Below are 54554 nucleotides of genomic sequence, written 5' to 3' on the forward strand. Positions count from 1 at the left end.
GCGCGCAGGACTCGATCAATCAAGTCGGGCAGGATATCACTAAGCGCAACACGAGCATCCAGCCAACGCTGACCATCCGTCCGGGGTTTCCGATGCGGGTGATGGTGAGCAAGGACTTGGTGCTGCGGCCGTACCAGCCATTGTTCTTTGTGCGGGGAGTACCGCAATGAGCGCAGCCAAGCTCCGCCTTGGACCATTGCCAAAGGCAACGACGGTGAGGCTTGCTGTGACCATGCCTGCCGCCCTGAAGGACATGCTCGACCGTTATGCGGCTCAACATTCACAGGCCTACGGCGAGCCGGTTGACGCAGCTTCTCTTATTCCGCACATGTTGGAAGCCTTCATGGCACGCGATCGCGCCTTCAGCAGAGCCGCGGGCAAGCGACCGCCGCCCCGAACTACGACCGGGCACGCTGCAGCAGGTTCTTGATAGATGTCGGCTCCTGCACGATGACGGCATCAACAGTTGCAATGCAATCAGCGTGACAGGATTTCCGTGACGCTGTGGCACGGATGGAGTCGATCATGAGAAAAGGCGAAGAGTCAACCGCTGTCGAGGCCTTTCACCGCGGGCACGTCGAACACTTGCAGAGTTCCGAACAGCGACTCCAATCGGAGGTTCCACTCGCCGTGTCCTACCGGCGCACGATCCGGCGGACGGAACTGCACAAGATGGTGCCGCTCTCCGGAACAACCATCTACGACATGGAGCGTCGAGGCGAGTTTCCGCGCCGGTTCAACCTGACCTCGCGCTGCGTGGTATGGGATCTCGCAGAGGTCGAGGCCTGGATCGAGGCCCGCCGCCAGGTCTCGGACGCCGCGCAAATGAAGCGTGCGCCCTCCCCCGACGTTCGGCAGCGCAAGCGCCGCCCGGTCAAAGCAACGCTTGCGTCGTGATGACCTTCATCGACGGGGGCAGCAAGGTCGGCGTGTGGGACTTGCCTGCCACCCAGGCGTCGATCATGTCGGCCCACTCTTGCAGCATGTGCCGGCGCTGCTCGGCGTACTCGGCCTTGTTGTAGACCCCGCGCGACGAGCGCCCGTCTTCGTGGGCGAGGCACTTCTCGATCCAGTCACTGTTGAAGCCCAGTTCGTTCAGGATGGTCGAGCCGGTACGGCGCAGGTCGTGCACGGTAAAGCCGTCCAAGGGCAGGCCCTTCTCCTTCGCCCGCGCGGCAACCAGTTGCGTCACACGGTTGAGGGTCGCATTGGACATGCACTTGTCGGGCTCATAGCGCGAAGGCAGCACGAACCTGGAACCGCCAGCGCAGGTGCGCAGCGCGACCATGATGTCGAGCGCCTGCTGCGACAGATAGACGTTGTGCGCCTTGGAACCTTTCATGCGCTCCTTGGGGATGGTCCAGAGCGCGTTCTCAAAGTCGATCTCGTTCCAGGTGGCATGGATCAGCTCACCCTTGCGCACCAGGGTGAGCAAGATGAGTCGGAGTGCCAGGCGGATGGTCGGGTACGACGCCACCGTTTCCAGTTGCTGGTGCATCAGTCGGATTTCGACGGGCGACAAGGCGCGGTCTTTCGGCACGAAGGTCGCGATCGACGACGGTCCCACGTCGTCGGCCGGATTGGCCACCTTCTCGCCGTGCAGGATGGCAAACCCATAGATTTGCTTGACGATGTCTCGCACATGGACGGCCGTAGCCGGTGCGCCCCTGCCCTTGACCTTGTTGCAAAGGTCGCGCAGATCGTCCGACGTGATTTCGGTCAGAAGGCGGTTCTTGAAGGCGGGCAGGATGTCGCGGTCGAGGATGCTCTTGCGCATCGAGCGAGTGCTGTCGGCCATCCTGGCACCCTTGGCCCACCTGTCGGTGAATTCCTGGAAGTTCTTTGCCTCCGACAGGCGGCGCTTTTCGCGCTGTTTCTCCTGTGCTGGAGATTTACCGTCAGACACCGCGCGCCGGGCGTCTATACACCTCTCGCGGGCCCTGGCCAACGACAAGCCATCAGCCCCATAACGTCCGATCGTCAGGGTCTCACGGCGGCCGTTCATGCGGTAGTCGTAGCGGAAGGTGACCGTGCCGACCGGCGACACGGTGACGTACATGCCGTCGCGGTCGGTCACCTTGTAAGGGGCCGCCTTGGGTTTCAGGTTCTTGAGAGCGGTGTCGGTGAGCATGGGCGTTCTCCGAGGAGAGAGCACCCTTTACCGTCAAGCGCTCTCAAACTACAAACACGCCCGGAGCCCGCATGAAACCTAGCTTTTCGCCTTGTTTTTTACCGTCATGCGTCGAAACGGGCTGACGGTAGAAATTCTAGACCAAGAAAACGCGATTTGGTCACCGTCAGATCGACCGACACTTTGAGTTGCTTACCACCAATCGTTGCCGATAGACTTCGATATTAAAATACTTATAGATCAACAACTTACGGTGATTTATCGATAGCAGCCGAATGTCCGCGAAATGCGGCAAATCATTCCCACTCGATGGTGGCTGGCGGCTTGGAGCTCACGTCGTAGGTCACGCGGTTGATGCCGCGCACCTCGTTGATGATGCGACCGCTGACCTTCTTGAGCAGCGCGTAGGGCAGCTCGGCCCAGTCGGCGGTCATGAAGTCGCTGGTCTGCACCGCGCGCAGCGCCACCACGTAGTCGTAGGTGCGGCCGTCGCCCATCACGCCCACGCTCTTGACCGGCAGGAACACGGTGAAGGCCTGGCTGGTGAGCTCGTACCAGGTCTTGCCGCTGTGCGGGTCGACGGTGGAGCGCAGTTCCTCGATGAAGATGGCGTCGGCCCGGCGCAGCAGGTCGGCGTAGTCTTTCTTGACCTCGCCCAGGATGCGCACACCCAGGCCCGGCCCCGGGAACGGGTGGCGGTAGACCATGTCGTGCGGCAGACCCAGTGCCACGCCCAGTTCGCGCACCTCGTCCTTGAACAGGTCGCGCAGCGGCTCCAGCAGTTTCAGGCCCAGCTGCTCGGGCAGGCCGCCCACGTTGTGGTGGCTCTTGATAGTCACGGCCTTCTTGCTCTTGGCCCCGCCGGACTCGATCACATCCGGGTAAATAGTCCCTTGTGCCAACCACTTGGCACCTTTTGTTGAAGCACCACTTGAAATGAGTTTGGCGGCTTCCGCCTTGAAGACCTCGACGAATTCGCGGCCGATGATCTTGCGCTTGGCCTCCGGATCGCTCACACCTGCGAGGTGGCCGAGGAACTGGTCGGCCGCGTCCACGCGGATCACCTTGGCGTGCAGCTTGCCGACGAACATGTCCATCACCATGTCGCCCTCGTTCAGGCGCAGCAGGCCGTGGTCGACGAACACGCAGGTGAGCTGGTCGCCGATGGCGCGGTGGATCAGGGCCGCCGCCACGGAGGAATCGACCCCGCCGGACAGGCCAAGGATGACCTCTTCGTCACCCACCTGCTCGCGGATCTTTTCGACCGCTTCGGCGATGTGGTCGCGCATGACCCAGTCGGGGTTGGTGCCGCAGATCTCGAGCACGAAACGCTCCAGCAACGCCCGGCCCTGCACGGTGTGCGTGACCTCGGGGTGGAACTGCACCGCGTAGAAGCGGCGCTCCTCGTCGGCCATGCCGGCGATCGGGCAGCTCGCCGTGCTGGCCATGAGCTTGAAGCCCGGGGGCAGTTCGGTGACCTTGTCGCCGTGGCTCATCCACACCTTGAGCATGCCGTGGCCTTCGGGGGTCGTGAAGTCGGCGATGTTCTTGAGCAGCGCCGTGTGGCCCCGGGCGCGCACCTCGGCGTAGCCGAATTCGCGCGTGTGCGAGCCTTCCACCTTGCCGCCCAGCTGCTGCGCCATGGTCTGCATGCCGTAGCAGATGCCCAGCACGGGAATGCCCAGCTCGTAGACCGCCTCAGGCGCCTTGTCGTCCACCTCGTACACGCTGGCGTGGCTGCCGGAGAGGATCACGCCCTTGAGCTGGCCGTCGGCGGCGAACTCGCGCACCCACTCGCTGCTGACGTCGCAGGGGTGCACTTCGCAGTACACGTGGGCTTCGCGCACGCGGCGGGCAATCAGCTGGGTGACCTGGGAACCGAAATCGAGGATGAGGATTTTCTGGTGCTGCATGGGGTGTCGGTGGTTGCGGCGAGAAAAAGAAAAAGGCCGTCGCGCGGGACGACGGCCTGGTGGGCGGTGGGTTTCACTCCGCCCGGTAGTTCGGGGCTTCCTTGGTGATCTGCACGTCGTGCACGTGGCTTTCGCGGATGCCGGCCGAGGTGATCTCGACGAACTCGGCCTTGTCGCGCATGTCCTCGATGCTCGGGCAACCGCAGTAGCCCATGGCCGCGCGCAGACCGCCGGCCATCTGGAAGATGATGGAAACCACCGAGCCCTTGTAAGGCACCCGGCCTTCAATGCCCTCGGGCACCAGCTTGTCCGCGTTGGGGTTGCCGGTGCTGCTTTCCTGGAAGTAGCGGTCGGCGCTGCCTTGCTGCATGGCACCGATGGAGCCCATGCCGCGGTAGCTCTTGTAGCTGCGGCCCTGGAACAGCACGATCTCGCCCGGCGCCTCTTCGGTGCCGGCGAACATGCCGCCCATCATCACGGTGTTGGCGCCGGCCGCGATGGCCTTGGCGATGTCACCGCTGTAGCGGATGCCGCCGTCGGCGATCATGGGCACGTCGGTGCCCCGCAGGGCGGTGGCCACGTTGTCGATCGCCATGATCTGGGGCACGCCCACACCGGCCACGATGCGGGTGGTGCAGATCGAGCCCGGGCCGATGCCGACCTTGACCGCATCGGCACCGGCTTCCACCAGGGCCAGGGCGGCCGCGCCGGTGGCGATGTTGCCGCCGATCACGTCGATCTGCGGGTAGTTCTGCTTGACCCAGCGCACGCGGTCGAGCACGCCCTTGCTGTGGCCGTGGGCGGTGTCGACCACGATGGCGTCCACACCGGCCTTGACCAGCGCTTCCACCCGTTCCTCGGTGCCCTCACCCACGCCCACCGCCGCACCCACGCGCAGGCGGCCGGCGGCGTCGCGCGCGGCGTTGGGGAAGTTGAGCTGTTTGGTGATGTCCTTCACCGTGATCAGGCCCTTGAGCTCGAAGGCGTCGTTCACCAGCAGCAGGCGTTCCAGCTTGTGCTTGTTGAGCAGTTTCTTGGCCTCGGCAGGCGTGGTGCCGTCGGGCATGGTGACCAAGCGTTCGCGCGGCGTCATGATCTCGCTCACCGGCAGGTCGTAGCGGGTCTCGAAGCGCAGGTCACGGCCGGTGACGATGCCCACCACCTTGCCGGCGTCGACCACCGGGAAGCCGGAGACGCCCAGGTCGTCCGAGAGCTTCATGACCTGGCGGATGGTGGTCTGGGGAGAAATCACCACCGGGTCGCGCAGCACGCCCGACTCGTAGCGCTTGACCTTGGCAACGTGGGCCGCCTGCTCCTGCGCCGTGAGGTTCTTGTGCACGATGCCGATGCCGCCTTCCTGGGCGATCGCGATCGCCAGACGGGCCTCGGTGACGGTGTCCATGGCCGCGGAGACCAGGGGCAGGTTCAGTTGAATGTTGCGGGAGAACTGGGTGGCAAGCGAGGCGTCCTTGGGCAGGACCTGGGAGTACGCTGGCACCAGCAACACGTCGTCGAAGGTGAGCGCTTTGCCGAGGAGGCGCATGGGTAAAGCTCCAAAAGCGTCGATTGTAGCCGGCCGACCTGCGGGCAAACCCGCACCCCCGGCCATGCCCCCGATACCGCTCACACCGGAAAAGCTACCGCTCCGGCGGCTTGTGGCCCCGAATCCCGCAGATGCCCTCATCCGCTGACAGCCCCGCCGCTAAACTGCGCCCATGCCTCAAAAACGCCCTCTGATGCCGTCCTGGCGCCACCCCCTGGTCGCAGGCTTTCTGCTGCTGGCCTGCTCGGTCGCCTCGGCTCAATGGGTCTGGAAGGAAGGCGAGCGCAAGGTGTTCAGCGACACCGCTCCGCCCGCCAGCGTGCCGGAGCAGAACATCATCAAGCGCCCGGGCAGTGGAGGCTCCCTGTCCCGATCCGCCCCGGTCGCGCCGCCTGCCGCCGCTGCCGAGCCCAACGCCGCCGCGCCGGCACCGGGGGCCGCCCCCCAGCTGCCCACGGTCGACAAAGAACTCGAAGCCAAGAAGAAGCAGACCCAGCAGACCGAAGAGGCGCGCAAGAAGGCCGAGGATCAGCGCATCGCCAAGGCGCGTGCCGAGGACTGCGCACGGGCCAAGCAAGCCAAGACCACCCTGGATTCCGGCGTGCGCCTGGCCACCACCAATGCCAAGGGCGAGCGCGAAGTCATGGACGACAAGGCCCGCGCCGCCGAAGCCAAGCGGCTGGACGGCGTGGCACGCGACAACTGCGGCCCGCTGCCCAAGCCAGCCGCCCCTCAGCCTCAGTAACCGGCTTTCGACCCCGGGCGTCGGCGGGCGAACAGCCCTGTGGACCGGGCGCCCTGCCCCATGAATCGCTCGCGGCGGGCCACCTTCGGGTCCACCCTCAGCCCGCGCACCACCTCCACCCGGTCCCCCTCGCGCAGCACGCGCTCCCAGCCTGCCTTGCGCCCCCAGACGCCCAGCGCCAGCGGCTCGGCCTGAATGGCGGGAAAACGTTGCAGCCAGCCGGCCTGCTCCAGCGCCTGGCGCAGGGTGCAGCCCTCGGGCACGTCCAGCACCGCTTCCACCACCTCGCGGGGCGCGGGGGCGTGCATCAGGGTGATCTTCATCGGGCGTCAGTCCGTGCCGTACACCTGATCGGCCCGCTTCACGAAAGCGTCCACGAGGCTGCCGGCAATCTTGTCGAAGACAGGGCCGACCAGCGCGGCCAAGGCCGAACTGGCAAAGCCATAACTGAGCTTGAGATCCACCTTGCAGGCACGTTGCCCGCCATCGCCCAACGGAATGAACTCCCACACGCCATCGAGCTGGGAGAAAGGCCCGTCGACCAGCTCCATGTGCAGCCGGCGGTCGGCCTCGTGCGAGTTGCGGGTGGTGAAGCTCTGGCGCAGGCCGCTGATGGCAATGCCCACCTTGGCGACCATGCCGCTTTCGTGGGTCTCCAGCACCTGCGCCTGATCGCACCACGGCAGGAACTGCGGATAGCGCTCGATGTCGGTGACCAGCGCGAACATTTCATGTGCGCTGTGCCAGAGCAGAACGGACTTGTGAATGGTTTTCATACAATCCGATCCATTGTATTGGCCTGAAACGGCCGCACCTTCCCCTTCATGTCCACCAAAAGCAGCAAAGAATCTTCCACCAAAGGCGTTGACAGCCGCATCGCAGAGAACCGCAAGGCGCTCTTCAACTACGCGATCGAGGAACGCTTTGAGGCGGGCATGGTGCTGGAGGGTTGGGAAGTCAAGGCCTTGCGCGAAGGCAAGGTCCAGCTCACCGACGGCTACGTCGTGATCCGCGAGGGCGAGCTGTTCCTCATCGGCTGCCAGATCAATCCGCTGCACACCGCGTCCACCCACGTGAGCCCGGACGCCGTGCGCACCAAGAAGCTGCTGCTGCACAAGGAACAGATCCGCCGCCTGGTCGGCAAGGTCGAGCAGAAGGGCTACGCGCTGGTGCCGCTGAACCTGCACTGGAAGACCGGCAAGGTGAAATGCGAGATTGCACTGGGCAAGGGCAAGGCGGAGCACGACAAGCGCGACACCATCAAGGACCGGGAAGGCAAGCGCGAGGTCGAGCGGGCGATGAAGTCGCGCAGCCGCTGAAGAAATTTTCCGCGCCACGGGAATAAACCCGTGGGCGCCGGCGTTCATCCCTGTGCAGAGCCTGTCTGCCCTCAACCTCAACGGAGAACGCCATGAAATTCCCGCTTTCCCTGACCCTGGCAGCCGCCCTGCTGGGTGGCTGTGCCTCGATGTCGTCCACCCCGGCCCCCGCCATGGCCAGCGACGGCGTGCTGGTCGGTCCCAACCGCATGACCCTCTACACCTTCGACCGCGACATGGTGGGCAGCGGCAAGTCGGTCTGCAACGGCCCCTGCGCCACCAACTGGCCTCCCCTGATGGCCGGTGGGGGTGACAAGGGCAACGGCGACTACACCGTCATCACCCGCGACGACGGTCAGAAGCAGTGGGCCCTGAAGGGCAAACCGCTGTACTACTGGGCCAAGGACACGAAACCCGGTGACAAGACCGGCGACGGCTTCAACAACGTCTGGCGCGTGGCCAAACCCTGAGCGGTCGCGCCGGCGCCCAGCGATGAAACGGTCCGAGCTGATCGACCAGATTCCCGGCTTGCGCCGCTATGCGCGGGCGTTGACGGGCGATCCCTGGGCTGCCGACGACCTGGTGCAGGACACGCTGGAGCGGGCCTGCGCCAAGTGGCGGCTCTGGACGGTGGGCACGGACCTGCGCGCCTGGTTGTTCACCCTCATGCACAACCTGCACGCCAGCGGCCTGCGCCAGGCGCAGCGCCGCGAAGGCCGTGGCCTGGCCGTGGACCCGGACGACGTGGCGGCCGAGCTGGTCGCGCCCGACACGGCCCAGGACCTGGCCCTGGACCTGCAGCGCTGCCTGCTGCGCCTGCCCGAGGAACAGCGCGTGGTGCTGCTGCTGGTGAGCCTGGAGGACATGAGCTACGAGCAGGTGGCCCGCATCACGGGCAGCCCGATCGGCACCGTCATGTCCCGGCTCTCGCGCGCCCGCACCCGCCTGCAGGCGCTCCTGAACGCAGCGGCGCAGAGTGTGCCGCCCGATGCTGATGCCCCCACCCACCTGAGGCGGCTGAAATAGCGCCGCCCACAAGACCATGGACACGCCCTCCACCCAGCCCCTGACCGACGCCGAGATCAATCGCCTGCTCGACGGCGAAGTGCACGGTGCCGAACGGGAAGCGCTGCTGCACCGGCTGCAGGGCGATCCGCACGGCCGCGAGCGCATGGCCCAGTGGCAGACCCAGCGCGACGCCCTCCGGCGTTTGCACACCGGCTTGCTGCAGGAGCCCGTGCCGCCCGCCTTGCGGGAGGTCGCCGAGCGCGTCGGCGATGCACAGGCGCGCGTGTCGAGCTGGTGGCGCTGGGGCGGCATGGCCGCAGGCATCGTGCTGGCCTTCGGCGTGGGCCGGCTCTCGAACCAGGACTGGCCAGGCGCGCCCGACCTGCACACCCACGCGCCGGCCGCCGCCCTGCCCGCCTTCGCCCGCGATGCGGCCGTGGCCCACGCGGTCTACTCACCGGAAAAACGGCATCCGGTGGAGGTGAGCGCCGGGGAGCAGGAGCACCTGGTGCAGTGGCTCTCGCGGCGAACCGGCAAGGCCCTCAAGGTGCCGCGCCTCGACGCCCTGGGCTACGAACTCGTCGGCGGTCGCCTCCTGCCGGGCGACGCGGGCGCGCGCGCGCAGTTCATGTTCCAGAACGCCCAGGGCATTCGCATCACCTTGTACCTGGGCGCCCTGGACCCTGCCACGGCGACGCCCGAGGCCGGCGAGGAAACCGCCTTCCGCTTTGCGCAGGACGGCCCCGTGCCGGCCTTCTACTGGGTCGATCAGGGCTTCGGCTACGCGCTGAGTGGCCCGCTGAGCCGGGACGCGCTCATGGCCCTGGCCGAGACCGTGTACCGGCAGCTGTAGGCCGGCGTCAGCGCAGGTGGCGCAGCGGGTGCGCGTCGGCCGACCAGGGGCTGTCGAAGAAGGCCGCGACCTGGGCCGGCGTCACGTCTTCCAGCCGGGCCGGGTTCCAGCGAGGCGCATGGTCCTTGTCCACGGCCAGGGCGCGGATGCCTTCCACCGTTTCGCTGGCCGCACCGGGGCGCAGGTGGAAACAGCGGTGCACCATGTCGCGCTCCATGCGCAGGTCGTCGGCCAGGCCCATGCCGCGCGCGCGGCGGATCTGCTCGAGCACCACATGCAGCATCAGCGGCGACCGCTGGCGCAGCGTGACGGCGACCTGGTTGCACCAGGTGTTCTCGGAGGCATCGAGCGCGGCCATGATCTGCGGGATATCGGGCAGAGCGAAGATCCGGTTCATCTCCTGCTGCGGCCACGGCGGCGGGGCCAGGGTGGTGCTCAGGTGGCTCACGCACCAGCGCTCCACCGAGTCGCCGTTCTCGAACGGCGTGCGTTCGAGCGAGGCCCACAGGCCGGGCAGGCGGCCCGAGTCGATGAAGCCGTCGGCCAGACCGCCCGTGATGGCCTCGCGGCCCTTCAGCACATGGCCGGAGAGCGCCAGGTATTCGCCCAGCCGCCCCGAGCAGCGGCTCAGGAAGTAGCCGCCGCCCACATCAGGAAACAGGCCGATGTTGGTCTCGGGCATGGCCAGCAGGCTGCGCTCGGTGATGATGCGCAGGCTCGCACCCTGGCTGATGCCCATGCCACCGCCCATCACGATGCCGTCCATCAGCGCGATGTAGGGCTTGGGGTAGGTGTGGATGAGGTGGTTGAGCGCGTACTCCTCGGTGAAGAAGTCCTCCAGCGCCTCATCGCCGGCCAGGGCCGCCTGATGGAAGAAGCGGATGTCGCCGCCGGCGCAGAAGGCACCGAAAGGTCCTTCCTTGTTGACGCCGCGCACCACCACCGCGAACACCATGTCGTTGTCCCGCCAATCCTGCAGCGTCTGCGTGATGCGGCGGATCATGTCGAGCGACAGTGCGTTGAGGGCCTTGGGCCGGTTGAGGGTGATGCAGCCCACGCGCCCCCGGATTTCGGCAACGACATGGGCTTCGGGTGTCAGAGAGGTCATCTTCGTTCTTCCGTTCAGTCGATCAATGTGGCAGTCGGTCCACGGTCTGGATGCGGGGCGTGCCGGCGCGCGAGCGCCAGCCCAGCAATTCGTTGAGCACCAGGGCGCCGATGACCAGCGAGCCGCCGGTCAACACCTCGGGGCCGGGCACTTCGCCCGCGCCCGCCCAGGCCAGCAGGATGCCGAAGATCACCTCCAGCAAGGCCAGCAGCGAGACCTCGGGCGCTTTGAGCGAGCGGGCGCACACGACGGCCAGCGCGCAGGGGATGGCCAGCTGCACCAGGCCCAGCAGGGCCAGCCAGGCGATGTCGGCACCGGTGGCCTCGAACGGCAGTGCCAGGGGCAGCGTGGCGAGCGAGGACAGCACGCCCCCCAGCAGCACCGAGGGCACGAGGTCGATCTTCTCGCCGTGCGTCTGGCCGCGCTGCACCACGGTCCAGTTGATGGCGCCGGCCACCGGCACGCACAGCGCCGCCAGCGAACCGGCCACCAGGCCGCCGGGCTGCGTGGCGGGGTCGCTGAACGCCTGCAGGAACTGGCTGCCGTACATGTAGACGATGCCCGCGCCGGCCGCGACGATGGCCAGCCAGGTGCGCAGCGCCAGCCGCTGGCCGAGCACCGCGCGCGCCACCAGCGCGGTGAACAGCGGGCCCACCGACATGATGATGAGCACGTTGGCCACCGTGGTGAAGGTCAGCGCCAGCATGAAGGCGGTGAACATCACGCTCCAGCACACGCCCGAGATCCAGAAGGCCTTGGAGCGCGCCAGCACGCCCCAATGGCGCTCGAGCAGACCCTGCGCAGGGTCGTCGGCGACCAGTCCCGCAGCGCGGTCGGCGGCGCGCCACCAGGGCAGGATCACCAGCAGCGAGAGCGCGGTGAAGGCGCTGCGCCAGAACGTGACCTCGAAGCGCGCGGCCGATTCGAGCTGGCGCGAGACCACCCCTGCGATCGACCACATCAGGGTCACCGCGATCATCATGAACACCGCCTGGGTGTGCGTCAGGCGACTGAGAGCACGAAAGGGCATGGTCTGTTCGTAAAAAAGGCCGCGTCCCGGGAGACAACGGCCTGTGCGGAGCGATCAGCCTTCGCGGCTGGCGCGCTTGCGGTCGTGCTCCTTCAGGTGGCGCTTGCGCAGGCGGATGCTCTTGGGCGTGATCTCCACCAGTTCGTCGTCCTCGATGAACTCCACGCCGTACTCCAGCGTGCACTCGATGGGCGGCGTGATCTTGATCGCGTCCTCCTTGCCGCTGACGCGGAAGTTGGTCAGCTGCTTGGTGCGCGTGGCGTTCACCACCAGATCGTTGTCGCGGTTGTGGATGCCGACGATCATGCCTTCGTACACCGGGTCGCCGGCGCGCACGAACATGCGGCCGCGGTCGTCCAGCTTGCCCAGGGCGTAGGTGAAGATTTCACCGTCGTCCATGGAGATCAGCACACCGTTCTTGCGGCTGGCGATGTCGCCCTTGTGGGGTTCGTAGCCGTCGAAGATGTTGGCGATCAGGCCCGAACCGCGCGTCAGGTTCAGGAATTCGTTGGTGAAACCGATCAGGCCACGGGCCGGGATGCGGTACTCCAGGCGCACACGGCCACGGCCATCGGGTTCCATGTTCACCAGCTCGCCCTTGCGCTCGCCCAGGGCCTGCATCACGCCGCCCTGGTGCTGCTCTTCGATGTCGGCCGTCACCATCTCGATCGGCTCGTGGCGTTCGCCGTTGATCTCGCGGAACACCACGCGCGGCTTGGACACGGCCAGCTCGTAGCCCTCACGGCGCATGTTCTCCAGCAGGATGGTCAGGTGCAGTTCGCCCCGGCCCATCACTTCAAAAATGCCGTCTTCGCTGGTTTCCTTGACGCGCAGCGCGACGTTGCTTTGCAGCTCTTTCTGCAGGCGGTCCCAGACCTGGCGGCTGGTCACGTACTTGCCTTCGCGGCCAGCCAGCGGGCTGGTATTGACGCAGAAGTTCATGGTCAGCGTCGGCTCGTCGATCTTGAGCATGGGCAGCGGCGCCGGGTTGAGCGGGTCGGTGATGGTCACGCCGATGCCGATGTCGGCAATGCCGTTGATCAGCACGATGTCGCCCGGGCCGGCTTCGGTCACCTGCACACGGTCCAGACCCTGGAAGGTCAGCACCTGGTTGACGCGGCCCTTGATGGTCTTGCCATCGGCGCCTTCCATCACCGCCACGTCCATGCCGGGCTTGACCACGCCAGCGCTGACGCGGCCCACGCCGATGCGGCCCACGAAGGTCGAGAAGTCGAGCGCGGAAATCTGCAGCTGCAGCGGCGCGCTCGGGTCGCCCTTCTGCGACGGCACGTGCTTGAGCACGGTGTTGAACAGGGCCGACATGTCCGGGCCCCACTGCTCGCCGGGAGCGCCCTCGACCAGCGAGGTCCAGCCGTTGATGCCCGAGGCATAGACCACGGGGAAGTCGAGCTGCTCGTCGTTGGCGCCCAGCTTGTCGAACAGGTCGAAGGCGGCGTTGATCACCTTGTCGGGATTGGCGCCCGGCTTGTCCACCTTGTTGACCACCACGATGGGTTTGAGACCCAGGGCCAGCGCCTTCTTGGTCACGAAGCGCGTCTGCGGCATCGGGCCTTCCTGCGCGTCGATCAGCAGCACCACACCGTCCACCATGGACAGGGCGCGTTCCACCTCGCCACCAAAGTCCGCGTGGCCGGGGGTGTCGACGATGTTGATGTGCGTGCCTTCCCAGCTCACCGCGCAGTTCTTGGCCAGGATGGTGATGCCGCGCTCACGTTCGATGGCGTTGTTGTCCATCACCGTATCGACCACCTTCTCGTGCTCGGCGAAGGTGCCCGACTGGCGCAGCAGCTGGTCGACCATGGTCGTCTTGCCATGGTCGACGTGGGCAATGATGGCGATGTTGCGGATTTGTTTGCTCATGATGTGAGTTCCGGTGAGGTTTCCAGGATTTGCTGTATTTCGGAGGGGCTCAGCAGTCGCCCCGGGATCAGCTCTCCGGCCTTGGTGTGGGCGCTGCCCAGCAACACGGAGGGAGAGGTGGCAGATGGATCGGAAGGCGCGGCAGGCATCGGGCCGAAGACGGCCACGCGCTCGCTGTCGGCCCAATCGCCCCGGCGGCGCACGCCACTGAGGAAGCGCCCGGCATTGTCGGCATCGAGCGTGACGGGGTCGTGACCTTCCAGCAGGCATTGCACCGGCAGCAGCCGGGCCTGGCGGTCCTCTTCGTTCAGGGCCTCCAGCGCGGCCAGCGAGACGCATTGCGAGAGGTCGAACGGGCCGGTGGCGATGCGCCGCAGCAGGATGAGATGGCCGCCGCAACCCAGGGCCTCGCCGATGTCTTCACCCAGCGTGCGGATGTAGGTGCCCTTGCTGCAGCGCACCCGCAGGCGCAACTGGGGGGCATCGCCCTGCAGCTGCATGTCCAGCAGCTCCAGGTCGTGGATGACGACGTGGCGCGCCTCGCGCTCCACGGTTTCGCCGTCGCGCGCGTACTCGTAGAGCGCCTTGCCGTCCTTCTTCAGGGCGCTGTGCATGGGTGGCACCTGGGCGATCGGGCCGGTGAAGCGGTCGAGCACCTCCACCACCTGCCCCACCGAGCAGTTCACCGCGCGCGTGTCGATGACCTCGCCCTCGGCGTCGCCGGTGGAGGTCTTCACGCCCAGGCGCACGACGGTTTCGTAGGTCTTGTCCGCGTCCAGGTGGATCTGGCTGAACTTGGTGGCCGCGCCGAAGCACAGCGGCAACACACCGCTGGCGAGCGGGTCGAGCGTGCCGGTGTGGCCCGCTTTTTCCGCGCGCAGCAGCCATTTGGCCTTCTGCAAAGCCTGGTTGCTGGAGAGACCCAGCGGTTTGTCGAGCAGCAGCACCCCATGCACAGGGCGCCGCTGCACCCTTGTGCGTGGCGCGTGCATGCTCATTCTTCCTTTGAACGAGAAGACACGGCCTTGGAGATCAAGGCGTTCATGTCGGCCGCGCGCTCGGTGGTGCGGTCGAACACGAAGTGCAACGTCGGCACGGTGTGGATGTGCAGGCGCTTGAACAGGCCGTTGCGCAGGAAACCGGCCGCCGCGTTGAGACCTTGCAAGGTCTCATCGGGGTCGCCGGTCAGCAGACTGAAGAACACCTTGGCGTGCGCGTAGTCCGGTGTGACCTCCACCGCGTTGAGCGTGACCATGCCCACCCGCGGGTCCTTGAGCTCGCGCGCGATCAGCTCGGCCAGATCCCGCTGGATCTGGTCGGCCACGCGGAAACCGCGGTTGGGTGTGGATGACGCTTTGCGGGGCATGGTTTACAGGGTACGAGCCACTTCCTTGACCTCGAAGAATTCGAGCTGGTCGCCTTCCTTGATGTCGTTGTAGTTCTTCAGCTTGATACCGCACTCGAAGCCTTCCTTGACTTCGCGCACGTCGTCCTTGAGGCGCTTGAGCGTGTCGATCTCGCCGGTGTAGACCACCACGTTCTCGCGCAGCAGGCGGAAATGCGCGCTGCGGGTGACCATGCCGGAGGTGACCATACAGCCGGCGACCGTGCCGATCTTGGAGGCCACGAACACGGTGCGGATCTCGGCCGAGCCGATGACCTCTTCGCGCTTCTCGGGCGCCAGCATGCCGGACATGGCCGCTTTCAGATCGTCCACGGCGTCGTAGATGATGTTGTAGTAGCGCAGGTCCACGTCGTTGCCTTCGGCCAGCTTGCGCGCGCCCACGTCGGCACGCACGTTGAAGCCGATGATCACCGCCTTGGAGGCGATGGCCAGGTTGACGTCCGACTCGCTGATGCCGCCGACGCCCGCAAACACCAGCTGCACCTTGACCTCGTCGGTCGACAGCTTGAGCAGCGAGGCCGAGAGCGCTTCCTGCGAACCCTGCACGTCGGCCTTGACGATGATGGGCAGCAGCTTGACCTCGCCCGCCGTCATGTCGGAGAACATGTTCTCCAGCTTGGCGGCCTGTTGCTTGGCCAGCTTGGTGTTGCGGAACTTGCCGGCACGGTAGGTGGCGATTTCGCGCGCACGGCGCTCGTCGGTCATGACCATGAAATCGTCGCCCGCCTGCGGCACCTCGGACAGACCCTGGATTTCCACCGGGATCGACGGACCGGCTTCCTTGATGGGCTTGCCGTTCTCGTCCAGCATGGCGCGCACGCGGCCGGAGGTCTGGCCCACCAGGATCACGTCGCCGGTCTTGAGCGTACCGCTCTGCACCAGCACCGTGGCCACGGCGCCGCGGCCCTTGTCCAGGCGCGCTTCGATCACCAGGCCCTTGGCCATGGCATCCACCGGCGCCTTGAGTTCCAGCACTTCGGCTTGCAGCAGCACGTGCTCGAGCAGCGAATCGATGCCCTCGCCCGTCTTGGCCGACACACCCACGAAGGGGGTGTCGCCGCCGAACTCTTCCGGCACCACTTCTTCGGCGACCAGTTCGGCGCGCACCTTTTCCAGGTTGATGCCCGGCTTGTCGACCTTGGTCAAGGCCACGACCATCGGCACCCCGGCCGCTTTCGCGTGCTTGATGGCTTCCTTGGTCTGCGGCATGACGCCGTCGTCGGCCGCGCAGACCAGGATCACGATGTCGGTGGCCTGGGCACCGCGGGCACGCATGGCGGTGAACGCCTCGTGGCCCGGGGTGTCGAGGAAGGAGATCATGCCGCGCGGGGTTTCCACGTGGTACGCCCCGATGTGCTGCGTGATGCCGCCGGCTTCGCCCGCGGCCACCTTGGCACGGCGGATGTAGTCGAGCAGCGAGGTCTTGCCGTGGTCCACGTGGCCCATGACGGTGACGACCGGCGCGCGAGGCAGGGCTTCGCCCTCCTGTTGCGCGGCTTCCAGGTCGGTGAAGGCCTCGGGATCGTCCAGCGCCGCCACGATGGCGGTGTGGCCCAGCTCTTCCACCACGATCATGGCGGTGTCCTGGTCCAGCGGCTGGTTGATGGTGACCATCTGGCCAAGCTTCATCAACTGCTTGATGACCTCGGACGACTTCAGGCTCATCTTGTGCGCGAGCTCGGCCACGGTGATCGTCTCGGGCACGTGCACCTCGATCACCTTGAACTCGGTCGGCGCCACGAAGTTGCTCTGGCCCGAATCGCGCGAATCGCGGTCATTGCGTCGGCCACGCGGGCCGCCACGCCAGTTGGAACGCCCGGCGCTGGTGTCGCCGCGGGTCTTGATTTCCTTCTTCTTGGCCGCGTCGTCCTTCCAGGTGGAGGAGAGGTTCTCGGACTTGACCTCCTTCTTGCCGGCGCCCACACCCGTGGTGGTCGCGGCGGCACCGGCAGTGCCAGGGGCCTTGCCCGGCGCACCGGCCGGCTTGTGCAGCGTGCCCTTGATGCCGGCCTTGGGGTCGGCGGCGGGCGGCGGCTCGGGCTTCTTGGCCACCAGGGTCCGGGCAGGGGCGGACATCATCGCGCGGATGTTGGCGGCCTCGGCCTCGGCCTTGCGGCGGCGCTCCAGCAGGTCTTGCGCGCGCAGTTCCTCGGCCTTCTTGGCCTCGGCGTTCTTCTCGGCCTGCACCCGTGCAGCGGACTCCCGCTCCAGCGCGGCGGCCTTGGTCTCGGCGTCCTTGCTCGCCTTGGCGGCGGCCGCATCGTCCACCGAAACCGGTGCGGCGGCTTCCGCTGCGGCGCGCGCGGCGTTCTCGGCCGCTTCGGCCGCGGCAGCGCGCTCCTGCTCGGCCTTGGCCAGGCGAGCCTCTTCGGCTTCGCGGGCCTGGCGCTTCTGCGTCAGTTCCTCTTCCTGGCGGCGCAGCAGCTCGGCCTGACGGCGTGCGTCTTCCTCGCGGCGGGCCAGCTCCTCGGTGTCGATGGCGGGGGCGGCAGGCGCGGCTTCAGCCGCGGCCTCGGGCACGGCCACCTCGTCGTCGCGCTTGATGAAGGTGCGCTTCTTGCGCACTTCCACCTGAATGGTGCGGGCACGCCCGGTCGCATCGGCCTGCTTGATCTCGGAGGTCGATTTCTTGACGAGGGTGATCTTCTTGCGTTCACCGCCCGCCGTGCCGTGGCTGGCCTTGAGGTGGCCGAGCAGCGACTGCTTGTCGGATTCGGTGACCGCATCGGTCCCGGAAGTCTTGGGCACGCCCGCTGCTGTGAGTTGCTCCAGCAGGACGGAAGTGGGCTTGTTCAGCTCGGCAGCCAATTCGGCGACGGTGGTACTGGTCATGGGTTCTTTTCTCCGCTGGGGCCTCCGCTGGTCAGTTGGTGGATTGCGCTTCGTCACCGGTGAACCAGTGCGCGCGTGCCAGCATGATCAGCGCCGTGGCCTCTTCAGGCGTCTGTGCGGTGATGTCGGTGAGTTCGTCGGTGGCCAGGTCGGCCAGCTCGTCGCGGGTGTGGACGCCAGCATCGGCCAGCTTGGCGATCAGCTCGGGCGTCACGCCCTCGAGATCGCGCAGGTCCTGCGACACTTCCTCGACGCTTTCTTCCCGCGCGATTTCCATCGTCAGCAGGGCGTCTTTGGCGCGCGTGCGCAACTCGTTGACGGTGTCTTCATCGAACGACTCGATCTCGAGCATTTCCTGCAGCGGCACGTAGGCCACTTCCTCGAGGCTGGTGAAGCCTTCCTCGATCAGGATGTCGGCGATCTCCTGGTCCACGTCCAGCTTGGCCATGAACACCTTGCGGATGCCGTCGGCCTCTTCGGCCTGCTTCTGAGCCGATTCGTCGGCGGTCATGATGTTGATGCGCCAGCCGGTCAGCTCCGAGGCCAGGCGCACGTTCTGGCCGCCGCGGCCGATGGCGATCGCGAGGTTTTCCTCGTCAACCACCACGTCCATCGCGTGGCGCTCTTCGTCCACCACGATGGAAACCACGTTGGCCGGGGCCAGCGCGCCGATGACGAACTGCGCCGGGTCTTCCGACCACAGCACGATGTCCACGCGCTCGCCGGCGAGCTCGTTGGTCACGCCGTTGACGCGCGAGCCCCGCACACCCACGCAGGTGCCGATGGGGTCGATGCGCTTGTCGAAGCTGTGCACGGCGATCTTGGCGCGCGAACCCGGGTCACGGGCGCAGGTCTTGATCTCGAGCAGGCCCTGCTCGATCTCGGGCACTTCCTGACGGAAGAGCTCGATCATGAAGGACGGGGCCGAGCGCGACAGCAGGATGGGCGCGCCGCGCAGCGTCAGGTCCACTTCCATGATCATGGCGCGCACGCGGTCGCCGGTGCGGAAGTTTTCCTTCGGGATCATCTCGCCGCGCTTGAGACGGCCTTCGACGCGACCGCTCTCCACGATCAGGTCGCCCTTGTCCATGCGCTTGACGGTGCCCACGAAGATCTTGTCGCCGCGCGACATGAAGTCGTTGAGCAGCATCTCGCGCTCGGCGTCGCGGATCTTCTGCAGGATCACCTGCTTGGCGGCCATCGCACCGATGCGGCCGATCGGCACGCTCTCCACCGGCTTCTCGATGTAGTCGCCCTCTTCGATGTCGGCGAGTTCCTCGCGCGCATCGCTGAGCATTTCCTCGGCATCCGGGTTCTGCAGGCCGGCCTCGTCGGGCACGACCAGCCAGCGACGGAAGGTCTCGTAGGCGCCCGTGTCCGGGTCCATCGCAACGCGAATGTCCACATCGCCCTTGTAGAGCTTCTTGGTGGCCGAGGCCAGGGCGAGCTCCACGGCGCCGAGCACCACGTCGCGCTCCACGTTCTTCTCACGCGAGATCGCATCGATCAGCATCAACATTTCGCGGTTCATTTCACTCGCCCACCTTTCCGAATAGCTTGTCCGTAATCACAACGTTTTCTCTCATTCATCGCGCGGCGCAGCGGCTGCGCCAGGGGCCTGCCGGCCCTTGAAATTCACGATCGGTGCCAGGCGCGCCTGCTGGATGTCCTCCAGCGTGAACGCCAGGGCCTGCAGCGGTGCCGGCACGCGCTTCTTGCTCACGCGCTGGCCCGGCTTGGGTTCGGGCTCATCGCTCCAGACCACCTGCCACTGAACACCGTCTGCGGCGCGCTCGAGCGTGCCGCGAAATTTTTTGCGGTTCGCCGCCACGTCGGTTCCCGTGGCGCCGATCGGCGCCTTCAGGGTCAGGTCAACCACCTGCCCCTCGAACCGCACATAGTCGATCTCGCGCTTGAGCGGGCGATCGATGCCCGGCGAACCCACCTCGAGGCGCCGGTACTCCAGCCCCTCGACTTCCAGCAGGTACTGCAGCTGGCGCGTGACCTTCTCACAATCTTCCACCGTCACGAAACGCTCGGCGGGCATCGGCTGCCCCTCGACCGGCGCCGCCCAGGGCCAATCGATCGTCACACGCAACAGACCGCCGGCAGAGCGTTCGAGCTCCACCAGGTCAAAACCCAGTCCGGTAACGGTCTGCTCTACGATGTCTTGCCAAGCCATTGCGTGTGGTATCTGCCCAGATTCCTGCCCCTCGGCACCCGAGAAGCGAAAAGCGTTCGGCCAAAAAAAAAGGGCCGGTAGTTACCCGCCCATTTGGTCGTGAAGCCAGCATTGTAACGCTTCTGTGCACTCCCTGGCAACCTCACTCAGATGCCCAACGCCCATTGGATGAGGTTCTTGGCCAGAAAGCCCAACATGCCGAAAGAAAGCACCAGAAATAGAACAAAAGTACCGAATTTCCCCGCCTTCGATTCGCGCGCGAGGTTGAGCACGATGAACAACATGTACAGGATGAAGGCGCCGACGCCGAAGGTCAGCCCGAACTGGGCGATCTGGCCCTCGGTGAAACCCAGGACGGTTGCTTCCATCGCTCAGCCCTGCCCGTCCCCGGCGGTGAGATCCCGGTAGGCGTGCCAGCTGGCATGGCCCAGCAGCGGAATCAGCACGATCAGGCCCAGCAGCGCCGGCACCATGCCCAGCCCGGCCAGCAGCGCGATGCACACCGCCCAGAGCGTGGCGGGCCCCGGATGGCTGGCCACGGCGCGCCAGCTGCGGAACACCGCCGTGCTCACCGCCACCGGCCGGTCCACCAGCATCGGCAGCGCCACGAGCGTGGAAGCGAACACGGGGGCGGCCAGCAAGGCGCCCAATATCAGCCAGACCTCGAAGAGGCCGATTTCGCGCACCAGCACCACGTGGCGCAGGAAATCCACCGGCTTGTGGATGGGCACGGGCGACCACAGCGTGATCAGCGCCGCGGAGGTCAGCACCCAGCCGGTGCCGGCCAGGCCCAGCAGGAGAGCGAAGCGCACCAGCCGCGTGTCGCCCGAGCGCCAGAGCGTCCACACCTCGGCCAGACCGACGCGCTGCCCGCGCTCCAGCCCCCGGCTGACCGCATACAGGCCCGTGGCCAGGATGGGCGCGACGATGAGAAACCCCGAGAAGGCGCCGGCCAGCAGCCAGAACCGGTCGCGCGCGGCCCACAGCAGCAAGGCGCCGAAAGCGGTGATCAACAGGCCATGCACCAGGCCCGGCCAGGGGTTGCGGCAGAGGTCGGCCCAGCCGGCCGCCACCCAGCGCGCGGGCGAGGTCCAGGTGACCGGCGACGAAGGCATGTGATCTGCATCCATGGCTTGGCTTTATAGCCTCAAGGCCGGCGCACCCGGCTGATGCAGATCAAGAACGGCCCGGCTTCACACGGCCGCCTGCACCAGCGCCCGCGTGTAGGGATGCTCAGGCGCCCGCAGGACCCGATCCACAGGCCCGCTCTCCACCACCGCGCCGTCCTTCATCACCATCACCTCGTGCGCCATGGCGTGGATCACATCCACGTCGTGGGTGATCAACAGGTAGCTCAGGCCCCGCTCGCGCTGCAACCGCTGCAGCAGGGAGAGCACCTGCTTCTGCACGGTCACGTCCAGCGCGCTGGTGGGCTCGTCGAGCACCAGCAATTGCGGATCGACGATCAAGGCCCGGGCGATGGCCAGGCGCTGCCGCTGGCCGCCCGAGAACTCGTGCGGATAACGCTGCAGCCAGTCGCCACCGCGCTCGGGATCGTCGACCAGCCCGACGTCGGCCAGCGCGGCCACCACCCGCTCGCGCCGCTGCGCCACCGACAGGGCCGGCTGGTGCACCTGCAGGCCCTCGCCCACGATCTGCTCGACCGTCAGGCGCGGCGAGAGCGAGGAAAACGGGTCCTGGAACACCACCTGGATGCGCTGGCGCAAGGCGCGGCCCCGCCCGGCCTTTTTGGCCTTCGCCCAGTCGGTGCCGTCGATCTGCAGGCTGCCTTGATGCGGCAGCAGGCCGAGCGCAGCCAGCGCCAGCGTGGATTTGCCGGAACCGGACTCGCCGATCACCCCCAGCGTCTGCCCCGGGGCGATGGCCATGTCGGCGCCCTTCACGGCCACGAACTCGCCTTTCCTGAACCACCCCCTGAAGCCTGGCAGCCCAACGGGATAGGTCACGCGCAGGCCCTGGGACCTCAACACGGGCGCCGCGTCATCCCGCACCACAGGTTCTGCCACGTCGCGTTCGGGCTTGCTGGCCAGCAGCTTGCGGGTGTAGGGGTGCTCGGGCGCAGCGAACACGTCGCCCACCCCGCCCTGCTCCACCAGGTGGCCGCGCTCCATCACGGCGATGCGGTCGGCGAAGCGGCGCACCAGGTTCAGGTCGTGGGTGATCAGCAGCACCGCCATGCCGTGCTGCCGTTGAAGATCCGCGAGCAGGTCGAGGATCTGCACGCGCAAGCTCACGTCCAGCGCGGTCGTGGGTTCGTCGGCCAGCAACAGCTTCGGCGCGCTGGCCAAGGCCATGGCGATCATGGCGCGCTGGCGCTGGCCGCCGCTGAGCTGGTGTGGGAAGGCGTCGGCGCGGCGCGCCGGCTCGGGAATGCCGGTGGAGGCCAGCAATTCGTGGGACGCCGCCACCGCCTGGCGGGCCGTGAGCCCCTTCTTGAGTTGCAGGACCTCGCGGATCTGGTCGCCCACGGTGTAGAGCGGGTTGAGCGCGCTCATGGGCTCCTGGAACACGACGGCCACCTCGTCGCCGCGCACGCCGCGCAACTGGCGCTCGGACAAGGCGAGCAGGTCCCGGCCTTGCAGCAGCGCGCGGCCCGACACCTCCGCGTTGTGCACCAGGCGCAGCAGCGAGAGCGCAGACACGGTCTTACCGGAGCCCGACTCACCCACCAGCGCGAGCTTTTCGCCGGCCCGGATGGCGAAGTTGATGCCGTGCACCACTTCCTGGCCGCCGAACGCCACGCGCAGATCGCTGACTTCAAGCAGCATGGGGGTCGTCACTTGTCGGCCTTTCTTGGATCCAGCGCGTCGCGCAGCGCATCGCCCATGAAGGTGAGCAGCAGCAGCGTGACCACAAGCACGGCGAACGTGGAAAGAGCGATCCACCAGGCGTCGATGCTGCCTTTGCCCTGGTTGAGCAGTTCCCCCAGCGAAGGTGTGCCGGGCGGCACGCCCAGGCCGAGGAAGTCCAGCGAGGTCAACGCCAGAATCGCCGCGCTCATCCGGAACGGCAGGAAGGTGACCACCGGCGTGAGGCTGTTGGGCAGCACATGGCGCCAGATGATCTGCGCGTTCGACAGCCCCATGGCCCGCGCGGCGCGCACGTAGTCGAGCTGCCGGTTGCGCAGGAACTCCGCGCGCACGTAGTCGGACAGGCTCATCCAGCCGAACAGACTGAGCAGGATCAGCAGCAGGCCCACGCTGGGCGAAAACACCGCCGAGAAGATGATGAGCAGGTAGAGCTCCGGCATGGAGCCCCAGATCTCGATGAAGCGCTGGAAGGCGAGATCGGTCTTGCCGCCGAAGAAGCCCTGGATGGCGCCGGTGATGACGCCCAGCACCACACCGATGGCGGTGAGCGCCAGCGCGAACAGCACGCTGACGCGAAAACCGTAGATCAGCTGGGCCAGCAGGTCGCGCCCGCGGTCGTCGGTGCCGAGCCAGTTGTCCCAGGTCGGCGCCGAGGGATTGGGCGACTTGGCGAAGTAGTTGATGGTCTGCGCACCATATGGGTTGGGCGCGTAAAGGGCCCAGTTGTCGCCCCGGGTGATCTGCTCGCGGATGAAGGGGTCGAGGTAGTCCGCGGGCGTTTCGAAGTCGCCGCCGAACACCGTTTCCGCGTAGTCCTTCACCAGCGGGAAATAGGTGCGCCCTTCGTAGCGCACGATCAGGGGCCGATCGTTGGACAGCAGTTCGGCGAACAGGCTGCCGACCACCAGCACACTGAAGATGAGCAGGCTCCAATAGCCCAGGCGGTTGCGCTTGAAGCGCCGCCAGGCGCGCGCGCCTGGTGAACGGGAGGGGGTGGCGGCCTCAGTCGAATTTGACACGGGGGTCCACCCAGACATAGCAGAGGTCGGCGATCAGCTTGGTCACGAGGGCGATCAGCGTGAAGAAGAACAGCGTGCCGATCACCACGGGGTAGTCGCGCCGGATCACACTTTCGTAGCTCAGCAGGCCCAGGCCGTCGAGCGAGAACAGGGTTTCGATCAGCAGCGCACCCGTGAAGAAGGCGCCGATGAACGCCTGGGGAAAGCCGGTGACGATGGGGATCAGCGCATTGCGGAACACGTGTTTCCACAGCACCTGCCGTTCCGACAGGCCCTTGGCCCGCGCCGTCATCACGTACTGCTTGCGGATTTCCTCCAGGAAGGCGTTCTTGGTCAGCATGGTGGTGACGGCGAAACTGCCCAGCACCATGGCCGTCACTGGCAGCGCGATGTGCCAGAGGTAATCGACGATGCGCGCGCCCCAGCTCAATGATTCCCAGTCGGACGAGGTCAGGCCGCGCAGCGGGAACCACTGCAGCTGCCCGCCGAAGACGACCAGCAGCACCACCCCCAGCACGAAGCCCGGAATGGCATAGCCCACCAACACCAGCAGCGTGCTCCAGAGGTCGAAGCGCGAGCCGGCGCGCACCGCCTTCGCCACCCCCAGCGGCACCGCGATGGCGTAGCTGATGAAGAAGGTCCACAAGCCGAGGCTCATGGACACCGGCAGCTTCTCGACGATCAGCTGCCACACGGTCTTGTTCTGAAAGAAGCTGTTGCCCAGGTCGAAGCGCGCGAAGCGCCCCAGCATCTGCGTCAACCGCTGCAGTGGCGGCAGGTCGAAGCCATACAGCTTCTTGATCTCCTCCAGCCGCTTGGGGTCCACCCCCTGCGACCCTCGGTATCCACCACCGCCGCCACCCGCCTCGCCGCCCGGCCCCATGCTGGCCGCGCGCGACTCCATGACGTATTGCTCCACCGGCCCACCCGGCACAAACTGGATCACCCCGAAGGTGAGGACCACCACGCCGATCAGCGTGGGGATCATCAGCAGCAGCCGCTTCAGGATGTAGGCGGTCATCGTGGCGGTCCCTGATCCGGGTTGCTCCACCAGGTTTCCATGGCCCAGTTCTCGGCCTTCGCGTAGGGCGGCATCGGTTCCTTGAAGCGGGTGCGCCAGGCGCTGTAGACCAGCCGGTGCGCGTAGGTGGTCCACTGGGGAATCAGGTAGTGGCTGTGCATGATCACGCGGTCCAGGGCGTGGCAGGCCGGCAGCAATTCCTCGCGCGAGGTCGCGCCGATGACCCGGCGCAGCAGCGCGTCGACGGCCGGGCTGCGCACGCCGCTGAAGTTGTAGGCGCCCTCGGTCGTGGCCGCCTTGCTGCCGAACAGATCGACCAACTCCTGCCCGGGGTTGTGGGTGCCCGGCGCGTTCATCGTCATGATGTCGAAATCGTAGCGGTCCATGCGCTGCTGGTAGAGCGCGTAATCGACCGAGCGGAAGTGGAGCTTGATGCCCAGTTTCTGCAGGTTCTGGATCCACGGGCCCAGGGTCCGGATGCCGCCCTCGCGGCTGTCCAGGTAGGTCAGCTCCAGGGGCTGGCCCTGGGCGTTGCGCAGCGCGCCGTCTCGGTAGGTCCAGCCGGCCTCGGCCAGCAGGTCGCGCGCGCGCCGCAGGTTGTTGCGCAGCGACTGGCCCTCGCCCACCGTGACCGGCGGCTCGTACATGGGCCCGAAGACCGCGTCCGGAACCTTGCCGCGCCACGGCTCCAGCAGCGCGAGCTCGCCGGGCGACGGCAGGCCCTTGGCCTCGCAGGCGGTGTTGCCGAAGAGGTCGCGCACCCGCGGATAGCCGTTGTAGAACAGCTGCCGGTTCATCCAGTCGTGGTCCACCGCCAGCCCCAGCGCCTCGCGCACGCGCACATCGGCCAGTTGTGGTCGCCGCGTGTTCAGGAAGTAACTCTGGAAACCCGAAGGCAGCTGGTGCGGGAACTCGTGCTTGATCAGCTCCCCGCGGTCGAAGCGGCGGCCGGTGACGCGGCGCGCCCAGTCTCCGGCCGAATAGAAACTCATGAAGTCGAACTCGCCGGCCTTGAGCGCCTCCAGGCGGGCCGTGTTGTCCTTGTAGATCTTGACCGTGATGCGGTCGAAATTGGCCGTTCCGCGCCGCGCCGGCAACGCATGGCCCCAGTAGTTCGGGTCGCGCACATAGGTGATGTCGCGGCCGAAGCGCACCGGCCCGATCTTGTACGGACCGCTGCCCACCGGCGTGTCGGTCACGATCTGGTCGAAGGGCTTGGCCTTGCCGTTCTCCTCACCCCAGCGGCGGCTGAACACCGGGATGCTGCCCACGGTCAACGGCAACTCCCGGTTGGGGCTGGCGAAACGGAAGCGCACCGTCAGCCCGTCCAGCACCTCGGCCGACTTCACCTCCTGCAGCAGGCTGGCGTACTGCGGCGACACGAGCGGTCCGCGCAAGATGTCGAAGCTGTGCTTCACGTCGGCGGCCTGCACCGGGCTGCCGTCGTGAAAGCGCGCCTGCGGCCGCAGGCGAAAGGTCGCACTCAGCCGGTCGGGCGCCACCTGCACGTCCTCGGCCAGCAGGCCATAGCCCGAAGCCGTTTCGTCCATCGACGGCAACAGCAGGGGCTCGAACAGCAGATCGACCAGGTAGGCCGGCGGCGAGCCCTTGAGCGTGAACGGGTTGTACTTGTCGAAGGTGGAGAAGCGCAGGTTGCTCACCAGCCGCAACTCGCCCCCCTTGGGTGCCGCGGGATTCACATAGTCGAAGTGGGTGAACGAAGCCGGGTACTTGAGGTCGTCCCAGAGCGCATAGCCATGGGCCGCCCAGCCGGTCGTGCTCCACGCCCCCAGCGCCACGGCCGCGCACAGCATGGCGAGCCGGCGGCGGGAACGGGTGGGGGAAAGGCGCATGAGACAATTCTGCTGGATTTTTCACTGGAGATTGAACCATGGGTTTTCTAGCAGGCAAGAAACTGCTGATCACGGGCGTGCTGTCCAACCGATCCATCGCCTACGGCATCGCCAAGGCCTGCCACCAACAAGGTGCCGAACTGGCGTTCAGCTACGTCGGTGATCGCTTCAAGGACCGCATCACCGAATTCGCCGCCGACTTCGATTCCAAGCTCATCTTCGACTGCGACGTGGGCGATGACGCGCAGATCGACAAGCTGTTCGCCGACCTGTCGCAGACCTGGCCCACGTTCGACGGCTTCGTGCACAGCATCGGCTTCGCCCCGCGCGAAGCCATCACCGGCGACTTTCTCGAAGGCCTCTCGCGCGAAGCCTTCCGCATCGCGCACGACATCAGCGCCTACAGTTTCCCGGCCATGGCCAAGGCGGCCCTGCCCTACCTGAACGACAAGGCCTCGCTGCTCACGCTGAGCTACATGGGTGCCATCCGCGCCGTGCCCAACTACAACACCATGGGCCTGGCCAAGGCCAGCCTGGAAGCCTCGGTGCGCTACCTCGCCGAATCGCTCGGCCCCAAGGGCATGCGCGTCAACGGCATCAGCGCCGGCCCGATCAAGACGCTGGCCGCCAGCGGCATCAAGGATTTCAGCAAACTGCTCAACCTCGTGGCCTCCGCCGCACCGATCCGGCGCAACATCACCATCGAGGAAGTGGGCAACGTCGCCGCGTTCCTGCTGTCCGACCTGGCCTCGGGCGTGTCGGCCGAGATCACCTATGTGGACGGCGGCTACGCCCAGACCACGGGCGTGAGCCGCGACAGCCAGGCCATGCTCTGAAATGAAAAACGCCCCGCGCCACTGACGTGGCCGGGGCGCTTGGCGGCACGCAAGCCCGGGGGCCTCAGGCCTTCACGCAGTCGGCGAAGTAGCTCTTGCGGCCGTCGTCGCCCACCACTTCCACCAGGCCGTGGATGTCGGTCTCGAAACCCGGGCACTGCAGGTTGAATTCGCGCGCGAACTTCAGGTAGTCCACGATCTTCTTGTTGAACACCTCGCCCGGGATCAGCAGCGGAATGCCCGGCGGGTACGGCGTGACCAGGCTGGTCGTGATGCGCCCTTCCAGGTCGTCGATCGGCACGCGCTCGGTGGTGCGCTGCGCGATGTGCGCAAAGGCATCCGAGGGCTTCATGGCCGGCGTGAGGTCGCTCAGGTACATCTCGGTCGTCAGGCGCGCGATGTCGTAGCGGGCGTACAGCTCGTGCACATGCTGGCACAGGTCGCGCAGGCCCATCTGCTCGTAGCGCGGGTGCTTCTGGCAGAACTCCGGCAGGATCCGCCACATCGGCTGGTTCTTGGCGTAGTCGTCCTTGAACTGCTGCAGCGCGGTCAGCAGCGTGTTCCAGCGACCCTTGGTGATGCCGATGGTGAACATGATGAAGAAGCTGTACAGGCCCGTCTTCTCCACCACCACGCCGTGCTCGGCCAGGAACTTGGTGACGATGGAGGCCGGGATGCCGTTGGCCTCGAAGCGCCCGTCCAGGTTCAGGCCCGGGGTGACGATGGTGGCCTTGATCGGGTCCAGCATGTTGAAGCCGGGCGCCATGTCGCCGAAGCCGTGCCAGTCCTTGTCGTTGAAGGACACGTCCTTCTGCTTGAGCACCCAGTCGCCGGCCTCGCCCATGCCTTCGTCGGCCAGGTCGTCCGGACCCCAGACCTTGAACCACCAGTCGTCCTCGCCGAACTCGGCTTCCACCTTGCGCATGGCGCGGCGGAAATCGAGCGCCTCGAAGATGCTCTCTTCCACCAGCGCACGGCCGCCGGGCGGCTCCATCATGGCCGCGGCCACGTCGCAGCTCGCGATGATCGCGTACTGCGGGCTGGTGCTGGTGTGCATCAGGTAGGCCTCGTTGAAGAGGTGGCGGTCCAGCTTGACGTTCTGCGAATCCTGCACCAGCACGTGGCTGGCCTGGCTGATGCCGGCAAGCAGCTTGTGGATGGACTGCGTCGCGTACACCACCGACTCCATCGGCCGCGCGCGCTTCTTGCCCATGGCGTGGAAGTTGCCATAGAACGGGTGGAAGGCCGCGTGCGGCAGCCAGGCCTCGTCGAAATGCAGGTTGGCCACGTAGCCGTCCAGCATCTGCTTGATGGCCTCGGTGTTGTAGAGCACGCCGTCGTAGGTGGATTGCGTCAGCGTGAGCACGCGCGGCTTCACCGTTGCGGCGTCCACACCCGCCAGCAGCGGGTTGGCGCGGATTTTGGCCTGAATCGCCTCGATCTCGAACTCGCTCTGCGGGATCGGGCCGATGATGCCGTAGTGGTTGCGCGTGGGCTTGAGGAAGACGGGGATCGCGCCCGTCATGATGATGCTGTGCAGGATGGACTTGTGGCAGTTGCGGTCCACCACCACCACGTCGCCCGGCGCCACCGTGTGGTGCCACACCATCTTGTTGGAGGTGGACGTGCCGTTGGTGACGAAGAAGCAGTGGTCGGCGTTGAAGATGCGCGCGGCATTGCGCTCGCTCGCACCGATCGCCCCGTTGTGGTCCAGCAGCTGGCCCAGTTCCTCCACCGCATTGCACACATCGGCGCGCAGCATGTTCTCGCCGAAGAACTGGTGGAACATCTGGCCCACCGGGCTCTTCAGGAACGCCACGCCGCCCGAGTGCCCCGGGCAGTGCCAGGAGTAAGAGCCGTCTTCCGCGTAGTCCAGCAAGGCCTTGAAGAACGGCGGCTGGATACCTTCGAGGTAGCTCTTGGCCTCGCGGATGATGTGGCGCGCCACGAACTCCGGCGTGTCCTCGAACATGTGGATGAAGCCGTGCAGCTCGCGCAGCACGTCGTTGGGCAGGTGCCGGCTGGTCTTGGTCTCGCCGTAGATGTAGATCGGCACATCGGCGTTCTTGCGGCGCACCTCGTCGATGAAGCTGCGCAGGTTCAGCACCACGGGGTCGATGTCGTCGCCATGGCTGAATTCCTCGTCGTCGATCGACAGGATGAAGGCGCTCGCGCGGCTCTGCTGCTGCGCGAACTGGCTCATGTCGCCGTAGCTCGTCACACCCACCACCTCGAAGCCCTCGACCTCGATCGCCTGCGCCAGTGCGCGGATGCCCAGGCCCGAAGTGTTCTCCGAGCGGAAGTCCTCATCGATGATGACGATGGGAAAACGGAATTTCATGTGATTCTCCAGCCGTGTTCAGCCGGCTACGGGGGAAGGGCACCATCGGCGGGGACCCCAACGGTGGCAAAGCAGGCGCGAAGTGTACGGAAATCGCGTGTCGGCCTGCGGAACGCGCCGGCCTTTTGTCGCAGAATGTGGCGCAAGCCAGACATTCCTCTGGCCAGACCCGGGAACTGCGCCCGGGTTCCCCTGGCATTCTGAAGACAGGAGTATTCATGTCGGACTCAACCGTGTGGTGGCTGCTGGCCGGCGCCGCTGTCGCGCTGGAGCTTTTCACGGGCACCTTTTACCTGTTGATGCTTGCCGTGGGCATGGCCGCTGGCGCGCTCGCAGCGCACGCCGGCCTGGGCACCACCGCCCAGCTGATCGCGGCGGCAGTCGTCGGTTCGGCCGCCGTGGTGGGCTGGTACTTCATCAAGAAGCGCGGCGCCGGCGACCCCTCGGTCCGCTCCCTGCGCAGCGTCAACCTCGACATCGGCGAGGTGCTGCAGATCGACGAATGGCACGCCGACGGCACCGCCAGCGTGAAATACCGCGGCGCGCAATGGACCGTGATCCAGCGCCCCGGCAACCCGCCCGTGCCGGGCGCCTACCGTGTGGCCGAGCTGGTGGGCAACCGCCTGCTGGTCGACAAGGTCTGAACGCGAACACGCGTGCGCTACCCTCGCCCCTTCCTGAAACCCTTCTGAGAAGCCATTGCCATGGAAATTGCCGTCCTCCTCTTCATCATCGCCGTCATCTTCATCACACGGTCCGTCAAGGTCGTGCCGCAGCAGAACGCGTGGGTGGTGGAGCGCCTGGGCAAGTACCACGCCTCGCTCGCGCCGGGCCTGAACTTCCTGGTGCCCTTCATCGACAAGGTGGCCTACAAGCACAGCCTGAAGGAAATCCCGCTGGACGTGCCCAGCCAGGTCTGCATCACGCGCGACAACACCCAGCTGCAGGTGGACGGCATCCTGTACTTCCAAGTCACCGACCCCATGCGCGCGAGCTACGGCTCGTCCAACTACATCGTCGCCGTGACGCAGCTGGCCCAGACCTCGCTGCGTTCGGTCATCGGCAAGCTGGAGCTCGACAAGACCTTTGAAGAGCGCGACATGATCAACGCACAGGTGGTTTCGGCCATCGACGAAGCCGCGCTGAACTGGGGTGTGAAGGTGCTGCGCTACGAAATCAAGGACCTCACGCCGCCCGAGGCCATCCTGCGCGCCATGCAGTCGCAGATCACCGCCGAGCGCGAGAAGCGCGCCCTGATCGCGGCCTCCGAAGGCCGTCGCCAGGAACAGATCAACATCGCCACCGGCGAGCGCGAGGCCTTCATCGCCCGCTCCGAGGGCGAGAAACAGGCCGAAATCAACAACGCGCAAGGTGAAGCCGCCGCCATCCTCGCGGTGGCCGAAGCCAACGCCGAGGCCATTCGCAAGGTGGCCGAAGCCATCCGCCAGCCCGGCGGCCAGGAGGCCGTGCAGCTCAAGGTGGCTGAGAAGGCCGTGGAAGCCTACGGAAAGGTCGCAGCCGACGCCACCACCACGCTCATCGTGCCCAGCAACATGACCGAGGTGTCGGCGCTGATCACCTCGGCCATGAAGATGGTCGGCGTGGGCAAGACCAACGCCTGACGCAACGCCACCCTCACGGAGCTGCCACCATGACCTTGTCGCGCAACGTGCTGGGCGGTCCGTTGACGCCCTGCTCTTACGACCCGCTCACCGGCTTCTACCGCGACGGTTGTTGCGAGACCGACGGCGAGGACCACGGCACGCACGTGGTGTGCGCCCGCGTCACGGCGGCGTTTCTGGCCTTCTCGCGGGACAACGGCAACGACCTGAGCACCCCGCGCCCGCAATGGCGCTTCGCCGGCCTCCAGCCCGGCGACCGCTGGTGCCTCTGCGTGCAGCGCTGGCTGGAGGCCCTGCAGGCGGGCGTAGCGCCGCCGGTGGTGCTGGACAGCACCCACGCGGCGGCCCTGGAATATGTGTCGCTGGACGTGTTGCTGCAACACGCCTGGCACAACAAGACCGCCGACGGCAGCCGGGCGGGATAAAGCCCGCAACAGCCTGCTACAATCGCAGGCTTCGCGGAGAGGTGGATGAGTGGTTTAAGTCGCACGCCTGGAAAGCGTGTGTGGGCTAATCCCCACCGCGGGTTCGAATCCCGCCCTCTCCGCCATGACAGTAGCAAAAACGGGCCTCACGGCCCGTTTTTCATTTCAGCGCCTTCCCCCTCAGGGGGCCTTGACTCGCCGCCATTCCCGCGGACTCGAACCGAAAGTCAGCTGAAACCAGCGCGTGAAGGAGGCCTGACGGGAATACCCGACCAGCGATGCGACCTGGCCGATCGAGTACCGCGGGTTGTTCATGTAGCGAAGCACCAGGTTTTTCCGGACGTCTTCCAGCAGTTCTGAAAAACTGGTGCCGCTCTGGTCCAGCTGGCGCTGCAGGGTGCGGGTGCTCAGGTTCATCTGCTCGGCCACGCGCTCGATGCGCGCTTGCTCGATGGGCATCAGCAGATAGATGGCTTTTCTCACCTCCTGAAGCAAGGCGTCCTCGCCGGACGCCTTCAACGGCATGGCGATGCTTTCGGCATACCGCACCAGTTCAGGATCGGCGGCCGGGTTCGGCACGCTCAGATCGCTGCTGCGCAGGACCAGACCGTTGAACTCGCTTCCGTGGTTCAGCGGACAGCCAAAGAACTTCTTGTGCAGGTGCAAGCTCTGGGGTGCGGCGTGCATGAAGTTCACCTCACGCGGACACCAGGTCACCCCCAGCACCGACTGGCATGCCCTGAGCAGAATGCCCGCGACCAACTCGCAGGTTTGCATCTGCGGAATGCGGGCGTCGACGAGCAGCTCAAAACGCAGGACGGTCACCGCTCCGGAGGGCTCCAGCGAGAGCGCCAAGGCGTCGTTGAGCAACCGGCGGTACTGGATGGCGCTCAGCCACATGTCACGCAAGCACGGCTTGTGTCGCATGAGAACACCCAGAACACCGAAGTCGAACAGTTGCCTGTTCTGCGCCATCTGCACGCCGAATGCCGCGCACCCCGACGCTTGCGAAGCCAGCTCCAGCAGGCGACACAAGGCCTCTGACGAGATATGGCGCTCGGGGTCGACCAGCGCGCCGGCATTCAACCCGACCTTGTCCAGCAGCGCATGCGAGTTCAGCCCATGCAGGCCGCAAACATTCAAAAACCCGTTCAGGGTCACCGTTCTGACCAGCGTGTCCATGCGATCGATGAGGTTGAAGTCGGGTGGCGCGAAATGGAAAGAGTTTGGCGCGAAAAGAGAAATATGTTAACGCCATTCCCTCTACATTGCCTGCTTCTCAGCACTGGCCCTGGCGCCGCAACGAAACCGCAATGAACCGAGACAAGCACACAGCAGCCCGCAGGCGGGCGCTTTCATCGACCTGGAAGAGCGCGCCATGACGATGGGACCACGAACGCTTCCGCCATTGCTGGCGTTGTGGTGGGCCACGCCCGCGCGCGCTTCGCTGCTCGAAGGCGGCGCGCTCGACACGCTCGCCAACGCCGTGTCGTGGATCGCTCTCCTGATCGTGCCGGTGGTGCTGATCAGCGGGTTCTGGTGGCTGCACATCATGCCGGAGAAGGTCGCCGAGAAGCGCAAGCATCCGCAACTGGCCGCGATCAAGATCATCTGCCTGCTTTCACTGGTGTTCGGCGGCCTGCTGTGGCCCATCGCGTGGGTGTGGGCCTACACGCGGCCGGTGTTGCACAAGCTCGCGTACGGCACCGACACGCTCGACGAACACGGACACGCGGGCGATGCGCTCGGTCTTGAACCGACGCCGGCGGAGGCGCCTCAGACCACACCGATCACTGAAGACACCGCTGAACTGCGTCGCCGCATCCAGTCGCTCGAAATGCAACTCGCCGCAGCGAACGCGCAGGCACCAAGCCATCGCGGCGCGGAAGAAGGAGACATCTGATGGAGATCATCCTCCTCCTCATCTACTCGGGCATCGCCTGGCTGATCTTCTTCAAGTTCAAGCTGCTGCCCTGGAACTTTGTCAGCCAGGTGATCGTGATCACGTTGCCCATCGTCGGCCTGGCCGCGATGATCCTGGTCCTCAACGTGGTGGCACCGTCTTCGGCCGATGTGCGCGTGGTCAACTACGTCGTCCAGGTCACGCCGCGCGTCAGCGGCCGCGTGATCGAAGTGCCGATCGAACCGAACCGCCCGATCAAGAAGGGGCAGGTCCTCTTCCGCATCGATCCGGAGCCGTTCGAGCAGAAGCTGCTGGAGCTTCAATCGAAACTGCCCGAGCTCGAGGCCAAGATCGACAGTGCGCAGGCCTACCAGCGTGAACTCGACGAACAGTTGAAAGGTGCGCGCTCCGCGCGCGATGCACAGGCGGCCAGGCTGGCGCTCGCCGTCAAGCGCGAAGCGCAGACGCACGATCTGTCGCGCACGGGTGCGGGCACCAAGTTCGACCACGAACAGGCACAGGCCGATGTCGCGAGCCTGCGCGCAGACCTGGCTCAGACGACGGCGAAGGTCGCCCAGGTGCAACAGAAGCTCTCGGCGCGCACGCCGGAAGGTGACTTGTCGGAGGTCGCGCAGGCGCGCGCCTCGCTGAAGCAACTCATGGCGCAGATCGACTACGCGAAATGGGAACTCGACCAGACCGTGTACCGGGCGCCGGCCGACGGCACCGTGGTGAACCTGCAACTGCGCCCGGGCTCGTACGCCGCGCAGTTGCCCATGGTGCCGGTCATGTCCTTCGTCGAGAACGAGCAGTGGATCCTGGCGATGTATTCGCAGAACGAACTGCGCAACATCCAGCCAGGCGACGAGGCCGAGATCGCACTGAAGACCTTCCCGAACCGCATCATCAAGGCAGAGGTCGACTCCATCATCTGGTCGTCGGGCACCGGGCAGTTGCCGCTCTCCGGCACCGTGCCGCAGACCGGCGCCGCGCCGATCCCACCGGGCCGCTTCGCGGTGCGCCTGAAAGCCGTGGGCGCTGACGAGACGGCCTTTCTTCCGATGGGCGCGCAGGGTGCCGGGGCCGTTTACACCCAGCATGGGCACTTCCTGCATGTCATCCGCAAGGTGATCCTGCGCGTCGGCAGCAAGCTCGACCTCTTCGTCTTGAAGCTGCACTGAGGCCGCCACCATGTCGCGTTTTCGCACTTCACTTTCACTCGGTCTGGTGGTCGCCATGCTGCTCGCCGGCTGCGCGACCTCGCCGGAGCCGACCCCCGAAGACACGCGCGCCGACGCGCTCGGCCACGTGCAGGTACCGCAGGCCTGGTCGACACAGGCGGACGCGGCGCCTGTGGAAGCCGGATGGCTGGCGACCTTCGGCGATCCGCAGCTCGACGCACTGGTCGGCCAGGCCCTCGCGCACAACCCCGATCTGGCGATGGCGGCAGCCCGCGTCGAGCAAGCCGACGCACAGGTGGACCTGGCCACCGCCCAGCTGAAGCCGGCGATCGGCCTCCTCGGGCGCGCGGGATCGACATCCGTCTCGGATCTTGTCTCAGCCCTTCATGGCACCATGCTGCGCCTGAGCTGGGAGGTCGACCTGTGGGGCCGCTTGCGCTACCAGCGCAACGCAGCCAACGCGCAGCGCGATGCCAGCAGCGCCGACTTCCGCTTCGCGCAGCAGTCGCTGGCGGCGTCGGTCGCGCGCGCCTGGTTCGTGGCGACAGAAACGGGCCAGCAGGCACAGATCGCCCAAAGGATGGCCATCGATGCAGGGCGTCTGGTCGGCCTGAGCGAGGATCGGCTGCGCGTCGGCGCGGGCACCGAGACGGAGGTGATGGCGGCTCGCGCGAGCCATGCGAACTACCGCGACGCCGCGCAGCAGGTGGCGCTGGCGCACCGCAATGCCTTGCGCGCCCTGGAAATCCTGGTCGGTGGCTATCCCGCCGCCGCCATCGCACCTCGCAAGGAGCTGGCACCGTTCCCCGGCCCGACACCGGTGGGCATGCCCCTTGACGCGCTCGATCGCCGGCCGGACCTGGTGGCGGCGCAGCGCCGCGTCGCTGCGGCCTTCGACCTGGTCGGCGAGGCGAAGGCGTCGTTCTGGCCCTCGCTGTCGCTGTCCGGGGGACTCGGTCGCGTGTCGCGCGAAGCGACGGAGATCCAGAGAAACCTGGAACGCACCACGTCCAGCCTCGGTGCCACCGTCACCCTGCCGCTGTACACGGGCGGCCGCCTTACGGGCAGCGTGCGCCTGCGCACCGCCGAGCAGCGCGAAGCGGTCGCGGACTACGCGCGCCTCGCACTGCAGGCGCTCCACGAGGTCGAGACTGCGCTCGATGCCGAAGCCACCCTGGCCACCCGCGAGGAATTGCTGCGCGTCGCCGCCGAGGACGGCCGCCGCGCCGCAGGCCTGACGGCGGACGCGCACCGCATCGGCAAGTCCGATCTGCGCGGCGTGATGAATCACCAGCTCTCCGCGAACGCCGCGGAAGTCGCCTTGCTGGCGGTGCGGCGCGAGCGCCTGGTGCGCCGCGTCGATCTGCACCTGGCGCTCGGCGGCGACTTCGTCGCCGGCCCCACGCCCGTTACGCCGCCTTCATCAAGTGCTTTCCAATGACCAGCTGCTGGATCTGGGTCGTGCCCTCGTAGAGCCGCAGCAGGCGGACATCGCGGTAGAAGCGCTCCACCTTGTACTCGTTGATGTAGCCCGAGCCGCCGTGGATCTGCACGCCACGATCGGCCACGCGGCCCACCATTTCGGTGGTGAACATCTTGGCGCAGGAGGCCTGCATGCTCACCTCGGCGTCGGGCGCGCCGAAGGGCTTGGCGTCGTAGCGCTGCGCCACCGCCTGCACCAGCGCCCAGCCGGCCTGCAGCTCGGCCTGGCTGTCGGCCAGCATGGCCTGCACCAGCTGGAAGTCGCCAATGCGCTGTCCGAACTGTTTTCGCTGCTGGGCGTAGGCAATGCTCTCCCGCAGGATCCGGCTGGCCATGCCGCAGGCCAGCGCCGAGATGTGCAGGCGCCCTCGGTCCAGCACCTTCATCGCGGTCTTGAAGCCCTTGCCGGGTTCCCCGCCGATGATGTTCGCGGCGGGCACCCGCACATGGTCCAGGTGCACGTCGCAGGTCTTCGTGCCCCGCTGTCCCATCTTCTTGTCGGGCTTGCCAAGTGACAGACCCGGCAGGCCGGCCGGGACGATGAACGCCGTGATGCCCGCCGCGCCGGCGCCCTCGGTCCGCGCCATGAGCGTGAAAGCACCGGCACGCGGGGCGTTGGTGATGAAGCGCTTGGTGCCGCTCAGCACGTAGTCGCTGCCGTCGCGCACACCCCGGGTCTTGAGGGATGCCGCGTCCGAGCCGGCATCGGGTTCGGTGAGGGCAAAGGACACGATCAGCTCGCCGCTGGCGATGCGGGGCAGGTACTCGGCCTTCTGCGCCGGCGTGCCATCCATCAGGATGCCCTGCGAGCCGATGCCGATGTTGGTGCCGACCACCGAGCGGAACGCCAGCGCGGTGTGCCCCAGCTCGTAGGCGACCTCGCATTCCTGCGCCAGGCTCAGCCCGATGCCGCCAAACTCCTCGGGGATCGAGAGGCCGAACAGGCCCAGTTCCTTCATGTCGGCCACGATGTCGGCCGGCACCTCGTCGTGCGCCTCCACCTGGTCTTCCGCCGGCATCAGCCGGTCGCGAACAAAGCGGTGCACGCTCTCCTTGAGCAATTGAAAGGTTTCCGGGTCCAGCGGCATGGGGGCGTCTCCTGTAGGGAGCCGGATTGTTGACCCATCGATGTCGCTTGACAATCACAAAAATCATGAACAATACGTCAAGGATTTTTGACACATAACCCCATGGACTCCAACGCGCTCGTGCTCTTCGTGGACATCGTCGAAGCCGGCAACCTCAGCTCCGCCGCCCGCCATCTGAAGATGAGCCGGGCCAACATCAGCTACCACCTGGCCCAGCTGGAAAAGTCGATCGGCCAGCAGCTCATGCGGCGCACCAGCCGGCGCGTGGAACTGACGGAGGTCGGCGAGAGGCTGTACCGGCACGGCAAGGCGGTGCGCGACGAATTGCTGGCCGCGCGCGAATCCGTGGCCACCTTCGGGCGCTCCCTGCACGGCTCGGTCCGCCTGAGCGTGCCCACCGGCTTCGGGCACCTGGTGATGTCGAGCTGGCTGATCGAGTTCAAGCGCCTCTACCCCGACATCGCCCTGGAGCTGCTGTTCGACAACCGCGTCGACGACCTTCTGCACGAAGAGGTGGATGTGGCCGTGCGCGTGATGTCCGAGCCGCCGCAGCAGCTGGTGGCGACGGAGCTGTCAGCCGTGCGCTACGTCGTCTGCGCCTCGGTCGGGCATGCGCGCTCGCAGGGCATGCCGACCTCCCTGGAAGAGCTGGCGCAGGTGCCCCTGATCACCTCCGCCGTGTCAGGCCGCGAGCTGCGCATCTCCGCCTACCGCGATGAACAGCGGCGCGAGCTGAGCCAGCGCCCCACCCTGGCCTCGGAGAATTTCCAGTTCCTGCGCGAGGCCATCCTGGCCGGCCTGGGCGTGGGGCTGGTGCCCGACTACGTCGTCGACCGCGATGTGGCCGAGGGCCGCGTGGTGACCGCGCTGGACGACTGGCGGCTGAGCGTGTTCGGCACGCGCATGTTCCTGCTGCGCATGCCGAACCGCTTTCAGACCCTGGCCACCCGAACCCTCATCGACTTCATCGTCGGCCAGGTCCGCACCTGGCAGGCGGGGATGCGCGCCGGGCCTGAGCGCGCTTAAGCCACCACCTGCAGGCGCTGGAATCGGCCGCAGGCCTGCACGCATTCCCTCTGCAACCGCTGCACGATGCTGGCCACGGGCTCGATCGCGCGAGCAAAGCCCACGGCCGGGCCCATGGAGAGCATGCCCTCTTCGTGCTGGCCGGCCTGGTAGGCCAGGGTCTGTGTGCGCTCGCCGCTGATCAGCTCACCGAACGCCGCGTAGCTGTTCGCGCCCGTCTGCTCCAGCGCAGCCACCTTGCGCGCGTTGTCGTTGTCGATGATGCGCCAGGTGTCGCCCAGGCTGCCGAGCACGGCGCGGGTGCCGTGCTCGTCGGTGGCCACCACGCGCTGCTTGTAGGCCTCGTGCGCGGGCGTCTCCACCGCCGGGGTGAAGACACTGCCCATGACCACCGCGTCCGCCCCCAGGGCCAGCGCGGCAGCGATCTGCCGGCCGTGGCCGATGCCGCCGCCCAGCGCCAGCGGCACCTGCAGGCGCTCCAGCGCGTAGGCGCCATTGAGGAAGGTGGGCAGCTGGTTGTTGCCCGGGTGGCCGCCCTCTTCCATGCCCACCAGCGTGACCGCGTCCACGCCCATGTTCTGCGCGGCCACGGCATGGCGCACATGGGCGCATTTGTGGACGACCACCGCACCGGCGGCCTTGATCGTGGGCAGCAACGGCGTGGGCGGCAGCCCTGCCGTCTCGAAAATGCGCACGCCCTCTTCCAGCGCGATGCGCAGGCGCGTCAACATCACGTCGTTCTGCGCCACGCGGCGCGAGAGCGTGAGGTTGACACCGAAGGGCTGGCCCTGGGTCATCTCCCGGCAGTCGCGCAACGCCTGGCGAAACGCCTCGTCGGTGCGCGAGCTGCGCGCGGTGATGAAGCCCATGCCGCCGGCGCGCACCATGGCGGCGACCAGGCGCGCGTCCGACAGCCACATCATGCCGCCCAGCAGCAAGGGCCAGCGGATGCCCAGCAACTCGGTGATGCGCGTGGGAAAGCGGTCCGGGACCGTGATGCCCGCGCTCATACGTGCCGCCCCATCAGCAGGATGGGCTGCAGCTCCAGCGCGAGCTGGCGCAGCAGCGGCCCCACCTCGCTCAGCATCAGCGGCTGCGGCAGCAGCGTCGCCGGGCCGCCGCAGCTGATCACATAGCGTTCGCCCGCGGGCAGTTCGATGGCCGATGCCACGGTGTTGATCTGGTGCCGGGGGCGCTCGTGGTACGTGAAGCCGCGCTCCGGGTACAGCGCGACGGCCTGCGCGAGCGCCTGCTGCTCGGCCGGCTCGGTGGCGGCTTCACCGGCCTCGGCCTGCAGCCGCTCACGCTCTTCGGGCGTGCATGAAGCGAGGTAGGCCCAACCGATCGCGCTGTGGAACAGCGGGATGCGCGAGCCCACGCGCAGGTTCATCAGCAGCGGCGAATTGCCCTGGCAACGCAGCAGGTAAACGATGCTGTCGCCGTCCCGGCGCCCCAGAGCCACCGCCACCTGGTAGCGGTCGGCCAGCGACTGCAGCCGCGGCCGGATGACCTCCAGCGCCTCCTGCCCGGCCAGCGCGGCCGCGCCCAGCGCGATCACCGCGGCCCCCAGCTGCAGCTTGTCTTTGCCCGGCACCGGGCTCAGGAAGCCCGTCTTCTGCAGCGTGTGGCACAGCCGCCAGACCGTGGGCTGCGCCAACCCGGTCAGGTGGGCAATTTCCGTGGTGCCCAGCATGCGGCGCTCGGCGTCGAAACAACGCAGCACCTCCAGCCCGCGCGCGAGGGCGGTGACGAACTGGCGGTCAGGTTCAACCGCCTCCTGGGGGGTGCCCTCAGGACCTGTGGGCGTGTCGGTGCTTGACATGGGGATGCCACCTTTCGTATGATCAATTCACTTAGCGAGTTATCAATTCGCTATGCAAATTATAAAGAGAATGACGGACAAAATCAACCCCCTGCAGCCCGCCGTTGCCGCCCTGGCGTCCGGCGGCGGCATCTTCTGGCCCGGCGACAGCCATTGGGGCCCCGATGCGCTGGAGCGCGCCGTTCGGGCCGCCGGCGCGCGCCTGCGCCAGCCCCTGGTCATCACCGACCCGGTGGTGTGGCGCGCCGTCGGCCCGGCGGTGCAAGCTGCGCTCGCCACCGTGCCCGGGCTGTCCTGGCAGGTGTACGACGGCGTGGTGCCCAACCCCACGCTGACCCAGGTGCGCGAGGCGCTCCACACGGCGCGGCGACTGGGCTGCGGCAGCCTCATCGCCGTGGGTGGCGGCAGCGCGATCGACGTGGCCAAGGTGGTGCTGGCCGGCCTGGCCGGCGGCCTGGAAGTGGAAGAACTGCAGGCACCGCACGGCCGGGCCTGGCTGGACGCCCCTGCCACGCCCCAGGACGCCCTGCTGCTCGCGGTGCCCACCACCTCGGGCACCGGCAGCGAAAGCAGCTCGGCCGCGCTGATCCAGGGCGACGACGGCCGCAAGCACCTCTACCGCTCCCTGCGCACCCGCCCCGCGATCGTGGCCTTGCAGCCTTCGCTGACGCTGGGCCTGCCACCCCGCCCCACGGCACACGGCGGCTTCGACGCGGTGCTGCACGCCCTGGGCAGCTGGGTCAACACCGACCCTTCGCCGGTCGGCAAGGCCCTGGCCCTGCACGCGCTGCGCATCTGCCTGCCGGCGCTGCCCGCCGTGCTGCGCGACCCCGGCAGCCTGCAGGCCCGCGCCGACATGCAGATGGGCGCCTACCTCGCGGGCGTGGCCATCGGCCTGAACAAGGTGGACGCGGTGCACGGCATGTGCACGCCGCTGGAAGCGCGGGTGCACCTCACGCACGCGGAAGTGCTGGCCCCGGTGTTCGGCGTGGTGGCGCGCCACACGGTGCAGACCCACGCCCAGCCCTATGCGGAGGCAGCGCGCGCGCTGGGCGTCGCCCGCAGCGGCGACGACCCACAGGACGCGCTGGCCCTGATCGACACGGTCGAAGCCCTGGCCCGGCTCGGCGGCATCGCCACGCGCTTCGCCGATCTGCGCCTCTCGGCGCAGGACGCCGACCAGCTCGCCACCCAGGCGCTGCAGAGCGCCTCCACGCCACTGAACCCGCGCCCGCTGGCGCACGAAGAGATCCGGTCGCTGTACCTGCAGATGGCCCACCCAGGAGTTTCCGCATGAACGTTGTCGATCCCCGTCCCTACGAACTGCTCATCGGCGAGCGCTGGACCGCCGGCGCACAAGGCCGCACCTTCGACACCCTGAACCCCGCCACAGGGCAGGTGCTGGCCCAGGTGCACGAAGCCACCGAGGCCGACGTGGACGCGGCCGTGGCGGCCGCGCACGAGGCCTACACCAAGCACTGGCGCAGAACCACGCCCGCCGAGCGCGGCCGGCTGCTGCGGCGCCTGGCCGAGCTGTTCGAGCGCGACCGCGAAAAGATCGCCTGGCTCGAAACCCTGAACGTGGGCAAGCCCATCACCCATTCGCTGGAGTCGCTCAAGGCCATGCCCGCGTCGCTGGCGTACTTCGCCGGCATCATCCCCGCCGTGCGCGGCGAGACCATCCCGGTGGGCCAGCCCGACGTGCTCAACTTCACCCTGCGCGAAACGCTGGGCGTGTGCGCACTGGTCATGCCGTGGAACTACCCGATGACGCTCACCGTCAACAAGCTCGGGCCGGCATTGGCGGCGGGCAACACGGTGATCCTCAAGCCCTCGGAGGTGACGCCGCTGTCCACCATGGCGCTGGCGCGGCTGTTCGAGGAAGCCGGCTTTCCCCCGGGTGTGGTGAACGTGGTCAATGGGCCCGGCGCCACCGTGGGCCAGCGGCTGGTGACGCACCCGCTGGTCTCACGCGTGTCCTTCACCGGCGGCACCGTGACGGGCGCGCGCATCCTGGCCGCCACCGCCGACGACGTCAAGCGCGTGACCCTGGAGCTGGGTGGCAAGTCGCCCCTCATCGTGTTCGACGACGCGCCGCTGGAGAAGGCTGTGGCCGTGGCGGCGGGCGACCTCATCAAGAACTCGGGTCAGGTGTGCATCGCCTGCACGCGCCTGCTGGTGCAGGACGGCATCCGCGATGAATTCCTCCACCGCCTGCAGCAGCGGCTCGCGACCGTGCGCGTGGGCTCGCCCACCGACCCGGCCACCGAGATGGGGCCGCTGGTGAGCGCGGCGCAGAAGCAGCGCGTCGAGCAGTACATCGAGCTCGCCGCCCGCGAAGGTGCGCAGCCCGCCGCATCCGGACAACGGTTGCCGGACCCGGCGACCGCCACCGGCTTCTTCGTGCAGCCCACGCTGCTGCTGAACTCGCACAACCGCATGCAGTCCGCGCAGGACGAGATCTTCGGCCCGGTGCAGTCGGTCATCGGCTTCAGCGACGAGGCGCAGGCGCTGGCGATCGCCAACGACTCGCGCTACGGCCTGGCCGCCGTGCTGTTCACCCGCGACGGCGGCCGCGCCCTGCGCGTGGCCCACGGTCTGCAGAGCGGCAGCGTCGCGATCAACACCGGCGTGCGCACCTCGTTCGACGCGCCCTTCGGCGGCTACAAGCAGTCGGGCATCGGCAAGGAGCGCGGGCTCGAAGCCATCTACGAAAACACCCAGCTCAAGAACGTCAAGTACGACATGAGCGTGTAAACCCTTTCAACCCAGGAGACCACCAATGAAACTCAGCAAAAAAATCGTTTTCGGCCTCGCGGCGTGCACGCTCGCGGGCAGCGCCCTGGCCGAATGGCCCGACAAGCCCATCCGCATGGTGATCGGTTTCGCCCCCGGCGGTGCGTCCGACATCGCCTTCAAGATGGTGCAGGAAGAACTCGCGCGCCGGCTGGGCCAGCCCGTGGTGCCGGACTACAAGCCCGGCGCGAACGGCAACATCGCCAACCAGGCCGTGGCCACGTCCGCGCCCGACGGCTACACCGCGCTGTGGGCCAACGTCGGCCCGCTGGCCGTCAACACCTACCTCTACAAGGGCGTGAAGATCGACCCCGGCAAGGCCTTCGTGCCCGTGACGCAGCTCACCGACTCGCCCCTGGTGGTGGTCGTGCCCAAGTCCTCGCCCTACCGCACCATGCAGGAGCTGTTGCAGGGCATCAAGCAGACGGGTGCCACGATGTCCTACGGCTCGGCCGGCCACGGCAGTTCCATGCACATCGCCGGCGCCTCGCTGGCCCTGGCCCTGAACGCGCCCATGACTCACGTGCCCTACAAGGGCAGCGCGCCGGCCATCCAGGACCTGCTGGCCGGGCGCCTGACCTTCATGGTGGACAGCCGCTCCACCACCGCCCCGTTCATCCAGGACGGCTCGCTGCGCGCCCTGGCCGTCAGCGGCGGCAAGCGCGCGGCCGACATGCCCGAGATTCCCACGGTGGAAGAGGCCGGCGTCCCCGGCTTCAAGGTGACCACCTGGCAGGCCGTCGTCATGCCCGCGGGCACGCCCAAGCCCATCGTCGACAAGTTTTCCAAGGCGCTGCGCGAGACGCTGGAATCGCCCGAGGTGCGCGAGCGCTTTGCGCGCATCTACACGCCGCTGGTGGGCAGCACGCCCGACGTCTTCGCGAAGTTCTGGGAAAAGGAACGTGCCGAGGCGAAGACCCTGGTGGAAACCGCCAAGCTGCAGATCGACTGAGCTTGCTTTTGAATGGAATGACCGATCATGGATCTCGGACTGAAAGATGGCACCGCCTTCATCACGGGCGGCGCGGGCACGCTGGGCTTGGCCATGGCCCGGCGCTTCGTGCAGGAAGGCTGCAACGTCGTCGTGTGCGACACCAACCAGGAGGCGATTGACGCCGCCTGCGAAGAGCTGACCGCCCTGGGCGGCCAGGCGCTGGGCGTGCGCGCCGACGTGACCAGCAAGGACGAGGTGGGCCTCGCCGTGCAGAAGGCCACCGACCGCTGGCAGAAGGTGGACGTGCTGGTCAACAACGCGGGCTTCGCGCGCGACAGCTACCTCACCCGCATGCGCGAGGAAGACTGGCACGCGGTGCTCGACGTGACCCTGCTCGGCGCCTTCCATTGCTCGCGCGCCGTGCTGCCGCTGATGATGGCGCAGCGCTACGGCCGCATCGTCAACATCGCCTCGCGCGCGCACCTGGGCAACCCGGGGCAGACCAACTACTCGGCGGCCAAGGCCGGCCTGATCGGGTTCACGCGCTCGCTGGCACTGGAGTCGGGCAAGTTCGGCATCACCGCCAACGCCGTCGCACCGGGCGTGATCTCCACACCGCGCATGCAGCAGCGGCCCGACTACGCCGAACTCACCGAACGCGCGAAGTCCAACACGCCCGTGGCCCGCCTGGGCGACCCGGCCGACGTGGCCGCCACCGTGGCCTTCCTGGCCTCGCGGCTGGCCGGCTTCACCACCGGCGAGACCGTGCACGTCACCGGAGGGCGCTACGCATGAACCCGCCCTTCGACCTGGACGAACACCTGGGCCGGCGCCTGTACTTCGACGACCTGCAGACCGGCCAGGCCTGGGAGAGCCCGCGCCGCACCATGACCGAGGCCGACGTGGTGCAGTTCGCGGGCCTCTCGGGCGACTACAACGCGCTGCACACCGACGCCGTGTTCGCCGCCGAACACCCCTTCGGCCAGCGCGCCGCGCACGGCCTGCTGACCCTGGCCATCGCCTCGGGCCTGACCACCCGCATGCCGGTGTACCGGCTGATGGACGGCGCCCGCCTGGCGCTGACCGAACTGCGCTGCCAGTGGCGCCAGCCCGTCTTCATGGGCGACACCCTGCACGTGGAGCTGCGCATCGGCGAGAAGACGCTCTCGAAAAAACGCCCGGGCACCGGCCGCGTGGCAATGCACCGCACCGTGAAGAACCAGCGCGGCGAGGTGGTGGTGGAAAGCGAATGGACCACACTGATGAAGTGCAGAACGGAGGCCGCATGAGCAGCGCCGTCCGCTTCGACGACCTCGCGGGCCTGACGCAGCCGCGCTCCGTGATGGTCGTGGGTGCCTCCACCAGCCCCGGCACGCTGGGCCACACCACCGTGCTCAACCTGCTGGAGCACTCGGATTTCAGCGGCGAGGTGCACCTCGTCAACCCCAAGGGCGGCGAGCTGATGGGCCGGCCGCTGCACCGCAGCGTCGCCGATGTGCCGGCCCAGGGCATCGACGTTGCCCTGCTGCTGGTGCCCGCCGAATCGGCCATCGCCACGCTGAACGCCTGCGCGGCCCAGGGCGTGCGCTACGCCATCGTGTTCACCGGCGGCTTTGCCGAGCTGGGCGAAGCGGGCCGCTCGGTCGAGGCCGAGATGCGGGCGCTGGCCGAGCGCACCGGCATGCGCATCTACGGCCCCAACTGCGCGGGCATGACGCTGCTGGCCCCGCGCCTGGGCCTGACCTTCTCGACCGAATTCCGCAACGACGGCCGCAGCGGCGCGCTCTCGCGCATCGGCCTGGTGACACAGGGCGGTGGCCTGGGCCGTTCGCTGATGCAGGGCGACGAGCGTGGCGTGCGCTTCTCGCGCTGGTTCTCCACCGGCAACGAGGTCGATCTGGACAGCGCCGACTTCATCCACTGGCTGGCGAACGATCCCGGCACCGACCTGATCTGCACCGTGATGGAAGGCATCAAGGACGGCGCACGCTTCGTGGCCGCAGCCCGGGCCGCGCAACGCGCCGGCAAACCCCTGATCGCGCTGAAGATCGGCCGCTCCGATTTCGGCAAGAAGGCCGCCCAGTCGCACACCGCCTCGCTGGCGGGCGAGGACGTGGTCAACGACGCGGTGTTCTCGCAGTACGGCGTGATCCGCGTCGAGGACCTGGACGAGCTGCTCGACGTGGCCAGCCTGATCTCGCGCGTGGGCGTGCGCAGCCTGCAGCGGGTCTGCGTGTACTCGTCGTCGGGCGGCGCTGGCGTGCTGTCGGCCGACAAGGTGGGCGAAGCGGGCCTGGCCATGGCCACGCTGAGCGAGGCCACCGTGGCCGAGATGGCGAAGCACGCGCCCTCCTACGCCGCACTGACCAACCCGGTGGACCTGACCACCAAGGCGCTGGTGGACCCCGAGCTGGCGCGGCGCTGCCTCACGCCCTTGTTCGCCGACCCCGGCGTGGACGTGGTGCTGTACCCCATCACCTCCAACTACGCGGCCAGCACCGAAGGCCTGGTGCGCAACATGCTGGAAGTGGCGCGCACCGGCACCAAGGCCTTCGTGCCGGTCTGGATGAGCAGCCGGCGCGGCCCGGCGCACGAGCTGCTGGTGCGCGAAGGCTTCGCGCCGATCTACAGCCTGCGCAACGCCACGCTGGCCTTGCAGCGCTGCAGCGGGTACGCACAGCAACTCGGCGCCGCCGACGAGCCCGAGGCCGTGGTGGTCGGCGGGCCCTCCCCGACCGTGCCGCTGCCCTGCAACGAGACGCAGGCCAAGGCGCTGCTCGCGCAGCACGGCGTGCGTTCACCGCAGGAAGCGCAGGCCGCCAGCGCCGAAGAAGCCGCCGCGCAGGCGCGCCGCATCGGGTTTCCGGTGGCGCTCAAGCTGGTGGCCGACGGTGTGCTGCACAAGAGCGAGATCGGCGGCGTGGCCCTGCACCTGGGCGACGCGCAACAGGTGCGCGAGGCCTTCGAGCGCATCCTGGCCAACGCGCGCCGGCACCTGGTGCCGCCGCAGGCCATCCGCGGCGTGCTGGTCTCGGAGATGGTGACCCACGGCGTGGAGATGCTGGTCGGCATCCACCGCGATGCGGTCTTCGGCCCGGTGCTCAGCGTGGGTGCCGGTGGCGTGTGGGTGGAGGTCGAGGCCGATGTGGCCCGCTGCCACCTGCCGGCGGGCCGCGCCGTGCTCGAACGCGCGCTCGACAAGACGCGCATCGCCAGGCGGCTCGCCAGCCACCGCGGCCTGCCCGCGCGCGACCGCGCCGCGCTGCTGGACGCCATGCAGCGCATGGCCGCCCTGTTCCTGGGCCTGGGCGAGCGCGTGCGGTCCCTGGAAGTGAATCCGCTGGTCGTGCTCGACGACGGCCAGGGCGTGGTCGCCCTGGATGCCGTGATCGAGTGACGCACCGGCCCACCTGATACCTCAAGCAAAGGAAACATCACCATGTTCAACAGCCAGATCGGCGGGGGCGACGCCCATTCCATCCTGGTGCGGGGCCATGACCTGGTCAACGACCTGTTCAACCGCGATTTCATCGACGTGCTGGCGCTGGAACTGCTCGGCGAGTTCCCCAGCCCGCCGCTCAAGCGCATGCTCAACCTGTTCCTGGTCAGCGCCACCGACCACGGCCTCACGCCCAGCGCGCTGTCATCGCGCCTCACGCTGCACGGCGCCCCCGAGGCCATGCAGGGCGCGCTGGCCGCGGGCCTGCTCGGTGCGGGCAGCCGCTTCCTCGGCGTCATCGAGTACAGCGCGCGCTTCCTGCGCGACGCGCTGCCCCCGAAGGACAGCTACACCGACGAAGAGCTGCGCGCGTGCGCCGAGGAATGCGTGCGGGCCAACAAGGCCGCCAAGCGCAAGATCCCCGGTGTCGGCCACCCCATCCACGTCGACGGCGACCCGCGCTGCGAGCGCATGTTCGAGATCGCCCGCGAGTGCGGCTACTACGGCGTCTACTCGCGCTTCGCGGTGGAACTGGCGGCGGCGGCGGCCCGCCTGTCAGGCCGCAAGATCCCGCTCAACGCCACCGGTGCCAAGGGAGCCATCGTGCTCGACATGGGCCTGACGCCCGAACTGGGCAAGGCGCTCACCATGATCGGGCGCACCGTCGGCCTGATGGCCCACATCATCGAAGAGCAGAAGAACCCCATCGCGCAACAGGTGTGGGACATGGCCGCGGGCCACGCCGCGCACAGCTGAGCGGGGTTCGGCCCTCAGGCGGTGGCCACGGGCAGGCCTGCTGCGCGGCGGCGGCGCTGCTGCCAGATCGAGGCCGCAAAGACCACCAGCCCCCCCACCGCCAGCAGCGCGCCGACCCAGCCGGTCGATGTCCAGCCCAGGCCGCCCGCGATCGCCAGACCGCCCAGCCAGGCGCCCAGGGCGTTGGCCAGGTTGAAGGCGGAGTGGTTGAGCGCCGCGGCCAGTGCCTGCGCTTCACCCGCCACATCCATCAGACGGATCTGCAGCGCCGGCGCCAGGGCCACCACGGTGCCCACCAGCAGCACGTTGAGCGACACGGCGGCCGCGTAAGGCGCGGTCACCAGCATGAGCAGGAGCACCAGCGCCGACCACACCAGCGTGCCACCGATGGTGGGCAGCAAGGCCTTGTCGGCCAGGCGCGCGCCCACGAGGTTGCCGGCGATCATGCCGACGCCGAACAGCGCCAGCACCAGCGGGATGGCACCGAGCGAGAGGCCGGTCACTTCGATCAGGGTCGGCTTGATGTAGCTGAACACCGCGAACATGCCGCCGAAACCGATGGCGCCGATGCCCAGCGTGAGCCAGACCTGGGGGTTGGTCAGCGCCGAGAGCTCGCGCAAGGGGCTGGCGCCTTCGGGCGCCGGCAGGTTCGGCAACGCGCGGTGGACCATCACACTCGCCAGCAAGGCGATCACGCCCACCAGCACAAAGGCACTGCGCCAGCCCCAGTGCTGCCCCAGCCAGGCCGCCACCGGCACGCCGATGAGCGTGGCGCCGGTCAGTCCCAGCATCATCAGGCCCACGGCCTGGGCCCGGCGCCCCGGTGGCACCAGCGAAGCGGCCACCAGCGAGGCCACGCCGAAATAGGTGCCGTGCGGCATGCCGGCCAGGAAGCGCAGCAGGTTCAGGCTCCAGTAACCCGGAGCCGCCGCACTGGCCAGGTTGCCGAGGGCGAACAGCACCATGAGCAGGACGAGCAGCAGGCGCCGCGGCCAACGGGCGGTGAGGATGGCCAGCAGGGGCGCCCCGACCACCACGCCCAGGGCGTAGGCGCTGATCACATGACCGGCCTGCGGGATGCTGACCTGCAGCGTCGTCGCCACCTCGGGCAGCAAGCCCATGATGACGAACTCGCCCGTGCCGATGGCAAACCCGCCGAGCCCGAGGGCCCAGACAGTGGAGCGAAAGGCAGGATGGGTGGCGGTGTCGCCCGTGGGGGCCAGGGAGGGTGCGGCGGACATCCGGCGATCATGCTGCAACGCAGCATTCCCCGCCGGCCAGGGGTTTTATGCCACCACGTGCCGCATGCGGTCGAGGTCGCGCCGGTACCGGGTGGCGAGGCTGATTTTCTGCTTGTCGTTCAGGATCTTGCCGGAGAGCTGGAAGAACTTGCGTTCCTCTTCCCGCAGGTGGTGGTGCACCTCGTGCGACAGCTTCCTGGCCAGCGCCGGCCAGGCCTGCGGCTTGTCGCGCGCCGCTTCCAGGGCCTCCACGCATTCATCGATCTCATGGTGCTCGTGCAAGGCGTGGCGCGACGAATCCAGCCCCATGTCATCGAACAGGATCTGGGCGTACAGGTAGCGCTCTTCGGCGGCGGCGTGGGCGGCCAGTTCGATGCGCAGTGCCTTGAAGATCTCCTGGGCTCGGGGATCCTCGGGTTTGGTGCGCAGGAGCCGCCGGCACAGCGTGCGCTGGGTCTCGTGGCTTTCGCGGAGGGCTTCGTAGATGTTGTCCATGGGGATCTCCTGAATGAACGCCAGTCTAGAAAAGCAGGCCATGCGGGGGTGTCAGCAGACGTCCCCCATGCCTGTAGGACAGCGCGCCACGTCCTGCGTCAGACGAAAAAAAGCCACCGCAAGCGGTGGCTTTTTTGGGATCACAGACCGATCAGCGAATCACGGCCAGCGTGGTGCGGTTGCCGCCCTTGTAGGTCATGAGCGTCAGGGCACCGTTCTTGATGTCGCCCTTTTCGTCGAAGGCGATGTTGCCGGTCACGCCCTTGTAGTTCGTGGCCTTGAGCGCGGGCAGGTAGACCTTGGGGTCGGCCGAGCCGGCGGTGACCATGGCGTTGACCAGCACCTTCGTGGCGTCGTACACGTACGGGGCATAGACCTGCACGTCGGCGTTGAACTTGGCCTTGAAGTCGGTGCGGAACTTGTCCATGCCAGCCTTCTGTTCGCCTTCCACGCCACCGGCTTCGGCGCAGAAGACCTGGTCGTCGGCCAGGCCGTCGGCAGCCAGCTTCGGCAGCTCGGTCGAGCAGATGCCGTCGCCGCCCATGAACTTGGCGTTGATGCCGAGCTGCTTCATCTGCTTGAGCATCGGGCCGGCCACGGCGTCCATGCCGCCGAAGAACACCACGTCGGGCTTCTTGGCCTTCAGGGTGGTCAGGATGGCGTTGAAGTCGGTTGCCTTGTCGTTGGTGAACTCACGGCCCACCACCTTGCCGCCCGCAGCAGCCACACCTTTTTCAAACTCGTCGGCCACACCCTGGCCGTATGCGGTGCGGTCGTCGATCACGGCCACGCTCTTGGCCTTGAGCGTTTCCACGGCGTACTTGCCCAGCGTGCCACCCAGGTGCACGTCGTCGGCCACCACGCGGAACGCGCCGGCGTAACCCTGGCGGGTGTACTTGGGGTTGGTGGCGGAGGGGGAGATCTGGGGAATGCCTGCGTCGTTGTAGATCTGCGAGGCGGGGATGGTCGTGCCGGAGTTCAGGTGGCCGATCACGCCGGCGACCTTGGCATCCACCAGCTTGGTGGCGGCGGCGGTGCCTTGCTTCGGATCGGCGGCATCGTCTTCCGCCAGCAGCTCGAACTTGACCGCGTTGCCACCGATGGTCAGGCCAGCGGCGTTGAGCTCTTCGATCGCCATGCGGGCGCCGTTTTCATTGTCTTTGCCGAGGTGGGCGATGGCGCCGCTCGTGGGACCAACGTGACCGATCTTGATGACCTGAGCGGCCGGAGCGGGAGCCGCAGCAGGAGCGGCCGCGGGCGCAGCCTCTTCTTTTTTGCCGCAAGCGGCAAGAGCGACAGCCGCGGCGATGACGGCCAGTTTGGTGTTCAGTTGCATGGTTTTCCTCGGAAAAGGATGGAAGTTGGAATGCGGAGGGAACTTTATTTCTCCACGCCCATAAAGATACTCCAAAAAACCCCCAGATTTCGCATCGCGCAGCACCTGTGGTATTGAACGAGGGTTTTCCCAAAGGCACATCACACCATTGAATGCACCATAAGACCGGCGCATGCAGCCGGCCGGGCAGGCACGGGCCCGCGCTCAGTCCTGCGGGGCGAGCTGCAGATCGTGCCGCTGGGGCTCGATGCCTTGCGCCTTGTAGCGCTTCCAGCGTTCGCGCGCGTGCCCGCGGTCGTTTTCATCGCCGGTCACCACCTCGATGACGCGCGCGAAGCGCTCGTAACCTGCGGGCATGTCCAGGCAGAGGTTCACCAGCACCGTGGCCTCGCCGGACGCGGGCACCTCGCTGGCGATGTGGATGGGTGAGCGGGCCTGCACCCTGGCAGCGTCCGCCGGTCCGCTGTGGGGGATGAACTCGCCATTGCCCATCGTCCAGAGCGCGGCATCCAGCGCAGCCCGGTCCCGCTCCTCCACGCACACGGCCACGCGCGCGCCGCGCAGGTAGGCCTTTCTCAACAGGCGGCAGGCGTAGCCCAGCTTGTCGGGTGCATTGAAATGGAAGGCCACCTCGGTCATGGTGTGTGTGCCGGGCTCAGGCCTTGCGGGCCTTGGCGGTCTTCTTCGGCGCGGCGGCAGCCTGGTCGATCAGGTATTGCAGCAGCAGGGGAACCGGCCGGCCGGTGGAGCCCTTGGCCGCCCCGCTCTTCCAAGCGGTGCCGGCGATGTCCAGGTGCGCCCAGGGCAGCTCGGCCGTGAACTTCTGGAGGAACTTGGCGGCGGTGATGGCGCCACCCGCACGCCCGGCCACGTTGCCCATGTCGGCGAAGTTCGATTTGAGGCCTTCAGCGTACTCATCGTCCAGCGGCAGGCGCCAGCACAGGTCCTGCGCGGTGTCGCCGGCCTTCTGCAAGGCCTGGGCGAGGTCATCGCGGGTCGAGAACAGCCCCGAGCGCACGCCCCCGAGCGCGATCACGCAGGCACCGGTGAGGGTGGCGATGTCGATCACGCTGTGCGGCTTGAAGCGCGCGGCGTAGGTCAGTGCGTCGCACAGGATCAGGCGACCTTCGGCGTCGGTGTTGAGAATCTCGATGGTCTGCCCGCTCATGCTGGTGACCACGTCGCCTGGTTTCACCGCCATGCCGTCGGGCATGTTCTCGCAACTGGGGATGAGGCCCACCACATTGATGGCGGGCTTGAGCTCGGCCAGGGCGGCGAAGGTGCCCAGCACGCTGGCCGCGCCCCCCATGTCGAACTTCATTTCGTCCATCTCCGCTGCCGGCTTGATGGAAATGCCCCCGGTGTCGAAGGTGATGCCCTTGCCCACCAGCACCACGGGGGCGCTGGTCTTGGCCGCACCGCTGTAGTGCAGCACGATGAAGCGCAGAGGCTCGGCCGAGCCCTTGGCCACGGCCAGGAAAGAGCCCATGCCCAGGGCTTCGACCTGTTTCGGGCCGAGCACGTCCACCTTCAGGCCGGGCTTGCGGCCCAGCTTGCGCGCCGCCTCGGCCAGCATGCTGGGCGTGGCGTGGTTGGCCGGCCGGTTGGCCCATTCCTTGGCGAACTCCACGCCCGTCACCAGCGCACGGCCGGTGTCGAAGCCGCTGCGCACGGCCGCCGCGTTGTCCACGCCCACCACCACCTGCTGCAGCGTCCGGGCCTTGGCCGTGGGCTTGGTGGTGGTGTAGGTGTAGGTCGCGTCGGCACAGGTCTGGACGGCGGCGCGCACGGCCTCGTCGTCCGCCTTGAAGAGGCTGAGCACCAGGCCCAGCTTCTGGATGCCGGGCTGCTTGAGCGAGCCCATGCCCGCCCCCACGGCCTTGCGCACCGAGGCGGCCGAACCGTCGCCCACCCGCACCAGCACGACGCGCGGGGCCTTGATGCCCGCGGGGCGGTAGCAGGCCAGCTGCTTGGCCACCCCGGCTTCCAGGTCGCCCAGTTTCGTCGCGCTGGCCACCAGTTCCTGCAACACGCCGCCGGCCGACTTCACGGGGGCGGTATCGGGCACCAGCACCAGCAATGCGTCGGCCGTCAGTTGGGCGGCCTGGGTGGGCGAGAGGGATTTGAGTTCAAAGTCCATAATCGTGTTTTCCTGTTCTCGATCGATGTTATTCCATTCTTCCATCCGCAAAGAGCTGGCACGCAGCTTCGGGGCCACCCTGGTGGTGCTGTTCACCATCGTGCTGACGATGCTGCTGATCCGCACGCTGGGCCTGGCCTCCAGAGGCAGCGTCGATCCGCAGGAGATCGCGCTGGTGCTGGGCTACACGGTCATTGGCCGCATGCCCACCATCCTCACGCTGGCGCTCTTCATCGCCATCGTCTTCACGCTCTCGCGCATGTACCGCGACAGTGAAATGATCATCTGGTTCTCCAGCGGCCGCTCGCTCGGGGGCTTTCTGCGCCCCGTGATGCGTTTCTCGTGGCCGATCCTGGTGGTCATCACCGTGATGGTGTTCTTCGTCTGGCCCTGGGCCAACGCGCAGACCGACCAGTTGCGCGACCGCTTCGAGCGCCGGGGCGATCTGGAGCGCGTGGCGCCCGGGCAGTTCCAGGAATCGTCGAGCGGGCGGCGCGTGTTCTTCATCGACAAGGACACGGCCGACGGCACCGAGGGCCGCAACATCTTCATCTCCAGCACCGAAAACGACGGCCGGGAGACCGTGACGTCGGCGCGCTCGGGCCGCATCGAGTGGCTCAATGAGCAGCAGTTCCTGATGCTCAACAACGGCCAGCGCCTGGAAACCCCGGCCGACCAGAGCAACCTGAAGGTGAGCGAGTTCGAGGAGTACGGAACCCAGATCGGGGTGTCCGCCATCAGCCAGCGCGGCGAAGCCCTCAAGGCCCGCACCAGCTGGGACCTGATCCGCGACCCCACCCGGGCCAACCTTGGCGAGCTGGGCTGGCGCATCGGCATGGCGCTGACCGCCCTGAACTTCGTGCTCATCGCCGTGGCCACGACCACGGGCAACCCGCGCGCGGGGCGGGGCGGCAACCTGTTCTTCACCCTGTTCGCGTTCGTGTTCTATTACAACCTGCTCAACCTGGGCCAGAGCTGGGTGGCCAGCGGGCTGTTCAGTCTCGGGGGCTACATGGT

At 67.3% G+C, this 54554-nt stretch carries 53 protein-coding genes and 1 tRNA gene (2 of these 54 only partly in view); 25 read left to right on the plus strand and 29 right to left on the minus strand.

Going from position 1 to position 54554, the window contains the following annotated elements; all coding sequences use genetic code 11:
* From AC07ZS_RS04450 to AC07ZS_RS04460, 3 genes are all read left to right on the plus strand, one after another.
* Window positions 1-170, plus strand: the 3' portion of a protein-coding gene (locus AC07ZS_RS04450) for a TraB/TrbI/VirB10 family type IV secretion system protein (protein WP_494797422.1). Its footprint begins 1117 nt before the window's first position; the window shows 170 of its 1287 coding nt (coding positions 1118-1287); its start codon lies beyond the left edge, outside the window; the stop codon is at window positions 168-170.
* Window positions 167-430 carry a DUF2274 domain-containing protein gene (locus AC07ZS_RS04455; RefSeq protein ID WP_494797423.1) on the plus strand — a complete coding sequence of 88 codons (264 nt, stop codon included), beginning with the start codon at window positions 167-169 and terminating at the stop codon, window positions 428-430. Before AC07ZS_RS04450 ends, AC07ZS_RS04455 begins: the two co-directional genes overlap by 4 nt.
* Before the next feature lie 95 nt (window positions 431-525).
* Window positions 526-897: a helix-turn-helix transcriptional regulator gene (locus AC07ZS_RS04460; RefSeq protein ID WP_494797424.1), complete on the plus strand. Its 372-nt coding sequence runs from the start codon at window positions 526-528 to the stop codon at window positions 895-897.
* Here AC07ZS_RS04460 and AC07ZS_RS04465 read toward each other — a convergent pair.
* From AC07ZS_RS04465 to guaB, 3 genes are all read right to left on the minus strand, one after another.
* The gene (locus AC07ZS_RS04465) at window positions 875-2131 is read right to left on the minus strand and encodes a tyrosine-type recombinase/integrase (RefSeq protein ID WP_494797425.1); all 1257 of its coding nucleotides are present in this window, start codon (window positions 2129-2131) and stop codon (window positions 875-877) included. The two genes, AC07ZS_RS04460 and AC07ZS_RS04465, sit on opposite strands and share 23 nt — an antisense overlap.
* Before the next feature lie 296 nt (window positions 2132-2427).
* Window positions 2428-4044 carry a glutamine-hydrolyzing GMP synthase gene (gene guaA / locus AC07ZS_RS04470; RefSeq protein ID WP_494797426.1) on the minus strand — a complete coding sequence of 539 codons (1617 nt, stop codon included), beginning with the start codon at window positions 4042-4044 and terminating at the stop codon, window positions 2428-2430.
* 73 nt (window positions 4045-4117) lie between these two features.
* On the minus strand, window positions 4118-5587 hold the full coding sequence (guaB, locus tag AC07ZS_RS04475; protein WP_494797427.1) for an IMP dehydrogenase: 1470 nt from the start codon (window positions 5585-5587) through the stop codon (window positions 4118-4120).
* 172 nt (window positions 5588-5759) lie between these two features.
* Between guaB and AC07ZS_RS04480 the strand changes: the two genes are divergently transcribed.
* Window positions 5760-6332 (plus strand): DUF4124 domain-containing protein, encoded by a 573-nt coding sequence (locus AC07ZS_RS04480; RefSeq protein ID WP_494797428.1) that lies wholly within the window; start codon window positions 5760-5762, stop codon window positions 6330-6332.
* Here AC07ZS_RS04480 and AC07ZS_RS04485 read toward each other — a convergent pair.
* Together AC07ZS_RS04485 and AC07ZS_RS04490 are read right to left on the minus strand one after the other, a co-directional pair.
* Complete coding sequence (locus tag AC07ZS_RS04485) at window positions 6326-6655, minus strand: RnfH family protein (RefSeq protein WP_494797429.1); 330 nt, start codon at window positions 6653-6655, stop codon at window positions 6326-6328. The genes AC07ZS_RS04480 and AC07ZS_RS04485 overlap by 7 nt on opposite strands.
* Before the next feature lie 6 nt (window positions 6656-6661).
* The gene (locus AC07ZS_RS04490; RefSeq protein ID WP_494797430.1) at window positions 6662-7108 is read right to left on the minus strand and encodes a type II toxin-antitoxin system RatA family toxin; all 447 of its coding nucleotides are present in this window, start codon (window positions 7106-7108) and stop codon (window positions 6662-6664) included.
* A gap of 48 nt (window positions 7109-7156) precedes the next feature.
* Here AC07ZS_RS04490 and smpB point away from each other — a divergent pair, with 48 nt between their 5' ends.
* From smpB to AC07ZS_RS04510, 4 genes are all read left to right on the plus strand, one after another.
* Entirely contained in the window at window positions 7157-7651 is a 495-nt protein-coding gene (gene smpB / locus AC07ZS_RS04495) for an SsrA-binding protein SmpB (RefSeq protein ID WP_494797431.1), read from the plus strand.
* A gap of 92 nt (window positions 7652-7743) precedes the next feature.
* Entirely contained in the window at window positions 7744-8121 is a 378-nt protein-coding gene (locus tag AC07ZS_RS04500) for a COG4315 family predicted lipoprotein (protein WP_494797432.1), read from the plus strand.
* Window positions 8122-8143: 22 nt separating this feature from the next.
* Entirely contained in the window at window positions 8144-8677 is a 534-nt protein-coding gene (locus tag AC07ZS_RS04505) for a sigma-70 family RNA polymerase sigma factor (RefSeq protein WP_494797433.1), read from the plus strand.
* 16 nt (window positions 8678-8693) lie between these two features.
* Window positions 8694-9512 carry an anti-sigma factor family protein gene (locus AC07ZS_RS04510; RefSeq protein ID WP_494797434.1) on the plus strand — a complete coding sequence of 273 codons (819 nt, stop codon included), beginning with the start codon at window positions 8694-8696 and terminating at the stop codon, window positions 9510-9512.
* A 7-nt stretch (window positions 9513-9519) separates the two neighbouring features.
* Here the strand turns inward: AC07ZS_RS04510 and AC07ZS_RS04515 are convergent, their stop codons facing one another.
* From AC07ZS_RS04515 to AC07ZS_RS04580, 14 genes are all read right to left on the minus strand, one after another.
* Entirely contained in the window at window positions 9520-10620 is a 1101-nt protein-coding gene (locus tag AC07ZS_RS04515; protein ID WP_494797435.1) for an enoyl-CoA hydratase/isomerase family protein, read from the minus strand.
* Between the two features lie 22 nt (window positions 10621-10642).
* The gene (locus AC07ZS_RS04520) at window positions 10643-11650 is read right to left on the minus strand and encodes a DMT family transporter (RefSeq protein WP_494797436.1); all 1008 of its coding nucleotides are present in this window, start codon (window positions 11648-11650) and stop codon (window positions 10643-10645) included.
* Between the two features lie 54 nt (window positions 11651-11704).
* On the minus strand, window positions 11705-13531 hold the full coding sequence (gene typA / locus AC07ZS_RS04525) for a translational GTPase TypA (RefSeq protein ID WP_494797437.1): 1827 nt from the start codon (window positions 13529-13531) through the stop codon (window positions 11705-11707).
* Window positions 13528-14523 (minus strand): tRNA pseudouridine(55) synthase TruB, encoded by a 996-nt coding sequence (gene truB / locus AC07ZS_RS04530; protein ID WP_494797438.1) that lies wholly within the window; start codon window positions 14521-14523, stop codon window positions 13528-13530. Before truB ends, typA begins: the two co-directional genes overlap by 4 nt.
* 2 nt (window positions 14524-14525) lie before the next feature.
* Window positions 14526-14897, minus strand: a complete 372-nt coding sequence (rbfA, locus tag AC07ZS_RS04535) for a 30S ribosome-binding factor RbfA (RefSeq protein ID WP_297394622.1) — start codon at window positions 14895-14897, stop codon at window positions 14526-14528.
* 3 nt (window positions 14898-14900) lie between these two features.
* Window positions 14901-17768, minus strand: coding sequence for a translation initiation factor IF-2 (infB, locus tag AC07ZS_RS04540; protein ID WP_494797439.1), 2868 nt, complete (start codon window positions 17766-17768; stop codon window positions 14901-14903).
* A 31-nt stretch (window positions 17769-17799) separates the two neighbouring features.
* Window positions 17800-19299, minus strand: coding sequence for a transcription termination factor NusA (nusA, locus tag AC07ZS_RS04545; RefSeq protein ID WP_291115701.1), 1500 nt, complete (start codon window positions 19297-19299; stop codon window positions 17800-17802).
* 51 nt (window positions 19300-19350) lie between these two features.
* On the minus strand, window positions 19351-19950 hold the full coding sequence (gene rimP, locus AC07ZS_RS04550; RefSeq protein WP_494797440.1) for a ribosome maturation factor RimP: 600 nt from the start codon (window positions 19948-19950) through the stop codon (window positions 19351-19353).
* A gap of 146 nt (window positions 19951-20096) precedes the next feature.
* A complete protein-coding gene (locus AC07ZS_RS04555; protein WP_494797441.1) occupies window positions 20097-20318 on the minus strand; it encodes a DUF2788 domain-containing protein in 222 nt (73 codons plus the stop codon).
* A 3-nt stretch (window positions 20319-20321) separates the two neighbouring features.
* Window positions 20322-21080, minus strand: coding sequence for a DUF2189 domain-containing protein (locus AC07ZS_RS04560; protein ID WP_494797442.1), 759 nt, complete (start codon window positions 21078-21080; stop codon window positions 20322-20324).
* 63 nt (window positions 21081-21143) lie between these two features.
* Entirely contained in the window at window positions 21144-22739 is a 1596-nt protein-coding gene (locus tag AC07ZS_RS04565; RefSeq protein WP_494797443.1) for an ABC transporter ATP-binding protein, read from the minus strand.
* Window positions 22740-22747: 8 nt separating this feature from the next.
* A complete protein-coding gene (locus AC07ZS_RS04570) occupies window positions 22748-23818 on the minus strand; it encodes an ABC transporter permease (RefSeq protein WP_494797444.1) in 1071 nt (356 codons plus the stop codon).
* Window positions 23784-24821 carry an ABC transporter permease subunit gene (locus tag AC07ZS_RS04575; RefSeq protein ID WP_494797445.1) on the minus strand — a complete coding sequence of 346 codons (1038 nt, stop codon included), beginning with the start codon at window positions 24819-24821 and terminating at the stop codon, window positions 23784-23786. Before AC07ZS_RS04575 ends, AC07ZS_RS04570 begins: the two co-directional genes overlap by 35 nt.
* Window positions 24818-26635 (minus strand): extracellular solute-binding protein, encoded by a 1818-nt coding sequence (locus tag AC07ZS_RS04580; protein WP_494797479.1) that lies wholly within the window; start codon window positions 26633-26635, stop codon window positions 24818-24820. The genes AC07ZS_RS04575 and AC07ZS_RS04580 overlap by 4 nt, the downstream gene beginning before the upstream one ends.
* Before the next feature lie 77 nt (window positions 26636-26712).
* Between AC07ZS_RS04580 and fabI the strand changes: the two genes are divergently transcribed.
* Window positions 26713-27510 (plus strand): enoyl-ACP reductase FabI, encoded by a 798-nt coding sequence (fabI, locus tag AC07ZS_RS04585; RefSeq protein WP_494797446.1) that lies wholly within the window; start codon window positions 26713-26715, stop codon window positions 27508-27510.
* Window positions 27511-27574: 64 nt separating this feature from the next.
* On the opposite strand, the gene AC07ZS_RS04590 is transcribed toward fabI, so the two are convergent.
* Window positions 27575-29851 carry an Orn/Lys/Arg family decarboxylase gene (locus AC07ZS_RS04590; protein ID WP_494797447.1) on the minus strand — a complete coding sequence of 759 codons (2277 nt, stop codon included), beginning with the start codon at window positions 29849-29851 and terminating at the stop codon, window positions 27575-27577.
* Window positions 29852-30069: 218 nt separating this feature from the next.
* Between AC07ZS_RS04590 and AC07ZS_RS04595 the strand changes: the two genes are divergently transcribed.
* From AC07ZS_RS04595 to AC07ZS_RS04610, 4 genes are all read left to right on the plus strand, one after another.
* A complete protein-coding gene (locus AC07ZS_RS04595; RefSeq protein ID WP_494797448.1) occupies window positions 30070-30495 on the plus strand; it encodes an NfeD family protein in 426 nt (141 codons plus the stop codon).
* A 60-nt stretch (window positions 30496-30555) separates the two neighbouring features.
* On the plus strand, window positions 30556-31473 hold the full coding sequence (locus AC07ZS_RS04600) for an SPFH domain-containing protein (RefSeq protein WP_494797449.1): 918 nt from the start codon (window positions 30556-30558) through the stop codon (window positions 31471-31473).
* Between the two features lie 29 nt (window positions 31474-31502).
* Entirely contained in the window at window positions 31503-31898 is a 396-nt protein-coding gene (locus tag AC07ZS_RS04605; protein WP_494797450.1) for a DUF2237 family protein, read from the plus strand.
* A gap of 35 nt (window positions 31899-31933) precedes the next feature.
* Window positions 31934-32023, plus strand: a tRNA-Ser gene (locus AC07ZS_RS04610).
* A gap of 55 nt (window positions 32024-32078) precedes the next feature.
* Here AC07ZS_RS04610 and AC07ZS_RS04615 read toward each other — a convergent pair.
* On the minus strand, window positions 32079-33080 hold the full coding sequence (locus tag AC07ZS_RS04615) for an AraC family transcriptional regulator (protein ID WP_494797451.1): 1002 nt from the start codon (window positions 33078-33080) through the stop codon (window positions 32079-32081).
* Between the two features lie 196 nt (window positions 33081-33276).
* Here AC07ZS_RS04615 and AC07ZS_RS04620 point away from each other — a divergent pair, with 196 nt between their 5' ends.
* The 3 genes from AC07ZS_RS04620 to AC07ZS_RS04630 are packed head-to-tail and all read left to right on the plus strand — an operon-like array spanning window position 33277 to window position 36423.
* The gene (locus tag AC07ZS_RS04620) at window positions 33277-33801 is read left to right on the plus strand and encodes a DUF3302 domain-containing protein (RefSeq protein ID WP_494797452.1); all 525 of its coding nucleotides are present in this window, start codon (window positions 33277-33279) and stop codon (window positions 33799-33801) included.
* A complete protein-coding gene (locus AC07ZS_RS04625; protein ID WP_494797453.1) occupies window positions 33801-34982 on the plus strand; it encodes an HlyD family secretion protein in 1182 nt (393 codons plus the stop codon). Before AC07ZS_RS04620 ends, AC07ZS_RS04625 begins: the two co-directional genes overlap by 1 nt.
* A 10-nt stretch (window positions 34983-34992) precedes the next feature.
* Complete coding sequence (locus AC07ZS_RS04630) at window positions 34993-36423, plus strand: efflux transporter outer membrane subunit (RefSeq protein WP_494797454.1); 1431 nt, start codon at window positions 34993-34995, stop codon at window positions 36421-36423.
* Here the strand turns inward: AC07ZS_RS04630 and AC07ZS_RS04635 are convergent.
* A complete protein-coding gene (locus AC07ZS_RS04635) occupies window positions 36392-37552 on the minus strand; it encodes an acyl-CoA dehydrogenase family protein (protein WP_494797455.1) in 1161 nt (386 codons plus the stop codon). The genes AC07ZS_RS04630 and AC07ZS_RS04635 overlap by 32 nt on opposite strands.
* Before the next feature lie 102 nt (window positions 37553-37654).
* On the opposite strand from AC07ZS_RS04635, the gene AC07ZS_RS04640 reads away from it, so the two are divergent.
* The gene (locus AC07ZS_RS04640) at window positions 37655-38578 is read left to right on the plus strand and encodes a LysR family transcriptional regulator (protein WP_494797456.1); all 924 of its coding nucleotides are present in this window, start codon (window positions 37655-37657) and stop codon (window positions 38576-38578) included.
* Here AC07ZS_RS04640 and AC07ZS_RS04645 read toward each other — a convergent pair.
* Window positions 38575-39588, minus strand: a complete 1014-nt coding sequence (locus AC07ZS_RS04645; RefSeq protein WP_494797457.1) for an NAD(P)H-dependent flavin oxidoreductase — start codon at window positions 39586-39588, stop codon at window positions 38575-38577. The genes AC07ZS_RS04640 and AC07ZS_RS04645 overlap by 4 nt on opposite strands.
* Window positions 39585-40400, minus strand: a complete 816-nt coding sequence (locus AC07ZS_RS04650; RefSeq protein ID WP_494797458.1) for an IclR family transcriptional regulator — start codon at window positions 40398-40400, stop codon at window positions 39585-39587. Before AC07ZS_RS04650 ends, AC07ZS_RS04645 begins: the two co-directional genes overlap by 4 nt.
* 70 nt (window positions 40401-40470) lie before the next feature.
* Here AC07ZS_RS04650 and AC07ZS_RS04655 point away from each other — a divergent pair, with 70 nt between their 5' ends.
* The 7 genes from AC07ZS_RS04655 to AC07ZS_RS04685 are packed head-to-tail and all read left to right on the plus strand — an operon-like array spanning window position 40471 to window position 48325.
* On the plus strand, window positions 40471-41697 hold the full coding sequence (locus tag AC07ZS_RS04655; RefSeq protein ID WP_494797459.1) for an iron-containing alcohol dehydrogenase family protein: 1227 nt from the start codon (window positions 40471-40473) through the stop codon (window positions 41695-41697).
* Entirely contained in the window at window positions 41694-43157 is a 1464-nt protein-coding gene (locus tag AC07ZS_RS04660) for an aldehyde dehydrogenase family protein (protein WP_494797460.1), read from the plus strand. Before AC07ZS_RS04655 ends, AC07ZS_RS04660 begins: the two co-directional genes overlap by 4 nt.
* Window positions 43158-43182: 25 nt before the next feature.
* Window positions 43183-44148, plus strand: a complete 966-nt coding sequence (locus AC07ZS_RS04665; protein ID WP_494797461.1) for a Bug family tripartite tricarboxylate transporter substrate binding protein — start codon at window positions 43183-43185, stop codon at window positions 44146-44148.
* 27 nt (window positions 44149-44175) lie between these two features.
* Window positions 44176-44925 (plus strand): 3-oxoacyl-ACP reductase FabG, encoded by a 750-nt coding sequence (gene fabG / locus AC07ZS_RS04670; RefSeq protein WP_494797462.1) that lies wholly within the window; start codon window positions 44176-44178, stop codon window positions 44923-44925.
* Window positions 44922-45419: a MaoC/PaaZ C-terminal domain-containing protein gene (locus AC07ZS_RS04675; RefSeq protein ID WP_494797463.1), complete on the plus strand. Its 498-nt coding sequence runs from the start codon at window positions 44922-44924 to the stop codon at window positions 45417-45419. The genes fabG and AC07ZS_RS04675 overlap by 4 nt, the downstream gene beginning before the upstream one ends.
* The gene (locus AC07ZS_RS04680; RefSeq protein WP_494797464.1) at window positions 45416-47527 is read left to right on the plus strand and encodes an acetate--CoA ligase family protein; all 2112 of its coding nucleotides are present in this window, start codon (window positions 45416-45418) and stop codon (window positions 47525-47527) included. Before AC07ZS_RS04675 ends, AC07ZS_RS04680 begins: the two co-directional genes overlap by 4 nt.
* A 42-nt stretch (window positions 47528-47569) precedes the next feature.
* Entirely contained in the window at window positions 47570-48325 is a 756-nt protein-coding gene (locus tag AC07ZS_RS04685; RefSeq protein WP_494797465.1) for a citryl-CoA lyase, read from the plus strand.
* Between the two features lie 14 nt (window positions 48326-48339).
* On the opposite strand, the gene AC07ZS_RS04690 is transcribed toward AC07ZS_RS04685, so the two are convergent.
* The 5 genes from AC07ZS_RS04690 to AC07ZS_RS04710 form a co-directional block, all read right to left on the minus strand.
* Window positions 48340-49566, minus strand: coding sequence for an MFS transporter (locus AC07ZS_RS04690; RefSeq protein ID WP_494797466.1), 1227 nt, complete (start codon window positions 49564-49566; stop codon window positions 48340-48342).
* Window positions 49567-49611: 45 nt separating this feature from the next.
* Entirely contained in the window at window positions 49612-50061 is a 450-nt protein-coding gene (locus AC07ZS_RS04695) for a hemerythrin domain-containing protein (protein ID WP_494797467.1), read from the minus strand.
* Window positions 50062-50212: 151 nt separating this feature from the next.
* Window positions 50213-51397 (minus strand): branched-chain amino acid ABC transporter substrate-binding protein, encoded by a 1185-nt coding sequence (locus AC07ZS_RS04700; RefSeq protein WP_494797468.1) that lies wholly within the window; start codon window positions 51395-51397, stop codon window positions 50213-50215.
* Window positions 51398-51601: 204 nt separating this feature from the next.
* Entirely contained in the window at window positions 51602-52036 is a 435-nt protein-coding gene (locus AC07ZS_RS04705; protein ID WP_494797469.1) for a DNA polymerase III subunit chi, read from the minus strand.
* 16 nt (window positions 52037-52052) lie between these two features.
* Complete coding sequence (locus tag AC07ZS_RS04710) at window positions 52053-53537, minus strand: leucyl aminopeptidase (RefSeq protein ID WP_494797470.1); 1485 nt, start codon at window positions 53535-53537, stop codon at window positions 52053-52055.
* A gap of 25 nt (window positions 53538-53562) precedes the next feature.
* On the opposite strand from AC07ZS_RS04710, the gene lptF reads away from it, so the two are divergent.
* A protein-coding gene (lptF, locus tag AC07ZS_RS04715) for an LPS export ABC transporter permease LptF (protein ID WP_494797471.1) crosses the window boundary here: on the plus strand, window positions 53563-54554 show its 5' portion. It continues 130 nt past the right edge of the window; the window shows 992 of its 1122 coding nt (coding positions 1-992); its start codon is at window positions 53563-53565; its stop codon lies beyond the right edge, outside the window.

Source organism: Hydrogenophaga sp. GW456-12-10-14-TSB4, from assembly GCF_059424305.1.

Excerpts from the sequence above, each read along its gene's own strand:
- AC07ZS_RS04615 (WP_494797451.1), bottom strand. The coding sequence starts at position 33,080 with ATGGACACGCTGGTCAGAACGGTGACCCTGAACGGGTTTTTGAATGTT.
- AC07ZS_RS04570 (WP_494797444.1), bottom strand. The coding sequence starts at position 23,818 with ATGTCTGGGTGGACCCCCGTGTCAAATTCGACTGAGGCCGCCACCCCC.
- truB (WP_494797438.1), bottom strand. The coding sequence starts at position 14,523 with ATGCACGCGCCACGCACAAGGGTGCAGCGGCGCCCTGTGCATGGGGTG.
- guaB (WP_494797427.1), bottom strand. The coding sequence starts at position 5,587 with ATGCGCCTCCTCGGCAAAGCGCTCACCTTCGACGACGTGTTGCTGGTG.
- guaA (WP_494797426.1), bottom strand. The coding sequence starts at position 4,044 with ATGCAGCACCAGAAAATCCTCATCCTCGATTTCGGTTCCCAGGTCACC.
- AC07ZS_RS04655 (WP_494797459.1), top strand. The coding sequence starts at position 40,471 with ATGACGGACAAAATCAACCCCCTGCAGCCCGCCGTTGCCGCCCTGGCG.
- AC07ZS_RS04515 (WP_494797435.1), bottom strand. The coding sequence starts at position 10,620 with ATGACCTCTCTGACACCCGAAGCCCATGTCGTTGCCGAAATCCGGGGG.
- AC07ZS_RS04680 (WP_494797464.1), top strand. The coding sequence starts at position 45,416 with ATGAGCAGCGCCGTCCGCTTCGACGACCTCGCGGGCCTGACGCAGCCG.
- AC07ZS_RS04485 (WP_494797429.1), bottom strand. The coding sequence starts at position 6,655 with ATGAAGATCACCCTGATGCACGCCCCCGCGCCCCGCGAGGTGGTGGAA.
- AC07ZS_RS04665 (WP_494797461.1), top strand. The coding sequence starts at position 43,183 with ATGAAACTCAGCAAAAAAATCGTTTTCGGCCTCGCGGCGTGCACGCTC.
- AC07ZS_RS04480 (WP_494797428.1), top strand. The coding sequence starts at position 5,760 with ATGCCTCAAAAACGCCCTCTGATGCCGTCCTGGCGCCACCCCCTGGTC.
- AC07ZS_RS04590 (WP_494797447.1), bottom strand. The coding sequence starts at position 29,851 with ATGAAATTCCGTTTTCCCATCGTCATCATCGATGAGGACTTCCGCTCG.
- AC07ZS_RS04675 (WP_494797463.1), top strand. The coding sequence starts at position 44,922 with ATGAACCCGCCCTTCGACCTGGACGAACACCTGGGCCGGCGCCTGTAC.
- AC07ZS_RS04595 (WP_494797448.1), top strand. The coding sequence starts at position 30,070 with ATGTCGGACTCAACCGTGTGGTGGCTGCTGGCCGGCGCCGCTGTCGCG.
- AC07ZS_RS04630 (WP_494797454.1), top strand. The coding sequence starts at position 34,993 with ATGTCGCGTTTTCGCACTTCACTTTCACTCGGTCTGGTGGTCGCCATG.
- AC07ZS_RS04505 (WP_494797433.1), top strand. The coding sequence starts at position 8,144 with ATGAAACGGTCCGAGCTGATCGACCAGATTCCCGGCTTGCGCCGCTAT.
- AC07ZS_RS04625 (WP_494797453.1), top strand. The coding sequence starts at position 33,801 with ATGGAGATCATCCTCCTCCTCATCTACTCGGGCATCGCCTGGCTGATC.
- AC07ZS_RS04460 (WP_494797424.1), top strand. The coding sequence starts at position 526 with ATGAGAAAAGGCGAAGAGTCAACCGCTGTCGAGGCCTTTCACCGCGGG.
- AC07ZS_RS04635 (WP_494797455.1), bottom strand. The coding sequence starts at position 37,552 with ATGCCGCTGGACCCGGAAACCTTTCAATTGCTCAAGGAGAGCGTGCAC.
- AC07ZS_RS04695 (WP_494797467.1), bottom strand. The coding sequence starts at position 50,061 with ATGGACAACATCTACGAAGCCCTCCGCGAAAGCCACGAGACCCAGCGC.
- AC07ZS_RS04620 (WP_494797452.1), top strand. The coding sequence starts at position 33,277 with ATGACGATGGGACCACGAACGCTTCCGCCATTGCTGGCGTTGTGGTGG.
- smpB (WP_494797431.1), top strand. The coding sequence starts at position 7,157 with ATGTCCACCAAAAGCAGCAAAGAATCTTCCACCAAAGGCGTTGACAGC.
- rbfA (WP_297394622.1), bottom strand. The coding sequence starts at position 14,897 with ATGCCCCGCAAAGCGTCATCCACACCCAACCGCGGTTTCCGCGTGGCC.
- AC07ZS_RS04650 (WP_494797458.1), bottom strand. The coding sequence starts at position 40,400 with ATGTCAAGCACCGACACGCCCACAGGTCCTGAGGGCACCCCCCAGGAG.
- AC07ZS_RS04565 (WP_494797443.1), bottom strand. The coding sequence starts at position 22,739 with ATGCTGCTTGAAGTCAGCGATCTGCGCGTGGCGTTCGGCGGCCAGGAA.
- AC07ZS_RS04510 (WP_494797434.1), top strand. The coding sequence starts at position 8,694 with ATGGACACGCCCTCCACCCAGCCCCTGACCGACGCCGAGATCAATCGC.
- AC07ZS_RS04685 (WP_494797465.1), top strand. The coding sequence starts at position 47,570 with ATGTTCAACAGCCAGATCGGCGGGGGCGACGCCCATTCCATCCTGGTG.
- nusA (WP_291115701.1), bottom strand. The coding sequence starts at position 19,299 with ATGAACCGCGAAATGTTGATGCTGATCGATGCGATCTCGCGTGAGAAG.
- AC07ZS_RS04700 (WP_494797468.1), bottom strand. The coding sequence starts at position 51,397 with ATGCAACTGAACACCAAACTGGCCGTCATCGCCGCGGCTGTCGCTCTT.
- AC07ZS_RS04690 (WP_494797466.1), bottom strand. The coding sequence starts at position 49,566 with ATGTCCGCCGCACCCTCCCTGGCCCCCACGGGCGACACCGCCACCCAT.
- typA (WP_494797437.1), bottom strand. The coding sequence starts at position 13,531 with ATGAGCAAACAAATCCGCAACATCGCCATCATTGCCCACGTCGACCAT.
- AC07ZS_RS04555 (WP_494797441.1), bottom strand. The coding sequence starts at position 20,318 with ATGGAAGCAACCGTCCTGGGTTTCACCGAGGGCCAGATCGCCCAGTTC.
- AC07ZS_RS04580 (WP_494797479.1), bottom strand. The coding sequence starts at position 26,635 with ATGCTGTGCGCGGCCGTGGCGCTGGGGGCGTGGAGCACGACCGGCTGG.
- AC07ZS_RS04605 (WP_494797450.1), top strand. The coding sequence starts at position 31,503 with ATGACCTTGTCGCGCAACGTGCTGGGCGGTCCGTTGACGCCCTGCTCT.
- AC07ZS_RS04645 (WP_494797457.1), bottom strand. The coding sequence starts at position 39,588 with ATGAGCGCGGGCATCACGGTCCCGGACCGCTTTCCCACGCGCATCACC.
- AC07ZS_RS04455 (WP_494797423.1), top strand. The coding sequence starts at position 167 with ATGAGCGCAGCCAAGCTCCGCCTTGGACCATTGCCAAAGGCAACGACG.
- AC07ZS_RS04710 (WP_494797470.1), bottom strand. The coding sequence starts at position 53,537 with ATGGACTTTGAACTCAAATCCCTCTCGCCCACCCAGGCCGCCCAACTG.
- AC07ZS_RS04640 (WP_494797456.1), top strand. The coding sequence starts at position 37,655 with ATGGACTCCAACGCGCTCGTGCTCTTCGTGGACATCGTCGAAGCCGGC.
- AC07ZS_RS04465 (WP_494797425.1), bottom strand. The coding sequence starts at position 2,131 with ATGCTCACCGACACCGCTCTCAAGAACCTGAAACCCAAGGCGGCCCCT.
- AC07ZS_RS04575 (WP_494797445.1), bottom strand. The coding sequence starts at position 24,821 with ATGACCGCCTACATCCTGAAGCGGCTGCTGCTGATGATCCCCACGCTG.
- AC07ZS_RS04500 (WP_494797432.1), top strand. The coding sequence starts at position 7,744 with ATGAAATTCCCGCTTTCCCTGACCCTGGCAGCCGCCCTGCTGGGTGGC.
- AC07ZS_RS04660 (WP_494797460.1), top strand. The coding sequence starts at position 41,694 with ATGAACGTTGTCGATCCCCGTCCCTACGAACTGCTCATCGGCGAGCGC.
- AC07ZS_RS04490 (WP_494797430.1), bottom strand. The coding sequence starts at position 7,108 with ATGAAAACCATTCACAAGTCCGTTCTGCTCTGGCACAGCGCACATGAA.
- fabG (WP_494797462.1), top strand. The coding sequence starts at position 44,176 with ATGGATCTCGGACTGAAAGATGGCACCGCCTTCATCACGGGCGGCGCG.
- infB (WP_494797439.1), bottom strand. The coding sequence starts at position 17,768 with ATGACCAGTACCACCGTCGCCGAATTGGCTGCCGAGCTGAACAAGCCC.
- AC07ZS_RS04560 (WP_494797442.1), bottom strand. The coding sequence starts at position 21,080 with ATGGATGCAGATCACATGCCTTCGTCGCCGGTCACCTGGACCTCGCCC.
- AC07ZS_RS04705 (WP_494797469.1), bottom strand. The coding sequence starts at position 52,036 with ATGACCGAGGTGGCCTTCCATTTCAATGCACCCGACAAGCTGGGCTAC.
- rimP (WP_494797440.1), bottom strand. The coding sequence starts at position 19,950 with ATGGCTTGGCAAGACATCGTAGAGCAGACCGTTACCGGACTGGGTTTT.
- AC07ZS_RS04600 (WP_494797449.1), top strand. The coding sequence starts at position 30,556 with ATGGAAATTGCCGTCCTCCTCTTCATCATCGCCGTCATCTTCATCACA.
- AC07ZS_RS04520 (WP_494797436.1), bottom strand. The coding sequence starts at position 11,650 with ATGCCCTTTCGTGCTCTCAGTCGCCTGACGCACACCCAGGCGGTGTTC.
- fabI (WP_494797446.1), top strand. The coding sequence starts at position 26,713 with ATGGGTTTTCTAGCAGGCAAGAAACTGCTGATCACGGGCGTGCTGTCC.